This window comes from Microcoleus sp. SVA1B4 (assembly GCF_036700545.1).
In the GTDB taxonomy this organism is placed as follows: domain Bacteria; phylum Cyanobacteriota; class Cyanobacteriia; order Cyanobacteriales; family Microcoleaceae; genus Microcoleus.
In genome coordinates this window covers 44,760-102,430 of the sequence record NZ_JAUBPB010000017.1, presented here as the reverse complement: position 1 = coordinate 102,430, position 57,671 = coordinate 44,760, and the positions used below count along the sequence as shown (strand labels likewise).

The following is a 57,671-nucleotide window of genomic DNA, read 5'->3' as shown; positions in this document are numbered from 1 at the left end:
AACTTCCTGATACCGGCTTACCTTCTCAGTAGCTTGCGGCAAACATTGCGAATAAAGGCTGCATCCTTTGCACCGGGGTTTGTAAACAGGCTGGGGGATAATCCCTTGGGTAAAAAGAGCCGTTATAGCAGAAATAGTTGCGATCGCCTCCTGTCTCAAACCCTCTGAAATCTCGACTAATTGCCGCTGATGCGACTGCGCGTAATACACATATCCAGTGGCAATATTTTTCCCCGTCATCTCCTCTAAACAAAGCGCTTGGGCGCAAACTTGCAACTCATCATTATCCCATTCCCCCTTCCGTCCCCGCTTGTATTCCACCGGATAAATCTCACCCTCCGCCGACTCAATCAAATCCGATTTACCAATCAGTTTGTAGCGCTCCGATTTCAGCCAAATCGCCCGCACCTGCCAAGTTTCATCGCGGTTAATCTCGCCCATCGTGTGAACGCGATCGTGCAAACTTGTCCCTTCTATGGTATACTGATTATCCGTGAATTCTCCCGCGCAAGACATTCGCCAGCAGCGGTGAGGACAGTAAGAATACTGGTTGAGGGATGCGATCGAAATGTAATCAGAATCGTTCATTTTTTTGATGGTTTGTAGGAAATTAGTAATTGGAATTAATTAGTGATGCCCCATTCCGCCAGGGGTTGAAACCCCTGTCTCATAGCTAAAGTCGGTTGAAACCGACTGAAGAAGTAATTTAATCATTGACGGGAGCGTCTAAGCCCCAAGATGAACTTACCGGTTGAAACCGACTGAGAAAGTAATTTAATCATTGATGATATTTTGAGCTTCTCGGTAACGGTAAGCGCCAAGGTTGAAACCAACTGAAGAAGTAATTTAATCATTCCTACTTCCAGTCCTCTTAAGAGGACTTGAGCTTTGAGGCAGGGGTTTCAACCCTTGCCGGACTATGGGTTTTACGTTCAGTTATCAAGAACTCTTATTAACAACTATTCGCCTAGTCATTCCCATCCCCATCGGAGTTTTCCTCCCCACCCCGCAGTAAACAGCAAAATCAGCCAAAGCATTAATTTGCTTAATCGCTAAAGGCTCGACATCTCCCAAAATCCGATAACTAACCTCCCCAACCATGCCGACAAAATCGCTTTGATAGTTAGTCAATCTTTCACTTTTGATGTTGACAAATGTCGAAAAAAGTGCATCGAATGACTGATCGGGAATTGCGATCGGGCTGTACTTATTCCACCGACTGAGGAGACTATTAAAAACGCAGTCTCTAGTAGGAATCACCGAATCAAATTTTCCCTGTCGAAAGGTAGTAGGAGTTGCAAAACTGAAGGCAATTAAGCGATTAGTTTCGGAAGCGCGATCGTACAATTGAGAGTAATCGCAAGCATTAGCCCAAGGCTGATCTACTTGGGGCGTTCCGAGAATCTTAGTAATCATCAAATCGGCGGGTCCGAGATGCCACGGCTTCGAGGGATTGAGATTCAGCCAAAGATTAGTTAATTTGCCGAATAGAGTGTCATCAAGCAGAGTAATCCGCCACCAACAGAGGGTGTGTTCGGGAATCGATTCTGTGTGTTCCCATTGCAGGAAATGGTGTTTTTTGAAAGGGCTTTTTTTAGTTTGCAAAGGGCTGAGAGTGAAGGATTTTTGGGCGGTGGCATCGTGGAGGCGATCGCCGAGTTTTTTGTCAACGGAGCTCACGAGGGTGAGGAAGAGGGCGTGCAGGTGTCTTCCGGTGAGGTATCCGGGGGGAATTGGGGCTAGGGGAAGGATGTTGAGGACTAGGCTGTGCGGCATATTGGGTTAATGGTTAAAAGAGGTTTGAATTAGCCAAGAGGTTTTCCCTGGTTTCTCGTTTTCTCATTTCTCGTTTCTCGTTCCCAGGTTCTACCTGGGAACGCATTTCTAGAGGCTTTGCCTCTTATTAATCGGCTCGAAAGCGGTATTCCATACACGCCGGAATTTTGAGTTGGTCAAAGTCGTAATATCGCCCTAGCATTTTGACATTTTGGATGAGGCTAACCGGAGGCATATTAACCACATCGTAGCTAATCACTTGATGGGAAAACATCACGTCTAAAGGGTTGAGAAGATAGGGAAAGATGAAGTCTGTTTCTGAGGGCGATCGCTTCACTTCCTTCTCTTCTAAAATTTCGACTGCTGCTTTGCTCATCCACTTTCCCAACCGTATCCAATTTGCCAGTTTCAGAGACTTCTCTGAGATTATGAAAAACTCAAATTTACTTTCCGGCCCAATTTCTTTAGTTCTTCCAAAACTAGGGATGTTTTTCTGGGTTTTCTCCATTTCAACGTGATAGTTGTTGTTGGCGTATTTCCAAGTGTTGAGAGTGGAGGAGTGGGAGATCGATCGCGCCGGAGTAACATAAATCCCCTGTTGGTTGAGCGCCGTTAAATGCTGCTCGTATTTAGGAACTTGTTCGGGACAGAAATAGCGATAGGAATCTTCTTCTGCAACGGTGGTGGAATAGATTTCGCTATCCACCAAACCGAGGGCGTAACAAAGCGCGTAATTGTGAATTACTGGCTCTGTTTCGTAAAGTCTCCCTATCTCGCGAGTTGCAAAATAAAGGCTATCGTGCAACTCGATTTGACAGCGGTAAATAAAAGCCACGATTTTTACTCCGTAGGTGCAACTGCTTTCTTACCTTTCTTGCCTTTTTCAGAACTCTTTAAGATATGTTTCTGAGCATAAGCTGTTGATTCGGTATTAGCTTGACTCAGCATTGATTGCAGTTGAGTTTCATCGCTGGCAATCGATTTTACTTCGGTCAAAAGGCTATTAAAAGATTCCCCTAGAAAATCGCGGTGCGATATGCACTCTCCATCCATCAGTTCAGAAATTGCTTGATTTGCATGAGTCAAAACATCATTTTCATTGAGAGGATCTGGGGGATTAATTTTGCCAGCAGCACTCATCAAATCGTAGATTTTTTGCGTCCACCGCAGATTGCTAACAATCTCACCATCAGCAAAAATCACTCCGATCAATTCATTGCGAACTCGACCCGTGCGAGTAGTTTGCGCTCCGTAGTGCCGCGTTCGGAGAATGTTGTTGAAAACGTAGATAAAACCTGTTTCTGTCGGGTCTTTCAACGTTACAATGCTGGGAAAAAAGACTTGAGGCAAAATGTGGTCTTGACTGTTAATGCGGCTGGTAACTTCTCCCTGACGGCTCATTGTTCCACTTTCAAACGGTGCATTGAGGGTGAAATTGAGGTGAGAATCATCGAAGGGAGTGATGGAATAAGCCGTGTCTACAACTACTTTGGATTTCTCAGAACCCGAATCGCCGATCGCAAAACCGTACAAAATACAATCAGGAGTAGTTTTACTAAAATCAACGTTGTAATCGCACTTTTCCCAATCGCCAATTTTGTAGTTTCGCAGCAATTCTCGTCCGGTTAAACGTTCGGCTGTAGACTGTTTCCGCTTAAACATTGCTAAACGGCTGATGTGCGTTTTGTCTTCAATCCCAGCACTTACTCTGGCTTTATTCAATTCGCCGTCAGTCTGAAACAGTGGATAAGATTCGGTGACGCGGATGGTGATAAAATGAGCGTATTTTCCCATCGGTTTTGCGGGAATTTCATCGTGAAAAAATTTAGAATCGAGAGTTTTCAGAAATTTCATCGTTGTTTCTCCAGTACAAGTTGATTGAAAAAAAGCGGATAATTTAGGCTAATTCTGTTTCGGTTTCGGGAACTTCATCAGGTTCTTCCTGCTTGCGCTCCCGGCGTTCTTTGTCGTCTTCCAAGCGATAAAGGTAATCGCAAGTATCCCGAATCAAGTTGAGTTGAGTGCCTGCTAAACGAGCGCGATCGCCCTTCAAACTTCCATTAAAAATCACCTCCACAAAATACTTAGCAAAATCATAAATTGCTTGCCGTTCTTCCTCAGAATTCAAAGCAGGTTTCCACTTCCCATCCACAAAAGCAAGTGTTGGTTTTCCTTCTGCGGCCCGCCGCCGCACGTTATTCATCAGCTTTGACAAACGCCCGGCCACAATATCTGTTAAAGATTCGGTATTGTTGGCTAAAGCTTTGTCAAATTTCAGAATAACGTCAGCAGCTTCGTCAATAGGTTTCAGCACAGCATTAGCTTTCGCATATTGACTTTTTGCACGATAAAATCGGCGGTACAGTTCGGTCAATTCTCGCATTTGATTCACGGTTTTTCCCTCTGGTTCAAAGTAGTAGTAAAAATTTAGGTACAGCCGGATTTTGGCAATGGGTACGGACTCAATTTTGTCTTGTTTCCGCAGCCATTTATTCAGGTAGTGAAAGACATAAAGAGGACTGGTTTCTAAATCTCGCGCTAAATCTGACAATTTCCCCCAGTCGGGATTGCCATCTTTTTTGCGGTTAACTTCTAAGTGAATGCAGTAAGCGGCACTTAAAGCATTTAGCGGTGAAATTTTAGGCGGATTTGATGGGGGAGGCAAAATGCCGTCTAAGCGATATTCATTTTGCTTAATTAAAGAACGAATTGCTTGATGTTCGCCATCAATCACAACGGTTTTTTCAAAATCTGTACCGCTAATGAATGGCGGTACTGGCGACTCGGATGCCACTGTTTTGACATCGAGAATTAGCGGTAAAGCAAAGGCTAACCAAGTCGGCATTACCCAAGATTCCGTATCTGTGGCATCTTTTCCTGGTGGCAATGCTAGGAAGAAAAAGGTCAGCGGTTGATTGTCGGGATAGCTGATCTTGAAAGTGCGATCGTCTTCTGATTGCAAATTCTCCTGAATCAATAATGAATCAACTTGTTGATAATTGTCAAGGGTAAAATTAGCAATTTGTTTCTCAGTAATCAAATGCTTGCGGATATCAGCATCAAATCGCGTTCTGGCAATCCAACTATAAGCTTTCTGAAGAAACTTGTTGGTTTCGGGAGTAAAGAAGTAAGCTGGGTAAAGATAGAGATACCGATATTTGCGCCCTTCAAAATCTCCTCCCGTGGCATTGGTTTGATTCATCAAAATTTGCCTCAACATAATCTCGATCGACCAAATTGAGCAAATCTGACGCTTGGCAGCTTGCGCGTTAAACAAAATTTGGCGGTTGCTGTAAACTTGGGGAGTAAATAAAGTCGCCGCCTCCATTTGTTCCGTCACAGTGTAAGCCGAACTCGACATCGCACAAACATTTTCGCGTCCTCTCCCTGTGATTTTTGCCGCACTGTACCGCGCCAATTCTAGTAAAAACGGATCGGTTTCAGGTTTGACAACTGCCCCCGTTGGCAAGGAAACAATGCGGCTGACATAAGTCCGCAAATCGTTCCACCCGTCGGGAATTTCAAACTTTTCGGCAATGGGTTTGATGAAACTGGTTGCACATTCAACCATATTGCTTAAAACGTCGCGCAATTCAGCTTCATTCAATCCTTTCTTTCGCTGCAAATACCGTGCAGCTAAGTAATACCAATCCAGAGGAACGCCACCTATTTTTTTTAGAGATTGGATGGCTTTTAAAGCCGGGATTTCGTCAGCCAAACCCAAATGTTCTGCCAGTTTTTGAGTTAAATCTAATTCCGGCACATTTTGCCGTTTAGCTTTGGGCAGTTCTTTCTGAGAATTACTCAAGCGTTCTTGCCATTTATTCCAAATTCCCCGACACAGGATATCCCCAAATTCTGCTAGCCTATCAATCCGATAATCTTCGGGAAATTCTAGATTCAATTCACCGGGCAAATCCCCATCTTTTTGGAAACTTAGCAAGCTGTCGCTGCGCTTTTTGGCAGAGGATGCTTTGGTGCTGGGAATGAGTTTGCAAGCTGCTTCGATGGTGACTCCCATGAGTTCGATTATATCAAAAAACAGCCAGTAGAATTCACCAAATTTAAATCCTTTTCCGTCTCGGCTAAATCCTGTTGTTTTGAGCTTCAATCTCTCGGCACAAAGGTTCTTGATTTTGGCGATAACTTGGTTAGGAATTTCAGCAGTTTCGATAGCCGGTGCATTGGTTTTAGCTAGATAAACAGCACCATCTGGCAAATACAGCAGCGGCGTATAGAACTCGCTGGGATGAGCGTCCATCAGAGCATTGTTAATGATATTTGTCAATACTCCGCGATTGTCAGAGAGGGAGTGATAGCTAAATTTAAGTTGTCCGTTGCTGAGGGAAGTCAAAACTTCAGATAAACCGTTAGCTTCGGCATCGCTGGGATGTTTCACTACTGAGGCAAATAAGTCGGAAAGTCTGACTAAGTTGGCTATAGTTCCTCTAATTCTACCATCGAGTTTAGGCTGCAATCCGCGAATTTCCAGACCGCGATCGCTATCATATTTGACTCCGGCATTGTTGCTCATCCACACAAGATCATCGATGTGAGATCGCCAATTTTCGCCTAATAAACTATCTAATCCGAGTTGTTGAATTTTGAGAGCCACATAATCGCGTCCGAAATTGGGGGCTTCGTCTTTATGGGGTGGTTTGTCTCGCCAGTCTCGGTTGGCAAATTTTCCCTCTAAATCGTTAGTTTTCAGCCATTCACAATAATCGGGAAATTTGTCGAAGTCGTGCAGGATGTACGATGCTATGAACAAAGCTATTTCTGTTTCACCGCAGTTGCGTTTAACAGGATTGGTTTCAGGTGTATTTGTCTTGAGTTGTTTGAGAATTCGGTAAGTTGGGAATAAGCCGTTAAGCAGGTGAGAAGTAAATGATTGATCGTGTTTGCTGCGCTCGACGTTGTTGCCTTTGGCGCGCATATCTTCTGTAAATTGACCGCCTTTGGCTGTGGCTCCAACTAGCTGCTGAATCAGTTTTGGTAGGACATTTTCGGCGAAAGATGTTAAAAGGCGATCGCCCTGATTTCCTGCCGTTTCTCGAATTGCTTCTTTAAATAAGCGAACTGTCAAAAGTTCGTATTTTGCAGGCGTTTCACTGTCATCATCATCGGAAGAATGCAGCCATTGGTAAAGTTTATCTACATTCATGATTCTGTTTCCTCTGGTTGAGTGGGTTGATATTCCTGAATCGTACCCTGTCGAATAATCCACAATTTCCCAAAAACTTCGGCTTGCTCTAATCCGAGGATTAACGTTTCTATTGCTTCTCTCCACTCTGTAAAATTGGCACGAGATGTTAGCCGAATTACAACAATCCCCGCATACTCAGATGGATTAAACCGCATCCGATTGCCAAATCCGCGATCGGCAGTAACTAAACATCTTTCCTCTTGACGGCAAACATTAATAAGTTCCACATCGGGTGCTGAAGTCAAACCTTGGTTTGGTACTGTTTCTACGTCATGCCCTGCCAAACGTAAAAAGGTAATAACGCGAACATCGACATTTTCATCTAGCTTTAACTTCACGTAGTTGCTTCCTCCTTTTTTCCTAATGGAATGTCGGTATAATAATCTCGCGTTACTTCGGCACCGTAAGCAATACAAGCGAATACATCGTCTCTTTCTATGCTGGGATATGCTTCTAGAATTTCCTCAACAGTCATTCCTCCAGCTAGGTAGTCAAGGATTAGGGAAACCCAAATCCGATGGCCGCGAATGCAGGGTTTTCCAAAACAGATATTTGGATCGATCGAGATTCGGGACAGTAAATTATCTCTAGTCATTTGTCTTCCTCCAGGTTTCGCGCAATTCATTTAAACAAATCCACTCGTCATTCTTCTTAACCTCGATGTACTCCCAGCCATTAGCTGAACCGCGATTTATTTTTGTTGCCAAGGGACTCGGTTTATCAAAATCTTGTCCGTCGTAAACAATGGTTCCTTTCATGGAGATTTCCAGACTGTTGATATAGTCACGACCTAACTTTTTTGCCACCTCCCGCTTCAGTTTGACTCGCACAGGCATTCCTCGCTTGGTGATACCCGCGTCAAGTAGCTGAGTCAGCTTGACATGGGAGTTGTCCGCTTTTTCTTCAGGAGTCTGACTGGCAAGTGCCAAATCGAGAGTTAACTGAGTCGGTGGTGTCTCCGGTTTACTGGGCTGTTGGGGAAGGGCTGTTCGATCGGGCTGTGACGGATTGATATTCAGGCGTTTGGGGAGCCAGTCGAGAAACGAAGTCCTTAGCATTTCTGGCATCTGAGAGATGTCGCTGTCGTTGAGATGAATATCCATAAGAAGTCTGTTGAGGTTGTTCCCATCGTGCCATCCTCTCCCCGGCAATGTCAAGTAGTTACTGTAGCCTTAATGATGAAGAGTTACTGTAGACTAATGGTTGGTCGCCAGGAACAACATCGCGTATTATTGAGTAAGGAGCAAAGGGCGCAGTTCAGTGCTGCATTAGTAGAAATACCTAAATACCTATCAGGGATTGAAACACTGTCGCCTTCTGATGTCGGGCAAAACCCTTTCTCCTCAACCTTTTCAGCATATCCAGCCTTCATCCTGCTGCGGTTTCCAGTGCCAAATCAGCGTCTCCAGCAACAGCGCCGATCGCCCAAACGCGATGGTGTAATTTGCTTTACCATCAAATCGATCGCTCAAAGCATAGGCTTGGAAATGCACGGGCAATCCACACTTGGCGCGTAAAGTAGCGCGATCGCGATCGGAGACAAAGCACACCAACCCCCGATTAGATAATTTGCGGCTAATCTCGTTAGTTCCCCCTGTCACTTCCAAATCTTTGAGAATTTGCACCTTGCCGGATTTAGCAATCTCGCTGAGGTCATCTCGCGAGCAATAAAACTGCCAATCTTCTCGCAAGTCCCGATACCCAGTCAATTTCAAATAACACAAAGCTTTCTCAAAACGGCTGGCTGCTAACCCGGCTTTTTTAGCTCGCTCCATAAAGTCCGCGCTTGTCATCAACTCAAAATGAAAGTTACTCAGCAAACTGGGAAGATTGTAAGTTTTAAACCGTTCTTTCTCAGGTTCGTCTGGATTAGTAATGTCATAAATCCCGCAATCTAACTGGCTGATTCCCCGAAAACTTCGAGCCTCCTCAATAATTTTCTTTTTCTCCTTTTCCATACAGCGCCGAAACTGCGCGTACATCTTCTCAATCGTAATTCCTAAAGCTTGCTCAATATCTGCTGCAAAATTATCCGCTGCTTCGGGATACTTGGTTTTCATCTGATAATTTGTTTTTAACTCTAAATGCACGCAAGCTGACTGAATTCCGCCCCACCGTTTGGGATATTTCTCAAACTCATTGACATCGCCGTAATGCTGGCGGATGGCTTCGGACAAACTAATGCGATCGCGCGTTTCGCCATCTTGCAGGGGGTGATTTTCAGCCTCAAACAGCCTCTCGACAATAAAGTTGGGCAGCAAAGCATAAGCTTGATAAATGTCAAAGCCAGGATGTCTCCCCAACCTGCCAAAACGCTGAATAAAATTCCCCGCATCCGCCGCTTCAAATACTAAAAAGTTAATCCGAAAGTCTACTCCCACATCAATTGTCGATGTTCCCAGAAGTAAATCAGCATCTTCAACAGATTTAGATTTCTCTGTCTCGCCAGTCAATCCGGTATTTTCTCGGACTTTCAATCCCAGCGGTTCAAAAATCGCCTTGAATTTGGGGACTAAGGTTTTTACAGTGGCGATCGAGTTCAGGATAATTGCGCCTTTACTCCCAGGATTATCTTGAAAAAATTTCAAAATCGTTGTTTCGGAATTTTCGACAATCCAGTTATAACTAGAGCGCAGGTTTGGTTCTAACTTTTGCGGGAAAGTCAAGTTAATCGGATAACTAATCTGTCGCCAGTTGTCGCCGGCTGCAAACCGATAACCGTCTTGCTTGACTGGATCGATGATGCGATGCTTTAATCCAGCTTTGGATAAAAAATCCTCCAGCAAATCGTTCGGTGTAGCAGAGAGGAATAAAAACTTTTTGCCTGGAACCGTGTGTTTAATTAACAGGATGGCATTGATGACGCTGGCAATTTGGGGAGATGAGAAAATGTGGAATTCGTCAAAAATAAAGAGTTCGTAGCTGTCGTCAATTTTGGCAAATAGGCGATCGGCATTGTCTCCTTTACCTTCTTTGTTTCGCCGCAAGTACCGGAAGTCGTGGATGTAGTGGAAGATGTCGGGATTTGTCAGTAAAATTTCTGAGTTGTCAGCGCGATCGCACAATCCTGCTAATTTTGAAGAAAGTTTATTTGTGGTAATAAAATCTTCCAGAATTGCTGCATTCAAACGATAAATTTGCGGGTCTTTTTCCGGTTTAAACAGTGCCTTGTAGCTTTTTACCTGTTTTTCTTGATCTCGCGCCAGTTCGTTTGTCGGGTACATTGCTAAAGTGCTCGTGCAATTTGTCATCGCTGCGAGGTAAGCTGCTAAACTTTTACCGTCCCCTGTCATTGCTGTATTGAAGACAACATCAATGGTTGGGTCTTTCAATGCTTCGTAGGTTTCGACTTGATGCCGCGAGAGTCCGTCCCAGCCCCCAGGTAAGGTAATGCCTGATGGAAGCGTTTGGGCGGGACATGAGTACACGGGTTTAAGAGTTATAGAATAATTTGCCATTTTTAATCTATTCCCGATCTATTATTGTCTCGAAGAGAATCTAGATAAGTAGTGACTTGCCGTTGATAAATCGGGTATTTCTGCAATACAATATCGATGGCTTGATGCACTTTGAGGGGATCGATTGCGTCATACAGATGTACCAGACGGTTACGCAAAACACCGGATTGAGATAGGATTTTAGCTAACTCCGCTGTTATGATCCCACAGTTGCTAACTTCTATAAAAACATCAAAGTTGCTATTCGGTTGCTGGACTTCTAATCGCTTGAGCAAATATCGATTGACATCAATTGCAACTTGAATTATCAGTTGCAACAATCGTTCTATAATTAACTGCTTTCCCCGATCGCTGAGATATTCTTCTAAAGTAATCGACTCAAAAGAACTTAAACTCTCTAGATAGTCTGTCATAAAATCCAGCTTAGCGAGGACTATCGCAGGCTCAATCTCCTTCATAATCCCCTCCTTTGCAATGCAATCTCGATTTTTTGTCGCAGATTATGACGCAGCATTTGTAGTTCTGCATCAGTCATCAAGCATTGTTGTTTAAAAGCTTCAAATTGACCTGATTCTGATTCGTAGAGTAAAATTCCATCTCGCGCCACAAAATGAGCAATTAGCGACGAACAGCGATGTAATTCCACAACATCAATTTCATCACTATTGATTCCAAAAACTTGACCCAAAATTCCTGGAACTTCAAACCAAGAAAATCCCCGGTCTTGGCAATATTCTTCCCTAAGCTTTTCATCGTAAAGTGCGGCAAAATCCCAGTCACTTTTGGCATGAGTATCGCCTCTGGCACGAGAACCAAAGAGAATTAGCATTTTGAGGTAAGGAATTTGTTCGGGAAGTTGTGAAGCAATTTCCTGAAGTTCAGTCAGCGTTGGGGAAATTTGGAGCATGATTAACTTTTGTAGAGTAAACAAATTCGAGGACTAGGACAGCAAATTTTCTGTTGTCAGAATAGTTTGTCTCTAGCACTTGATCTTTACAGGGAGATGGGAAGAAAATTTTCCCCAACCCCTGACAAAATAGCCTTACACCCTATTATTGACGTTCAGCAACAATCGGTTTCGTGCTACTGCCGGCTCTGGTGGCGTTTCTCAAGCTGATAGCCTTTGTTCTCTCAGCGGTTTGTACTTGCACTAAAATTATATTTGCATTGAAAACCAAATCTGTCAAGTATGTAGTTACACTTTTGTTGAATGCCCCGCAAAAAAGAGACAATTACACTTTCAATTCCGACCGGAACCAAAGAGCAGCTAGAGGCGATCGCCCTTCGCCTCGGTATCAAATGGGGCAAAAGTCCCAGTGTGTCTGGGTTACTGGTCGCGATCGCCCAACAAAAAATCGAAGTGGGCGAACCCTTTACCCTAAATTCAGTGCAGGTACAATCATTGAACAAAGCCGTCAAATTCCTCAACGACTCTGGCGAAGTCGAAGCCGCCCAGATCGTCATGGCATTACTTTTGGACAAAGCCAATCTGGAAACCCCTTTCCGGCAAAAGTTGCTCGAACAAGTCAACCAAACTGCCGAAGCGTGGCGGCTTCGACTCAATCAACTGATTGACGATCGCCAACCGTTCAGGCTGTTTTACCAGTCAGGCAAAGACAAAGTGAGCGAATTTACTGCCCGCAGTGCCAAAATTCGCCTCTACGACAAGCGCCTGTACCTAGAAATCTGGTGCGACGATGCTGACTCCAGAGAAATCCCGGAATTAGCTCACAATCGGTGTTTGCGCTTAGACAAGATTGTTAACTTGTTACCTGCAAGTGAAAAATGGCGCGAAACCATAGACTACTTAGAAGTACACTTACACTTTTGGAGGGGATTGGCTGGGAACTATGAATTCAAAGCGGATGAAGATGTGGCAAATGAAATGGTGGGAGACGTGCGCCATGTAGTGAAGCGGGTATCCAGCCGATTCTGGCTGTTCCGAGAGGTGTTTCGGTACGGCAAAGACTGCGTGATTGTCTCGCCCCAGAATGTGCGCGATCGCTTCCAACAAGAACTGATCGACCTCTGCCGCCAGTACAACCTCGAAATCCGCGATTAGATCAAAAAAAAGCAGCCTGTAAAGGCTGCTTTGACAAAAAAACCGTTGTTGAGTTAGAGGAGAAAACTTTAAATCGAATTCAAATTACCGCTGTTTCAACTCCTGCCTGAGTTTCCACTATTTTTATCTACCGCTGACTCACCTTGCCTTCAGAACAAAACTTCAAATCCCGATTAGAATGCTGCTGAAAGTTCGTTGACTACTTGGACTCGGCCTCTGAGCACCGCCCGCAGCAAGCGGTTGACACAGCCTCTGTCTTCGTCATTCAGAGAGTCGTCGAAGGTGGCGGCCATCAAACCGTAGCGATCCGCCAGAGTCAAAACGCCTGTATCGGTTACAGAAGCGAGGATTTCAGAGATAGCGCCGGGGAGGAGTTGTACGGGGTGCATGGCAGTGCGGTTGAATTCGATATATTTATCATCTTCTGGTTTCCTCAAAAGATCGGTGATATTAATGAGGCCGCGAAGGTGATTGTCAGGGGTGAAAGCAAGTGATCCGAGTAGAGTAAAGTTGTGACTTGGGTCACAATGCGATCGCCCGACAGCTTAAAACCCACCTCTGGCAGATGCGCCCATACCAGCGGAATTTATACATTGGGTATGATTTCTAAATGAGTTCCACTCTTACCCCCGTACTAAAAATGCTTGATTTTCTCAATCCCATCTTGGGCCGCAAGCCCGATCGCATCAAAGCCAATGTAGAAATCTATACTTGGCAAACCTGTCCCTACTGCATCCGCGCCAAAACTTTGCTGTGGTGGAAAGGCGTAAATTTCACGGAATACAAAATTGATGGCGACGAAGCGGCTAGAAAGGCAATGGCCGATCGCGCTAACGGACGCCGCAGCGTGCCCCAAATTTTCATTAATAAGCAACACGTAGGCGGCTGCGATGACATTCACAAACTTGATGCAGATGGAGAGTTAGATTCGCTGCTAGCTCAACCAGCAGTTTAAACTGAGATATTGCAGCATTTCCCGGAACAGGCAAGATGCCTGTTCCACAAAGAGTGAATTGTCTGCTTGTGGGTTGGGCCGGAAAGCCCGCCCGCGAAAGGCTTATTGACAAAAGTCCTGACTACAAATCTTTGGCAAATCTACTTAGATTGTCTTGCCGCCATTTAGCATCCGATCGCCTGTCTGTTTGCAATTCTAAGACGCGAATCCCGCTATTTGGCAGCAAATTTAATTTTTCTTTGAACTGTTCCCAATCCTTAATTACCTCGTGTTCCACGCCATAAGTTGCACACAACTGAGCAAAATTTATCTGCTGCGGCGTGGCAAAAAACTCTTCAAAGGGCGGGTCAAATTTGGCAACGGGCAACATTTCAAAAATTCCGCCGCCGTTGTTATTAATTAATATGATTGTCAAATGACCGACAAATTTATTTTTAATTAAAAAACCGTTTGTATCGTGCAAAAGTGTTAAGTCGCCTGTTAGCAGGATGCTGCTTAGATTGCGGTGAGAAACTCCCAAAGCTGTTGATAATGTGCCGTCTATACCGTTCGCGCCGCGATTGAAAAACGGTTTTATTTCTAAGTGGTTTGGCTTCCAGAAAAACTCGACATCTCGGACGGGCATACTGTTGGCAATAAATATCGGTGTTGCTGGCGGCAAAATTTGGGAAAGCAGCCAGGAAACTTTGGGTTCTATTATGTTGTTAATTGCTGATATTTTGTGGTCTATTGTTTGTCTGACTTGGATTTCGGTGTTGCGCCAAAGTTGGAGGTATTCGTTTGATGGAGAGGTTTGAACCCCCCCTAACCCCCCCTTGCTAAGGGGGGGGACAAGAGTTGACTCGCTCTTGCTAAGGGGGGGGATTTGAGTTGATTCGCCCTTGTTTAGGGGGGGGATTTGAGGGGGGATATTAGTGGTAGCAGGGGCTCGCTCCCCCCCTAACCCCAGGGCTGTTTCATTCTCTGTAGGGGCCGTGCCCCCGTGCCGGCCCTCTTGGTCTGAGGGGCCGATCGAATCCTCTAGATCGGGGGTAGGCACGGGGGCACTACCCCTACAAAATTCATGTTTTTCGGGAGAATGAAACAGCCCGGCCCCTAACCCCCCCTTGTTTAGGGGGGGGATTTGAGGGGGGATATTAGTGGTAGCAGTGGTTAGAACCCCCCCTAACCCCCCCTTGCTAAGGGGGGGGACTTGAGAGGACTCCTCCTTAAGCAGGGGGGGGACTTGAGTTAATATAGTTGCGAGATTAGTTGCGAGATTTTCTACGGAGGTTCGCAGGTGAATTGTTTTGCCGTGTAGGGGATCGAAGTTGTGGTGGCTGGGGTCGATTATGTAGCGTTTTGCTTTGGTTTTGTCTAGCCAGTTTCGCAGTTCTTTGCTTGTGGGTAAGTCTCCGATTTGAATGGCGATTTCTGGGGTTAATTTATCTGCTAGTTGGCGGTTTCGCAGGATTAAATCGTAGGTGGAAATTAGATGGGGGTTTAGTTGGGCGTAGTTTCTGACTGGGGATAGTCCTTCTGCTAAAACTGGCCAGTTTAAGGATTTGGAAATTTGGCCGATCGCACTACAGTATTTTTCTGCAAATTGAGGCTGTGCAACGCCTGCAATAATAATCCCTTTGCTGCACTTTTGCCATTGTTGCATGGTACTTTCTTCTCCCCTCCTTAACAAGGGGGGGCTGGGGGGGGTAGAGCTTTCTCCGGCAAAAATTGGTTCTAATCCTGCAAAGAAATGTTCGGGATTGAATTGTGTTTCTAAAGCTTCTACAGCTATGTCTGGAACGGGTACAAGCGGGTCACGGAAGGGGATGTTGAGGTGGACGGGGCCGGGTGTTGGAAATTGCGATCGCTCCCAAGCATACATTACCGTCTGCCGCAGATAGTCTAGCATTCCTCTGGACGCAGAAGGTATCGCTAATTCGGCTTGCCAGTTCGGATAATTGCCGTATATTTTCATTTGGTCGATCGCTTGTCCGGCGTGACAGTCCCGCAGTTCTGGAGGTCGATCGGCGGTGAATATTAGCAGTGGAATTCGACTTTCTCTCGCTTCTATTATTGCAGGATAAAAGTTGGCTGCAGCGGTTCCCGATGTGCAAATTAGTGCGGTTGGAAAACCGGATTTTTTGGCAATTCCTAATGCAAAAAAGCTGGCTGAACGTTCGTCGAGTATGGGAATAGTTTCTATTTTTTTGTTTTGAGCAAAGGCTATTGTTAATGGTGCCGATCGCGAACCGGGACAAATCACGGCTGTAGTTAATCCCAGTCGTTGCAATGTCTCTGCTAATATTGAAGACCAGAGAGTGTTGGTATTGCGAAAATCAATCATTTTTATAATAAATTGCTAAACTAAAGCATTTAAAAGTGGTTGTAATTTGAGCTGAATTTCTGCTAGTTCTTTCTCTGGTTCGGAACCGGCAACAATACCAGCACCAGCATAAAGTATAGCCCGATCGCCATCGATTAATGCCGATCGAATGCCGACGGCAAATTCGCCGTTGCCGGTGCGATCGATCCAGCCGAGGGGTGCTGCGTACAAAGAGCGATCGCAGCTTTCGCAGCCGCGAATTTGCTGTAGGGCAATGTCTCTCGGTACGCCCGCCACCGCTGGCGTTGGATGCAGTTGAGCTAAAATCTTTAATAAATGAATATCACGGGGAATTCTAGCCCTTATGGGTGTCCACAAATGCTGAATGTTTGACAGTTGCAGCAGCCTGGGAACCGGGGAAAAGTCGGGATTGATACCGAGACTCGACAGGCGATCGACTATAAAATCAATTACAACTCGATGTTCTCGAATATCCTTTTCGCTGTTGAGTAAACCTTTGCCTAAATTCGCATCTTCCACTTCATTTTTCCCCCTCGGTGCAGAACCAGCTAAAGCATCTGTTACTAATTCATTTTTGTGAATGCTAATTAAGCGTTCTGGACTGGCACCTATAAAATTTTGACCTTGGCCGTTACTGGTGGAAAATACGTAGCAACCGGGATAAGTAAGGCGCAAGTTATTTAACGAATCTATTAAACTGAAAGGGGTTTGGGAAATGACATTTATTGCTTGGGATAAAACAATTTTACTGAAATATTGAGAGTGGATCAAGTCTAAAGCCGACTTGACAGATGTTTTAAATTGAGTGGCATCGTTCACAGGAATTTGTTTTAAAAATATCGAGCCGTTTCTAATCGAAGTTATTTTTTTGTAAGAATGAGACGCAATTTTATCAAAATTTTGCCAAATATTATCCGTAATAATATTAATATTTAAATCTCGGTGAATGATGGCATTTGCGACAATTGTGCAGCTATCTTTCAGGCGAGTAATCTGCCATTTTGGTAAAAATACGGTGCCAGGGGGAAAGTAAGAATTGGTGGCGACATTCTCATCGAAGAAAGCAAAGCTACAAAAAAAGTGCGGCCCGCTGAAGGGCAAGCGTTCTGTACCGATGGTAATTGTTCGGGCAAGACAAGATTGAATAAAATTTTGAGCTAGGGCAAATCGATCGCTTCCGGCTACTGTTAGATGGATTGCCGAATCTAGGGCGGCGATCGCAAAACTGTTGCCGGAAATCGGGTCTCTTTTTTCAAAGTAAAAGTGCCGCTGGCAAGGTTCGGAAATCTCTTGAAGTAAAACTAGCGGATCGACGGGGGCAATCTCCTGAGAAATACTAACTATCTTGGTTTGATCTTTTTCGGTTAAAGACTGCTGGCAATCTAACAGAAACTGATGCAGTTGATTGCGGTCTTGTAAAAGATTAGCGCGGTGCGGTATTACTGTCATGAAAGCGAGAATAGCAGATTTGTCAGAAAGAGTGCGGTTTTGTCCCGCTAGAACCCCTATTTCGATCTAAGCACGGGAGGGCGATCGCACAACATGACCTTTCGAGTTTCCCGGAAAGTTTGGGCTCAGCGGCGGGGCGAAAACAGACTATCGCGCGATCGATCGAAACATTTAGACATAAAACTTTAAGATTGAGCGACTCAATCTCGACTCTCATACGATCGCCCCCACAGAGGTTTGCAGACGGGCATTACCGGGCGCGCGATCGCCCGCAAAGCCTGTCAACGGATACCCCCCGCGCACTAAACCCGATGCAGAGTAGAGTTTCTTCACCAATAAAATTGTAAAATTACTACGCTGCTATCAATTGCATCAAGTTTGTGTAATGACAACAAAGTTAATTGAACGTCCAAATAGTAAATTGTGGCTGGCGGCAATCAAGCCGCCCATGTACAGCGTTGCGGTAATTCCTATTTCAGTAGGAACAGCAGTTGCTTTTGCCGAAACTCAAACGATTAATTCGTCAATTTTTTCGACATTTTTAATGTCAGCCATTTTGATTATAGCATGGCTGAATCTCAGCAATGATGTATTTGACTCAGAAACAGGCATCGATAAAAATAAAGCGCATTCCCTAGTTAATTTAACCGGAAATAAAGCTTTAATTTTCGGGCTGGCAAATCTATTTTTAGCAGTGGGAGTGTCGGGAATCTGTGCCATAAGCTGGTGGCAAAAAGACCCAACAGTAATTTTGCTAGTAGTTTTGTGCTGTGCTCTCGGCTACACTTACCAAGGGCCTCCATTTCGTCTTGGCTATCAAGGTTTGGGGGAAATAATTTGCTTTTTTACCTTTGGGCCACTAGCCTTCGCCGCTGCTTATTATAGTCAGACTCAAACTTGGTCTGCAACTAATTTTGCGGCTTCGGTAATCGTGGGAATTACTACGAGTATCATCTTATTTTGTTCCCACTTTCATCAAATTGCGGATGATTTGGCGGCGGGTAAAAAATCGCCAATTGTGCGACTCGGTACAAAGAAAGGTGCCCAGTTGTTGCAGTGGTTGTGCGGCAGCGTTTATGCTTTGACTGTGCTATTTGTGGCTTTGGGAATGTTCCCAATTTGGACGCTGTTGATTTTTGGAAGTTTGCCATTTGCGATCGACCTTTGCCGCCATGTCACAGACTATCACGACCAACCTGCAAAGGTGAGCAACTCTAAGTTTATCGCAGTTACGCTGCATTTTTCGAGCGGATTGCTGCTGGCGTTGGGCTTTGGTTTGTAGATCGGGCGATCGAGAATTCGGGTAAACTGGAGGTATGGTTTGCTAAGTTGAAGGAGTTGGTGGAGTTGGGTAACTTCTCAAAATCTTGTTTAATTTAGCAATCCGTACCTCACATTGAATCGTATATTTGTATATGGACAAATTTAATAATTATAACTTTTACTATTCCTTAACGCGCAACAATAATCAGCAGACCATTCTATTTTTGCATGGATTTACTGGAAATTTTCAAGATTTTAGCCGCGTCATTTCCTTACTATCTAAAAATTATTGCTGCCTAGCAGTTGACCTTCCCGGTCACGGAGAAACTAGAGTCAGCGACGACGAAAGTTGCTACAATATATCAAATACAGCCCAAGCATTGATACACTTATTAGATGATTTACAAATAGGCAAATGTTTGTTGTTGGGCTATTCAATGGGCGGGCGATTGGCACTTTACATGACATTACATTTTCCAGAAAGATTCGAGAAAGTAGTGTTAGAGTCAGCTTCTCCAGGATTAAAGACAGAAAAAGAGCGATCGCACCGCCTGGAAGCCGATTCACAGATAGCACAAAAGCTGGAAAATAGCAACATTAAAGATTTTTTATTCAACTGGTACGAGATCCCTTTATTCAAATCTTTAAAAAACTCTCCTAACTTCGACAAACTCATAGAAACCCGCTTAGCAAACAATCCCTTAGAATTAGCCAAATCCCTCCGCAATATGGGAACCGGCAACCAGCCCTCTCTCTGGGAAAAACTCGCACAAAATCAAATTCCCATCCTCTTGCTAGCGGGAGAATATGATGATAAATTTATAACTATAAATACCGAAATGGCCAGCTTGTGTCCGGCGGCTACTCTGGAAATTGTACCCAAAGCTGGTCACAATATCCATTTTGAAAATATTGATACGTTTGTCGCACTTGTGAGACAATTTTATGATTAACTAAAAAACTAATGCTTTATCAATTCGAGTTTCGCACTTATCAGCGAAAATTTAAGCGCCCCTTGCAAACAAGTCACGGCATCTGGGATATTCGCGAAGGAATTATCCTGCGACTTGTGGACGAAAATAATCGAATTGGTTGGGGAGAAATTGCCCCTTTGAGTTGGTTTGGTTCCGAAACTTTTGACCAAGCTTTAGATTTTTGTAACTCGTTGCCCGGTAATATTTCATCAGAGATGATTTTTGCTATTTCCGGTGAATTGCCGGCTTGTCAATTTGGCTTTGAGTCAGCACTATCAAACGAACAAAATTCACCCCCCCCAGCCCCCCCTTGCCAAGGGGGGGAGAAAAGCGAAAATTTAACTTACCTTTCCCAAAAGGGGGAGAAAATGCAAAATCGGTTCAGCGGTTTATTGCCAGCAGGTGAAACAGCTTTGCAGGCTTTACCAATGCTTTGGTTAGAGGGATATCGGACGTTTAAATGGAAAATTGGTGTGGCTGCAATTGAGGAAGAATTAAAGATTTTTCAGCAGCTAATCCAAGTAATGCACAATTTGTGCGATCGCGAAAAAGCATTTTTGCGGTTAGATGCCAACGGGGGACTTAGTTACTCGCCGGCTAAAACATGGCTGGAAGCTTGCGACAAGGTAAAAGCAACTCCCGACTTTTCTGCGGACATTGAATTTTTGGAACAGCCGCTGCCAGTAACACAGTTTCAGGAAATGGTAGAATTGAATGCTATTTATGCAACTGCGATCGCCCTTGATGAATCTGCCGCCAACCTCGATCGCATCCAAGAGTGCTACAGCCAAGGCTGGCGGGGAATTTTCGTCATTAAACCTGCGATATGCGGTTCTCCATCCCAACTGCGAAAATTTTGTCAAACTCACAATATAGACGCTGTTTTCTCATCAGTATTTGAAACCGAAATCGGCAGACAAGCAGCATTAAATTTAGCAACCGAATTGTCTTTAAATAAGAGAGCACTCGGCTTCGGCACCGATTGCTGGTTCGATGACAATCATTCGATTTTAGATTTTAGATTTTAGATTTTAGATTACTCCCAAAACTAAATCAAGCGGGTTAGGTAATTGTTTTGAAGCGAGAAATTTGGTGAAAGCATCTATGGCAACAAATCTAACAGTAAATATTCGGGATCTCGCGGCTGGCTTGCCCGATAATTGGCTTATCGGTTGTGACAGTCGCGAATTTGCCCGAATTGTCGATCGGCTATTTCAAGAAATCACCCAAAATCCCGCACAAAAAACACCCCCAAAAATTTGCCTCGCCGAACCAGAACCAGTGCAATTTCTTGCCAGTTTCATCGCCGCCCGCGCCGCCAAATGCCCGATTTTTCTGTGCAATCCCAACTGGGTAAAACCCGAATGGCAACAAGTCTTTGATTTAGTTCAACCAGACATATTTTTAGGACAATACCCGCTTCCCACCACTCCCCATATCCCAGTCCGCGAAGGCGGACTTCGTTTGTATAGCCGCGAATTCCATTCGCCGACTCAAAACGGTTTTGATACAATCATGATTCCCACCGGCGGTTCTTCAGGAAAAATCCGTTTTGCCATCCACACTTGGGAAACACTAACCGCATCAGTACAAGGTTTTCAACAATATTTTCAAGTTGACAAAATCAACTCTTTCTGCATTTTGCCATTATACCACGTCAGCGGTTTAATGCAATTCATGCGATCGTTTACGACGGCGGGAAAACTGGCAATTGGGTCTTTCAAAGCACTGGAAGCAGGCGAAAAATGCGATATAGAACCAGAAGAATTTTTCATTTCTTTAGTTCCAACTCAACTGCAACGGCTGTTGCGGAACCCAGATACAGCTAATTGGCTTGGACGGTTTCGTGCCGTACTTTTGGGCGGTGCTCCGGCTTGGCCGGAACTTTTAGAAACAGCTAGAAACTATCAAATTAAATTAGCGCCTAGTTATGGCATGACAGAAACAGCCTCGCAAGTTGCTACACTAAAACCCGAAGATTTTCTCGCTGGCAATAACAGTTCCGGTCAAACTTTACCCCATGCTAAAATAACGATTCGCAGTGCAAAAGGTGATATTTTGTGTTATAATAAAATCGGCAATATTGCGGTAAATGCTAAATCTTTGGCGTTGGGTTATTATCCTGAACAATTTGGCGATCGCCAATACTTCCAACTAGATGATTTGGGATTTTTCGATAAAAATAACTGCTTAAATATCGTCGGACGCAGCAGCGACAAAATTATCACAGGCGGAGAAAATGTATTTCCGGCGGAAGTTGAAGCCGTTGTGCGATCGACTAATTTAGTTGCAGATATTGCTGTAATTGGCTTGCCAGACAAAGATTGGGGTCAAGTCGTTACAGCTATCTACGTTCCCGCTAATTCCGAGGTGACTGTCAAAAATCTGCAAGCGGCAATAGAACATAAGTTGAGCAAGTTTAAGCGGCCGAAATATTGGGTAATCGTCGAACAATTGCCGCGCAATTCTCAAGGCAAAGTCAATCGAGAACAATTGCAAGAAATTGCGATGTGTCATCGTCGGTGAATCGATAGAATTAACCGGATTTGACAGTAATTCCTGTAGGGGCGGGTTCACCAATATCTACAACACCAGCGAGAAATCTCACAAACCCGCCCCGCCCAATTGCCAATTGCCAATTGCCAATTACGACAAACCTAACAGCCTTCTCGTCCTCTCCGCTTCTTGTCTTTGAACATCCACAAACTTCAACATTCGGTAAAGTACCTCTATTTGGGGCAACTTAATACCTGCTTGCTGCGCCACCCGTATCGGATTACCAAAAATCGCCTCAACTTCCAGGGGCCGCGATTCATCATAATCGATTTTCATGCTCGTGCGGTAAGGCTTCATTTTCTGAGTGTATTCGAGCATCTGTGGGATAAAGTCATCGGGAATAATGCGATCGCAACTTTTGGCGCCCGCTATCACTTCCCCCATGATTTCCTTGACTAAAATCAGAGTATCGGGATTAGCCATCAGTTCATCTGTTCTGGCATCCAACACTACAGACAGCCCGTTATAAGGAATATTCCAAACCAGCTTTTTCCACCTTGATAATAGCAAATCTTCGCTCATTTTAATAGGAATATGAGCACGTTTAAAGTCCGCAGCAATTTTGTGCAATCTATCAGTAATACCGATGGGCTTGTAGTCTTGGGCATATTCTCCCAGCGTGATAGTGCCGTAATCTAGGTGGCAGATATGACCGGGCCCAACTTTATAAGAACACAAAAAACACAGCCCGCCCACCACTCGTTCTGCACCAACAATTTTAGCTATTTCCGGTTCGACATTCAATCCGTTTTGCAATACTAAAACTGCGCCATTCTCCTTTAATAAAGGAGGCAAAATTTTGGGCAACAAGTGATTTTGAGTTGTTTTCAGCGCTACAATTACTACGTCGCACTGAGGCATTTTGTGCGCGTCGTGGTATGCGCGGACGTGGGGTAGGGTGAAGTCGCCTTGGGGAGACTCGACAATCAAACCGTGTTTTTTGACCTGATCGTAATCGCTGCGTAGCAAAAAATTGACTTCTAAACCTGCTTGTTGCAGTCTAGCACCGTAGAATCCGCCTAAAGCTCCCGTGCCCACAATGGCATAATTGCGATTTGACATAATATCAAAAAGTCCGAAAAAATTCTCAACCTAAAAGAAATTAGACCCCGCTCAAAAACGGATACCGTGCCACGTACTTAAGTCGCGATCAGTCCAAAATTTTAGACCAAATTTGAAACTCCCAGATTCAATGCTGCAAGTAAATCTAAAATCTAAAATCTAAAATCTAAAATCGACTGACTGTCATACCCTGCTATTATTTAAAGATAGAACTAATCGGAAATCTCACTCTCAAATTTTCTCATCCACTCCATCAATTCTTCCGATAGCTGTTTTCTAGTTCGGCTAACTGCATCGATGCAGACGTGCTTAGTCAGAGCTTTAGCAGCGCTTCTTTCTGCAACTTCCTCAGAAAATAGTTGATAGGCAATTTCAAATTCATCGCCAGTAACTTGTTTAGGCGTCAATTGAATCATCAGCCGATCGCCCGCAAACATTGGGCGATAAAAATCTACACTAGCATGAAGTATGGGAAAGGCAACCTCGGAATTGCTGAAAAATGCTTTGAGATTGATTCCCGATGCTGCTAGAGATGCCTCGTAAGCTTCGTGGCACATCGCCAAAACGTTAGCAAAGTAAACGACTCCAGCAGCATCGGTATCTTGAAAGCGAACAGTGCGGGTGTAAGTGAAAGGCATTTGAGGTAGTAACGGCGATCGCAAATTCGATCGCAATTTTACCAACCATCATATCGGTAAACCCGCACTTTTGGAGAAGTTGTCAGCTAAGTAAGTAGGCACTAATTTTTTAGATTGTAAAATTCGCCCTCCTCACTCCTTCCCCTGATTTCTTAACCTTTGTTCTTAATCAACATCACGTCTATAATCTTGAGGGCAATATCTTCGGAAATCCCCAATGCACTGTAAAGATCGTTCAAAAGTTGTTCTTCTTCTTCTGAAACCTCGCCATCTGCTAAAGCGATATCAGTTGTCACAGCAAAAACTGTTTCTTTAAGTTCGTCGGGAAGCATTGCCAAAGCGGCATTAAACAGTACCTCCACTCCTTGCCGTTGCATAATCATCAGCAGGCGATCGAGCATTTTTCTCATCACGTCATCGGGATAGCTGCGGAACAGTTGCATCCGAGATAGCGTCATGCTAATCGCTTTACTTTCGCTGTCATTGATGTAACCGTCGGCTGCTACGGCAATTAGCGCGATCGCCGCAAATGATTCGGCCGGCCCTAAAGTTACTTCCGTTTCTTGGCGAGTCTTCGATACTTTATCAAATAAACCCATGATATTTTCCTCTTTATTTAGTGGTGGATTTATGGAGTCAGGATTGGTTCTGGCTCTGGAGGTTTCTTGGGAGATTTTGATAATTATATCAAATTTGGTTAGTTATTTATTATCAATAAAATTATGAAAAAATTAAGAATTTTTATTTCGCCCTTCGGCGCTGCAATGGCGGGTTTATTCAGATCCTGAATTGCCTTCCTATATTTCAGTTAAAACCCGCCCTCGCAGCGCAGACAATCTACTTGTCAAAAAGGGCTAAATCTGCTTTCAGGAAATCAACAAACTGCCGCGCAGTCCTGCCCGATCGCCCATTGCGACGAGTTGCCCATTCTTTAGCGCGGTGTTCCAAATCCTCAGCAGCGAGTTTAATTCCAGCAAGTTCTGCCAGGTGTCGGACAATTGTTAAATAAGTGTTTTGATCGGCCGGTTCAAAAGTTAAAGTCAAGCCAAACCGATCGCTAAATGAAAGTTTTTCCTGCACAGTATCCCAAGCGTGAACTTCATCTCCGTCGCGGGGGCGAGGCCTGTCGTCAAAAAACTCTCGAATTAAATGCCTGCGGTTAGATGTGGCATAAACTACCACATTTTGAGAGCGGGCAGTCACATTCCCCTCCAACACAACTTTCAGAGCTTTAAAAGCATCATCATCTTCCTCAAAAGACAGGTCATCCACAAAAATAATAAACTTTTGAGGAACTCCCCGCAACTGCTCGACAATTAGCGGCAAATCTTGCAAATCCGATTTAGATACTTCAATCAAGCGCAGATTGCGAGATCCAAACTCATTTAATAGCGACTTCACCAAAGAAGACTTGCCCGAACCGCGGCTGCCGTATAGCAAGACGTGCAAAGCCGGATAACCTGCTAGCAAAAACTCCGTATTTTTCACCAAAGCATCCCGCTGCCAATCGCAGCAAACCAACTCTTTTAAAGTTATGCGATCGGGATGCGAAATAGTCGTCAACTCCCCTCCCCGCCACGCAAAAGCGCGATATTCGGCAAACAAACCAGTGCCAAACTGTCGGTAATAAGCTGCCAAAGATTCCGTAGCGCTCGACCATTTTTCCAGTTTCCCGTGCAGGGGCAAATCTCCCTGTTCTGCTACAGTTTCGGAATGCCAAATCGGAGGCACTGCGTCAAGTTGACCCGCTACCCGTACCCACTTGCTCAACTGTTCGCTGCTGCATTCGTAAATATTTTGCAGCACTTCTAAATCATGTCGGGCGGCCTCCACCAACGCGGGGGGCAAACTTGCAAAATCTGTTTGCTGTGCTCGGCGAGAAAAGGGGTTTTCGTCTTTGAGAATTTCGGAAATCAGAGAATCTTTCCAGCTTAAATTTTTAGCAGCCTGAAGTTTGAACCAGTTCCCGTAAGCTACCTGACATTCCAAACCGCTGACTTCGCTGTGGTGGAGGGCTTGCAGCAAATCGAGAAAAGCTTGACCGGCGGGGCTTTTGAGAACCGATTGATACAGCAGCAGGGATGCTGCGAGGCGCTGGAGGTAACGGATTTGGGCGATCGCACCAGAAGTTAGGGCTGACATAATGGCAATTGTATAACAGTTACATATCCTGACTGGCTTTAATAAATTTTCTAACAATTCGTGACACTAATTGCAGGCCGCGCTGTATAAATTTAGATGCAAAGAGTGAAATCGGGAGGATTAAAAATGAATTTAGGGACAGCAGCGGCGATCGGCTACGGCATTTTAACACTGGTTGGCGGCATCATGGGTTATATCAAGGCAAAAAGCCAAGCCTCGCTCATTTCGGGCTTGATTAGCGGTTCCCTGCTAATTTTTGCCGGCACCGCCCAGCTTATGGGACAAAGTTGGGGTTTAACATTAGCAGCAGCCATCTCCGCTGTTTTAGTAATAGTCTTTATTGTGCGCCTTGTTAAAACTCAAAAATTCATGCCGGCCGGAATGCTAATTTTAGCTAGCTTAGCGTCTTTGGGCGCGATCGTTTACGAAATCAGCGGTCAATATCAATAATCATTCGATTTTAGATTTTAGATTTTAGATTTTAGATTTTAGATTAACTCCCCAGCCTTGAGTGGGAAGTTGAACTAAAGTCTAATTTTTTATTTCCCTGACTTAATTCCGGGGCTTGTATCTATTTTTAGCAGGACTTACGCAAAAAGTGGTTTGACGCGCTAATTATAGCGCTAAGGTGCGGTGTGCATGGAGCCGTAAATAATCAATTAGCTTCTGTGTAAGTCCTGTTTGGGTGAATTCAACAGTTAGGGGTCAGTAATTAGTAGTTAAAACACTAATTACTAACTCCTAATTACAAATTGCCAATTACTAATAACTAACCACTAATGACTAATGACTAATGACTGCATCAATATACTGCTGAATTTCCCTGAGTTGCTGCCGCTGGCCTTCAATCCAATCTTTTTCCGCCGCTCGCTGTTGGGGCGTTTCTTTCTGATACCGCGCCTGCTTCTCTAAAAAATTATTGTAGAATTTAATCGCTTTTTCAACTGTTTCAATTGCCAGTTTCAGACGCTCCTCAAAAATTGCTAAAATCACATTTTCTAGAATTAAGTCAATCACTTTACAGCACTCTTCAAAATCGATCAAACTGATTCCCATCTTGCTTTTATGAACCAGAGTTTCTACAGGTTCTTTCAGCGTTTCTTTAAAACTCTTCATATAAGAATCCGGCAAATATTTCAGAGGCTCCGTAAACTTCGATACAATCTCCCCGCCTATTGATTGTAGTCGCTCTCTAAATTTAGACTGACTGTTTAGGTCAAAGCATTCAATACAAAGTTCAATTTTTTCTATATCAATAGATTGTAATTCTTTAAAAATTAAATTTAATTCATTTTCCATAATTAAAATCACTCGCTCTGCCTGGGAATCAACTTCATTCCGCAACTCTTTGTGCAAATTATCTTTTTCAAAAAAACCAATAGTATCTCTTTGAAAGACTTGAGAGTTTTTATCCCACAAAAACCAATGATTTTTTAACTTGGTTGCCTTGTCGCTCCAAGATTTGCGAACTTTAGCTACAGCATCATATTTGCCCTGTTTTCCTAAAGTGCGAATTCTCACATCGCATCCGCTTAGTTCGCCAATTTGCTCCCAGACATCAACAGGCGATGCTCCAGCAATTCTCGGCTTGCTATTCCAGACATCCTCAGCCTGAGATACATCTTTGAAACATACCTGAAGTAGCTCTTTGAGCCTGATGGCAGATTGCTTAATTTCGTCAATACAAGGTTCCACATCTAAATTGAGTTGGGTAGCTGACTGTTTAATCTCCACGGATTGATATTCGTCTGCCAACAATCGATCGCTAAACAGGTTAATAGCCTGGAATGCCTTGAGATACTCATTCATTTCCTTTCATCTCTCGTTTCCATAAACAGCATACAATACAAAACATCTGCCTTTTTGAATGGAAACTGAGCCACAACATGGATTATATATTCACCCCTGCAACTCAGGCGCGACTCAATAGTGGCAACCTTGTACAGCCTGCTGCCAAAACAGGAAAATTGCTCCCCGCAGCTAGAGATCCGGTGACAGGGGAGTTTGTGGAGCTCGCAAAAATTTTTTATCAATCAAGAAGTGAAACTCTATCCTCGCGGGGAGTTATAGGATTGCTCGCACAGTTAGCCGGAGGTGGCCCCATACAGCCGCTGGTAGCTCCCGTGTACGTGACTGTGGCGCCGTTGCAGGTGGCTCAAACTCATCAGGGGTTTCAAAAAACATACAGAATGCTTAACTGTCTGAAAATTAATTTGGCAGTGATGCAAGCGACTGCTGCTGTCATTGGTATTGGCGCTGTATCGAGCACAGTTTTGTCAGCAGTAAACCTCAACCAAGTATTAAAAATCCGAGAAGAGGCAAAGCACCAGAAGCTAAAAATTAAAGACGGATTTATCGATCTCAGACACATCCTCAAAGATAGGGGAGTAGAGGTGATCCAGCAGATTTTTAAGGTGGCTCACGACTCTAGTTTTGAAATGCACCGCCAGAAATTGGTTAACGGTTATGAGATTTTTTCTAAGGCTGTCAAACGCTGTCAGTCAGCCCTGACAGTGCCAGATATTAAACTTCGGAATTCCGAAATTAATAGCGGGCGGGATATGCTATTTGAGGCTTTAAAAATTTATGATAATCCTAGTTTGTTGGAGGGGCTGTCTTCTGCAGGAAAGCTCAGGCAAATGGAATGTGTTTGGGCGATCGAGCAGGCGATCGGGGTCACGTTTCACTTGCAGCGGGCCTACTATATGGTGAGCGATCGCCTGTTGGAACTTCAATCAAAAATTTGTCAAAATCTTCTAACTGTTGTTAAAGGATGTCAATCCGAACCCGAATTAGATTTTTTATTTCCTGAAGTTACTAGGATTCTCGGTCATGATTTAAGTGTAATAGAATTTTGGCAAAATGAGGTTGATTGGATGGAAACTTTGTCTCCCAAAGAGCAGCACCAGTTAGCTAGTTTAGATAAACTCACCGGCGAGAGTTTAAAAAGCAGCGTGTACACTACATTCGCGGTATTAGCTGCGGAACCTTCACTTTATGAAAGTTTAAAGCAAAAGTCTCACTTTCTATCCTTGCGCGACCAGCTAACCTTCGCTGTGTCGCCGGAAATCCGCCGGAGATACGAAGTTTATGTCAGCCAGCAGGCGATCGCTACTGGCTATCAAGGTTTAGCTGCCTCGAATTGGCAAGAAATATCCGATTTAACTGTCGCTAACCTCTACCACTTTTTTCAAATCCGAGAGAACTCAACTGAAAATTCTCCAACTGAGGACGAATTAGAAACGCCTTATTGGCACTTTCCCAAAACCTTCAAAAATGAGCTGAATTACAGCAATTAAATGACCAATGACTAATGACTAATGATATCATGTACGATCGAGCGATTAAAAGGGCGGGTTTTTGAGATTGTCAATTATTGGCATATATTTTTTGTGAACCCGCCCCTACCGTATTATATTATGTCCGGTCAATTAACCCTGATTCCTGTAGGGGCGGGTTCACCAAGATATTGAATAGAAACGGGAAAATCTGTAAACCCGCCCCGGCGTTTAATCACGGTCAATGGCTCGGACATGATATTAGGGGTAATCGACCGGAATTGATGTTACACCAGTTCCTCAAAAAAATGGAATTGTAGGGAAGTTCCCAACCATTATGCAGTAAGTCATTCCCATCTAAAATCTAAAATCTAAAATCTAAAATCGTATTACCTCAACCACAACTTAATAGTATTGTCTTTAGAACCGCTAGCAATAGTTTTGCCATCGGGACTAAAAGTCACCACATAAACCTCATCGGAATGTCCCGTCAAAGTATTAAGCAATTCTCCAGTAGCAAAATCCCAAACTTTAATAGTTTTATCCTTGCTCCCGCTCGCAATAAAATTCCCATCCGGGCTGATAGCAACCGAGACAATATCGTCAGAATGTCCCTTGATAGAGCGAATTAAATCTCCTGTTTCGATATTCCAAATTTTAATACTTTCATCGTAGGAGCCGCTAACAATTGTCTTGCCGTCTGGGCTAACAGCAACCGACCTCACCGCGTCGCCGTGTCCCTCAATAGTTTTGAGCAACGCCCCTGTTGCGACATCCACAACTGTAATTTTTTTATCCTTAGAAGCGCTAACCAAACTTTTTCCATCTGGAGTGAAAGCAACAGAATAAACAAAATCTGTATGGTCTGGAAAACTCTGAATCAAACGACCACTTGCTGCATCCGAAATCTTTGTGGTTTTGTCTCCGCTGGCACTAGCCACAAGCTGTCCGTCGGGGCTAAGAGCAACAGACCAAACAGAAGCAGTGTGGTCGAGACTGCGAATCACTTGCCCTGTTTTCAAATCCCACAGCATGACTCGCCAAAAACCGGTGCCAGTCGCCAGTTTGGTACCGTTTGAGTCAAAAGCAACCGACCAAATAGTGGAGGAATCTCCTGGAAAAGTGCGAATCGACTTGCCTGTAGCTAAATCCCAAATTTGGATGGTTTTGTCTTTAGAACCGCTGGCTAACATTAAGCCGTCTGGACTGAAAGCAACAGACCCAACTGCATCTAAATGCTGAGCGAAATTTTTGACTTTGGCGTTCTTCCACCGCAAACCTGCTTGGCACTGTTCTTGTAACTCCTGAGCGGACGAATAGGTGCTGGAAGTGTCGGCAATTGTTGGTATTTGGCTGATGCAGCCTTCATAATTGCTGGCTGTATAAAGAGCTTCAATTTGATTGAGCTGTTGGGATTCTTTCTGGGCTAGCTGCTGCCATTCTTGCCATTTGAGATATCCGTAAATTCCGCCGATCGCAGCTAAGATAGCCGCAATTGTTGCCCCGGCAAGATAAGGGTTGAATTTGCGAGTTTCTTTGGGGACAAGTGCTGCTGGGCTGGAGTTCGACAAATCGGTTTTTCCGTTCAGATTTACCTGCGAGGATACCGCCGGACTTGCCTGCAATTCGAGGTGAGGGGCGCTACTCGCTGGTGGCAGATTGGGGTTGCGATGTCCCTCCAAAACTGTGGATATCGCCTTGTACAATTTAGCAAATAAAGATTTAGGAATGACTAATTCTTCGATTTTCGCGGCATCTTCGTCGGTAAGCCCTAAAACTTGCTGCAAGCGTTTTAATTCGTCGCGAGTTTCCAGAGAAAAGGGATATTCTTGCTGCATTGCTTCTTGCAGTGATTGTTCGTAGCGTTCGCCTTTTTCCCTGTATTTCCGGTAAGGGTTCAATACCTCATCTTCGATCGCCTCTGCTTCTTCTGGCAGCAATTCCAAACTGACGCGCAGTTCATCTAATATTCTTCGACCGACGACTGTAATATCACCCCGGCTGCTGCTACGCCGATCGACTTCTTCGCGATATATTGTTAGCTTGGGAATCCGTGCCCGCGAGCGATCGCCAATTTTCCTCAAATCGGCTAAAGCTTCCGCCGCCGACTGGTACCTCTCCCGAAAATCGTAGCGCACCATATTATCCAAAACATCTGCCAGCGCTTGGGAACACGTGGCTAAATGCCGCCAAACAATTTCGCCTTTATTAGAATTTTTCAAATCCCGCAATTTCGGCAAATCGTAAGCCGGCAAACCCGTCATTGCTTGGATGCCAATCATTCCCAAAGCGTAGATATCGCTGTTGAGTTGCGGGTTGTATTGAAATTGTTCGATCGGCATATATTCCAAAGTGCCAATCCGCACCGTTACCGGCGCTTGTCTTTGAGCGATGTGAATTTCTTTCACCGAGCCAAAGTCGATCAAAACTAACTTGTTGTCTGAATAGCGGCGGATTAAATTTGCAGGTTTAATATCTCGGTGAATTACTCCCTGTCCGTGTACAAACACTAAAATTTCTAACAGTTCCTTCAGCAAAGGAATCATTTTTTCTTCAGTTAGAGGCTTGCCCGGTACAATCTCGGTTGATAGCGAGTGACCGGCCACAAAGGATTCAACTAAGAAAAATTCCTCATTTTCTTCAAAATAAGCGAATAGCTGAGGAATTTGGTCGTGTTGACCGAGCTTTTCTAGAACTTCTGCTTCTTTTTGAAAAAGACGGCGCGTAGTATTAATTAATTTCGGTTCGGTGGTACCGGGACGCAGGTGCTTGACAAAGCACTGCGGTTCTCCCGGACGGCGAATATCTTTGGCCAGATAGGTTTGCCCAAATTCTCCTGTTTCTATGACTTCAATGATTTGATAGCGTCCATCTAAAAGTTGGCTCACCATGATAATAACGCAGCCTTTTTTTGGTTGATTTTCGCAAGAAACAGTTGCACTGTTGAGTCAGTTGTATAGCCTTTTTCAGGTAAATTAGGTGTTCCGGGGCATTGGCAAAACAGGGCATTGGGCATGGGCAAAACAGGGCATTGGATATTCCGAATAGTTGTTTTTTTCCTTCTTTTTTCTTTCCTTATTCCGACTTCCATCGGACTTCTTCCCTCAGACTTCTTTCCTTCTGACTTCTGACTTCTGACTTCTAACTGAGATATTGCACCATTCTCAATTACTTGTTTATGAACAGGCATCTTGCCTGTTCCACAAGAAAACTCACTCTTTGTGGAACGGGCATCTTGCCCGTTCTTGACAATGGTGCAACATCTCAGTTCTAACTGAGATATTGCACCATTCTCAATTACTTCTTTAGGAACAGGCAAGATGCCTGTTCCACAAGAAAAATCATTCTTTGTGGAACGGGCATCTTGCCCGTTCTTGACAATGGTGCAACATCTCAGTTCTGACATACTTTATTTTTTCAACATCTGCAAAGCTTGATATCCCAAAAAGAAAAAACCCAAAGCGCCGAGTACCGCTATCGTGTTCGCAAACACATCGACTGTAAAAAATTCGCCCATTGCAATCTCCTCTGACAACTGATATCTATCCTCGGCTTTTCGGTCGCTGTCTGGGTGAGGGGTCTTGCCCCTCGGTGCGGGCGAGCCGAAAGATGCTCACAAATTATAGCAAAAGAGGTGGTCAATCGATTTTAGATTTTAGATTTTAGATTTTAGATGGAAGCATTGACTTGCGCGAGATGAATCCGGGGGCTTGTATCCTGGATGCGAGGGGGTCAATCGATTTTAGATTTGAGATTTGAGATTTTAGATTGAAGCATTGACCCCAGGGATGAATCCGGGGGCTTGTATCCTGGATGCTTTCGGTCAAAATAACTTTTCGGGCGATCGACTAGCTTTTTGTTTTAATATTTTTTAATATTTAGGGAGACAAATCGTGTACCGAAATTTTGAGGTCAGTTCGCTTTGATATTGTTAACCCTGCTAATTTTTTCTCTGATTGTAAGTAGAGCTTACACGAAGAATTTGCGCCGATCGGTCAAAAATGCGCCTCGAACCGACAGAAGTTCGGCGAGGCCATCACCGGAACCGGCCGCGCAGTTCCCTAAAGTTTCGGTAATCGTACCAGCATACAACGAGGCAGAGAATATTCGGGATTGCGCGATCGCCATTTTGGAGAGTACACCGCTGTCTGTGGAAAACTTAGAGGTTTTAATTGTAGACGATCGATCGACAGACGACACACTAGCGATCGGGCAAACCCTGCAACAGCATCTCAACTACCCCCGGCTTAAAATATTAGCAGGTCAATCGATTTTAGATTTTAGATTTTAGATTTTAGATTAAAGAATTGACTTGCGCGAGATAAATGCTCTTTCTTGAGGATTTTCGATTTTAGATTTTGGATTGATTCCACGGATAAATCACATGGCGGATACCACCTTTGAAATTCGCTTGTCAGCCGCGACCAACCAACCAATTACCTGGTTAACTATTTGTTTATCCGTAATCGTAATTTTGCAGCATTACACTTTGCGCCCCTTGGGTGCCGAGATTTCTGAATGTCCGACGAAATACTGGTGGTTAGGAGGTTTGGGAGGTGCGTTAGTGGCGGCAATGGCGATCGGTTCTGCGATTAAAACTGAAACCAGTTGGGGATGCACTTGGCGCGGTAGAACTTTGCCAATTAAGAGTTGATTAAAACTTGCATATGGGCAGGCAAGATGCCCACCCACAAAAAATTAACCCCTTGTGGAACAGGCATCTTGCCTGTTCTTAAGAATAGTGTAATTTGTGGAACAGGCATCTTGCCTGTTCTTGAGAATGGTGTAATTTGTGGAACAGGCATCTTGCCTGTTCTTGAGAATGGTGTAATTTGTGGAACAGGCATCTTGCCTGTTCTTGAGAATGGTGTAAGATATTCTATACTTCCGCATAAACAAAAGCAGGTACGCGCTTGTAAGCAGGCGTGCCAGATCGCTTTTCAATCTCCGGGTGAAAAATTACATTAACTTCAGGATAAAACATCAAAGCAGCACCCTCACGAACCGCCCCGTAAATCACCTCGACATTTTCCATTTTCCCCACATTTCCCTGCACCGTAACCCGTTGATGTTCATGCAAACCCGTGCTTTCTGCATCCGCACGATTCATCAAAATGCAGTTGCGGTGCGGCATTCCCCGGTACTTGTCATCAATTTTGTAAACCACAGTATTGTGCTGAGAATAGCTGCGTCCCGTCATCAAGGCTACAACAATACCCTGTGTTGATTCCGAGACTCCAAACTCTTTCGCTTCCGGTAATTTCAGCGTAGGTAAAGGCGTGATAAACATCTTCGCTTTCCCAGATTCCGTAGGGAATTTAGGTTCTGTAAAAATGCGACCGCTGATGGTGAATTCCTCTTTGGTTTCATCAATTGTAGCTATTTTTTCATAGCCCGGAATAGTTTTAGCAATCAATTGGCGCACGTATTTTGTGTCTTGAAGTCGGCGCCAATCAACCGGAAAATCGCCGTGGATTCTGCTGGCTAATTCCGTCAAAAAATGCACTTCAGGAATCAAATCCGAATTCTGGAGATGAGTTTCGCCCTCATCATTTAAACGCACAAAGTTATTGCCAGATTCCACCGTTGTTTTGTGGGGGTTTTCAAAGCGATTCAGCACGGGGAGCACAATTGTATTGTGCTTTGCCAATCCGTGAAAATGCCCTAAATTCGGTTTAGTTGCGAGGTATATAACGGTTTCAACATTGCTTAAAGCGCGTTTTGCCTGAGTTAAATCTGGATTTGCCCCATACAAGTTGCCGCCCAGACAGATCAGGGTATCAACTTTGCCTGCTTCTGCTGCTTCAATGAGCGATCGAGTGTCGTAGCCCTTAACAGGACTGAGGGGACGATTCAATAACTTTTCTAAAGCTTGTTGAATTTCTTTTTTCAGCTTCACAGTGACGCCCATAGAGCCGAATCCTTGCACGTTTGAGTGTCCTCTCACGGGCATTAATCCCGCCCCTTCTTTGCCGACATTTCCTGTCATTAAGGCAGTATTGGCGATGCTGAAAACGTTATCTACACCGTTATCGTGTTGGGTAATTCCCATCGCCCAACCGAAGACAACCCGCTGTGAAGTGCCGATAATTTTGGCTGCAGCCTCAATTTCTGCGCGGGAAACTCCGCAGGTTTCAGTAATAGTTTCCCAAGAAGTTTCGCGGGCGTGCTGGACTGCTGCTTCCCAGCCTTCTGTATGAGCTTGCAAATAGCTTTCGTCCAGCAAACCTTGTTCGATTATAGACTTTTGAATGCCTACAAATAGCGCCGTATCGCTGCCGGGAATTGGTTGCAAGTATAAGGAGGAAATATCGGAACCGGGGATGAGCGACTTGACGGGAAATGCGGGAGAACCAAACTTGACTAAGCCGATTTCCATCACCGGATTGATTACAATTATTTTACCGCCTTTGTCGCGAATTTTAATCAATTCGTTCATCAAACGGGGATGGTTGTAGGAAGAATTGCTGCCCGCGAGCACGACGCAATCTGCTTCCTTCAAGTTTTCTAGACTCACTAACGAGGTGCGGGTGGCAAACATTTCGCTTAAGCCAGTTGTCGAGGGAGCGTGGCAGAGATCGGAACAATCTGCTAAGTTATTGGAACCCATCGCCCGCATCATCAATTGCAGCAGAAAAGCGGCTTCGTTGGAAGAACGACCGGAACTGTAAGATGCCACTCTTTCGGGGGTTTTGCGAAAAGCAGCTTCGGCAATTTGATAAACTTCTTGCCAAGAAATGCGATCGTAATGAGAGGAACCAGCCCGCAAAATCATCGGAAAACTCAGCCTTCCCAACCTATCGGCTTCCATTGAAGTTAATTGCTGAAGTTGTGCAATACTCTGCTGTTCAAAAAATTGAGTTGAGATAGCCGGCTTGATTTCAGCGGAGATTGCTTCGACGCTTTTCATGCACCGCTGAAGTTTTTCGCCCTCTTCATTTGTAAAACCTCCTTTCTGTCCGCCCGTGCCCCAAGAACAGGACAAACAAGCACTTTTGTGCAGCAAAGTTTTCCAAAGTTTCGGCCCTTCCGGGGACAATGTATGTTCTGCCCAATATTCTATTACGGGCAAACCGCCACCTATCTCTGGTGTTTCCTCGTTTGTCTCGTTGAATGGCGGGATTGGTTGGAGATTTTGGGAGTTGACATCCATGTGGTTTACCTCGGGTTTTGATTGCTAATTAATTCGGTGGGGAATTGCCAAAAAGGTTAAGCTTGTCAGTCGAATTCTAGCGCAATTTTACTGCCAATACAATTAGCCAGTAGATAGATTTATTTAACCTATCGGTTGAGTAACTCGACAGGCAGACGCGATCGCCTCTTGACAAAAAAAATGTATCTATTATAATAATTCATATACTCAGATATAAACACTACAAAATGCTAGAACTACATAAAAGTTATGTGATCGACGAAAATCAGCAGCCGATTGCTGTTCAAATCCCCCTTGAACAATTTGAGAAAATAGAGGAGATTTTGGAAAACTATGGTCTGGATAAACTTATAGAAGAAACTGAAGGTGATGAGAGATTATCAAAAGAACAAGCACTAAAGTATTATAACTCAATCAAACAAAATAATGTGGCAAGTTGAATATACAAATCGGTTCCTCAAAGAACTAGCTGCTTTACCTGCTGAAATTAGAAGTAGGATAGAACCTATAGTTTTTCAATTCTTAGAATCAGACAATCCCTTTGCATTAGGATATCTGGAAAAAATGAAATGTTATCCAGATAAATATAAAATTCGTGTTGGTGACTACCGTATTGGACTCACAGTTGATGCACCGACAAAAACTTTAATTTGTCAGCGAGTAGCGCACCGCCGAGACATATACAGAATTTTTCCATAAAATTATGTTGATTAGAATTAGCAAAATATAATTATGTAGGGTGTGCAGCCCGCAACTTACCGCTGTCAATTTCACCGCTTCCCCTTATTTAAAGCCTGCTTCCCAAACCCAAGACAAAGCAGTCGATCGCCCTCAGCAACATTCGGGTCATTCTGCAAATAATCTCCTAACCACTCGCAACTGCGAGCAATAATATTATTCAGTTCCAAATTCTCCACAGGCAACAGAATTACATTCCTATCCCTACTAGCAAAACCCAGAGTTTTGCTATCAGAACTAAAAGAAACACTCAACACGCGATCGCTCGATTCCAAAGTCTTAGATAGCAGCGCCTTCTTGCCGTCAAAATCCCACAGCTTAACAGTATTTCCCCCACTCGCCGCCGCAATCAACTTGCCGTTGGGACTAAAACTCACGCTTTCTACAGTATCGCTGTGGTCGAGTTTTTCAGTTAAATTCGCCACCTTTCCATCAAACCCCCACAAGTAAACTTTTTTGTCAGCGCAAGCAGCAGCAATAGTCTTGCCGTCTGGACTAAAACTAACATTTTTAACGCTGTCTTGGTGGTCGAGAGTTTTCATAATTTTTGCCGACGAACCGTTAAATTGCCACAGGTAAACTCTCTTTTCTCCGGTAATTTCAAAAGCCTTTTTCTTCCCGCTTGGCTTGTCCTCAGCAGCGGTAGCAGTAGCAATAGTTTTGCCGTCGGGACTGAAGCTAACGCTAATTACTGGATTGCTGTGATCGAGTTTTGCCAACAAAGTTGCTTTAGCACCATTCCAGCGCCAGAGGTACAATTTGCGATCGGCACTTGCGGCAGCAATTATCTTTCCGTCTGGACTAAAACTCACGCTTTTAACAATGCCGCTGTGGCTGAGAGTATTTAACAGTTTGCCGTTTAAACTCCAGACTTTCACGGTTTTGTCATCGCTCGCGGAAGCAACAGTTTTATCATCAGGCGAAATGCTAACCCAGGTAACAGAATCCTTGTGACTTTCTAAGGTTTTGAATAAACTGCCGTCAGCACGCCAAAGTCTCACTGTTTTGTCCCCGCTAGCAGAAGCAATTGTTTTGCCGTCAGCGCTAAAACTGACTTTGTAAACCCAGTCTCCGTGTCCTGATAAAATCTTATTCAGCGGAGTGCTGTCTGGTTTCCAAATTTTCACTATTTTGTCCTTACTTGCGGAAGCAATAGTGCCGTCGCCGCTGAAACTTACGGCCCTCACGTCGTCTTGATGTCCTCGAAAAGTGTTGAGCAAAGTGCCGCTGCGACTCCAAACTTTCACCGTATCGTCTGCACTGCCGGTGACAATTTTTTCGCCGTCGCGACTGAAAGTCGCGCTGACAACTTCATCGTTGTGTCCTTTGAGAGTTCTGATTTCCTCACCGTTTCGGTTCCAAATTTTGGCTGTGGTGTCGGCACTTGCTGAGACGAGTTCTCGACTGTTTGGACTGAACTTAATGCTGTAAACAATGTCAGAATGTTTGGTTAATGTTTTGGGATTAATTCTAAATTTCTGCGTTTTACTTTCTCGGTTCCAAAGTTTGACAGTTTTGTCAACACTTGCTGAGGCAATTGTTTGGCCGTCGGGACTGAAACTGACGCCGAGCACCCAGTCTTTGTGTCCGGTTAAGGTTTGCAGCAATTTTTTGTTCGCAAGGTTCCAGATTTTGACGGTGTTGTCGTGACTGGCGGAAGCTAGGGTTTTGCCGTCTGGACTGAAACTGACGCTGGTGACGATATCGCGGTGGCCGGATAAAATGCCGTGAAGCGGAGCTATCCCGTAGGGAATCGCACTTTTGTCGTTATCTACTTGCCAAATTCTAATTGTACGATCGGCACAACCAGTAGCGATCGTTTTCCCATCAGGACTAAAACTAACACTCGTCACGCTATCTGGGTGATTGAAAGTTTTTAATAACTTACCTTCTTTGCTCCACAATTTAACAGTTTGATCTGCACTTGCCGAAGCAACTGAATTGCCGTCGGGACTAACACTTACATCCAAAACAAACTTGCTGTGCTGCTCGAAACGGTTGCGTTCTTGCACCCCGGAAACTGCTTGTCTGAGTCTTTCAGCAATTTGATTTTTAGTGTCCACAGGCAGCGCCGTACTTTTCAGAGAATCACGACCAATTTTGATACTATTTCCCAACACTCCTAATTGATTTTTTTCATTAGAAAGCACCAAAGCTTCCGACGCCGAATTTAGGGCATCAGTCCGACTGGTTTCTGCTTCTTGCCGTGCGCTTTCTGCTAATTTTGCTTGCTCGAAAGCCATCCCCGAAACACCTCCGAGTACAAGCACTCCTAGAACCGCCGCCTGCAATTGCCATCTCCGAGTGTGGTAAAGTTGAGCTTCTGCTTGGTACTGTTTGTCTCTAGCTTCCGACAGCAAAGCATCTTGTTCTCTGTCTTTGCGAATTTGTTCAATTTCATCTCGGTTAATTTGGTTTTGCTTTCGCAGTTCCTCAAATTCTGCCTTTTTATCTAATTCTTGCTGCTGGCGAATGAAGCTAACTAAATAATCGTGAACGAGCTGATAAAGCTCAGCAGGCAGTTCCATCCATCGAAACACTAAACCAGACTTTACTAACAATTCTAATACTAAATCTAATTTGTCAGCTTCAGCAAATGTCGCTAAACTTGAAGCTAATTCTGCGCGGGTTTTTAGGGGACGAATCTGTTCTTCATCTGTGAGCAAATACAAAACTCGGCGCGCCGCTACTTCATTCTCTGGCCCGCAATCTTTGATAACTTCTTCGAGAAACCTTTCGACTAATTTTTGTTGCGGATTGTTGCCAAGTTCCTGATATTGAGTTAAAGTTCTAATGTTCTCTTGTTGTAGTTGAGCGCCGACAAGTTGTAGTTCGATCGGGCGAACTTCTCCTAATTCTCCAGCTAAATCATTGACTAATTCTTCGATCAGCTCCGGTTCTAAGTAAAACTGCGCTCGCTCAGTTAAAGTGCGAATTACCGATCGCGCATCGATCAGCGAAAAATTTCCCAAATAAAACAGAATGTTTTTGCTGAGAATGTCATCTAAAATATCATTGTTAACGAATCCTGTCTGGTTTTTTGGTCGAGTAAATTCCAGCACATAGTGCAGGTAATCTTCCCGCAAACACAGGACGACTTTTAAGTATTTGATTTTCAAGCATTCCCGCAAAAAATCAAAAAATATTTGTCTTTCCGCTGGCTCTTTCCACACGAAAAAGAATTCTTCAAATTGGTCAAATATCAGAACAGTCACTAAATGTTCTGAATTTCTTTGCAGCTCCTTGATAATGTTTTCGTATTCGATCGCCTGTTGTTGTATGATTAATTCTACTGGCTGTGACTGCTCCCTTTGCTCCTCATTTTTCGCAGCCGAGCCACCGTGCAATCCCGAAATAAGATTTCCCTTGACTGCACCTGCTTCTACGGTCAAATCTACCGGAGCAGTTTCTGGTACTGCTTCGGCAATTTCAGGATCGAATATTTCAGCTTTTCCAGCAGATAACTGTCTGGTCAATTCCCGCGGCCAGTTGTTATAAACTTGCAGCACTACGGGCAAAACAGTCCGCATTTCTATTTTTTTTTGTTTAAGAGCTGGTACTAATCCTCCCGTGACAATTGAACTTTTGCCAACTCCAGACTGACCGTAAATTACTGTCAGTTTGTCGGGGGTATTGTTCATCCTATATATCAAGCGGTTGAGGTCTTCCTCTCTGCCGGAAGCTGTAATCTCGTCAGCAATAGTAGCAGCGCCGGCAAGAGTTTCGGCGACGGAATTAACCGCTTCTCTGTGCGGCTGCAACTTTCCGGCTCCAATAAAAGCTCGGAACCGATACGTGTGTTCCACCGCTCGATAATCTTGCTTAATTTGAAATGCTTCGAGATATTCTCCCCGCTGAAAATAGAGCGATCGCAGCATTTCTAAAACCCGCAAATACAGTTGCGGGTTGTAACAAGGTTCGGTTTCCGAGCGAGCAAGTTCTAAATGCGCGATCGCCTCCTGCACCTCACCCAAATGACTCTGGGCCTCTGCTAAAATTAACAGATACAAGCCTAAATGCTGCGACTTTACAGGGGTTCCCTGTCCCGTCGCTTCTAAATTTGAGTTGAGAACGTCTAGAGCCACTAAAGCCCATTCTTTCGCCCCTTGCCAGTTCTTTTGCTCTAAGGCTACTCTAGCCAAAAAGCCGTAATCTTGAGCCAAATTAACTGCTGAATTTTCCATATTTTGATGTAACCTCCGAGCTTTAATAGCTAAATTCCAGAGTGCATCCCAATCTTCTAAATGCTGCAATACTTCCCCAAGTTGATTGATGAATATACCCACGGCATCCGGCCGCCCCACGCGTTCTAAAACATCAATACATTCCTGAAAATAATTCTTAGCTTCCGTCCAGTAAGGACGGTTGCCGCTGCGGTGTTTTTCTGCTTGGAAGCGGTAGCAAAGACCGATGTGGAATAGCAGAATTCCCTCTAACACCGGTGCAGGGTGAACGGTAAATAACAAATCGCTAAATTCTGTTTTTTGTCCAATAAATGCTACTTGATACTTCCAAAAACTGAGACTTTTTTGATATAATTCAATAGCCGCAGAGATGCGGTGACAAGCATATTCGTGCCTACCGCGAATAAATTGCAAACTTGCTTCAATAGCTGGTTCTAATCTGATATTGCAAGTTTGCAAGTCTTGGCTAGCTGACTCTAGTTCACTCAAAGAATTGGCTCCGAGAATGGCAGAATTAGTTAAACGCCAATTGCCACTTTCTAAAATGTTGGAAAAAATGCGATCGGCACTTTTGCCCAAAAAATCTACCAAGTCGTCCGGGCCCATCACAAATTCAACACTTGTCGTCCAAGTTTCGATATCTGTTACTAACCGAATCAGTTTTTTTAATATTTTGTCTGTCACCCACAGCACCACCGGGAAAGGAAAATTATTCCGAAATTCTTCCCTCACGTAGTTGGTAGAAGTCAGCAGGCGATCGATCGCACTTACCGATTCCAATCCAAACACCATTAAAGCTGCCGGATGGGTGCAGGAAAGTTTGGTTTCTATCGTCGTGTAAAGAGTTTTAACAGATGGCGGGAGGACAATTTCTCGAATCTCGATCCCAGACTCGGCCCGCAATTGCCTTACAATTTCCTCTCTCATAGCGCTGTAATTGCACCGTACCAAAATGAGCGAAAATTGCCCGTGAGACATTCTCAGAGTCCGGGAGAGAGTTTGCAGCGAACTTTGGTTTTGCTGTGCTGCGGTTTCTTGCTGGTAGTGCGAATTAATCATAATTAAGAGTTGAAAAAGTTTCTGAGAATAGATGCTGTAAACTGCAGAAAAAAGGAATTTCGGCAACGGATTTTTTAACGGATATCACGGATGTCAGGAATCGACGGCAGGGGAAAGTGAAATTAAGAACTTCCTAACTATTGTGGCGGTTGATATAAGTTTACTCTGACCCGTTTTCACTTTAGTAGATCACTGCGAAGAATCCTATGATTAATTTTATTTCTGCCCTGGTGGGCGATTTCCCATCAAGTGCAACTATCAATTAGTTAAGTTTTTTTCAGCCTGCATACTTATTATTTTAGCCGATCGCAATTAAAGCATACCCAAAAAAATACATACTCTGTTATTCGCATATTTCCAGCAAAATCAACCGGATTTTACTGAAATCTTGATAATTGCTCAAATTCTACCCAGCAAAAAAGTCTTTGTTTGCGGGGATCCCAGCCATCGCCAAAATCGCACACATCCGATTCAGTTATTCGCATATCGCTGAAATCCGGCATTCCTTGCTTGACTGACTCCTTGCAGCACTGAGATAAACTATCGGCGGCGGCTCATCAATTACAGCTTGAAGATTTTTGGTCATAAATTTACTAATCTCCATATCTAAAGTAGCTGCAAAATCAGGTTCATCCCAATCCTCGCTTTCTTCAATGCTGATGGTTGTTGGTGGCCCAATATCAAAATCTAGCTCATCGCCAAAATCCGAAACTTTCTTAATGGGCTCTATTTTTTGATCGGTATCAGTCGCTAAAGCTTGAGTTGTATTGGCTATTAGTACGATCGGCAGTGCTACTATGGCACTTATTGTTTGTCGCGCCGTGATTTTCCTCATGGTATCCTCCTGATATAAACTAAACTTTGGTACTACTATACATTCAACATCTGCGGCTACTTTCCATCGCTGTCAGTCGATTTTAGATTTGAGATTTTAGATTGACTCCACAGATGAATCTGAGAGCTTGAACTAGGGTGTAAAATTTTAGCCTGGGGGCCCAGAAACGGTTTTTTTTTACGAAATACTTTGTTACACACCGTAAATTAGGTAAAAAACCCGGTTTCTTTGTAGGAGTGCGTCCAGAACTGTAATTAATAGTGGCTTGTTTTTCCACAGGATATAACCTTATCTGTGACTTTTCGTGGCAAGTTTGCTTAACGGAGCATATCCGGTCAAGTGTTTGCTTTTCTATTTACTACGTGAAAACTCTTAAACAGTCAGGTTTTCCCGCTAAGTAATTCCCCGGTGTTTGCGAGTGTTTATCTCAGACTCAAAGCAAAGTGGGTGAGAAGTTCGATCGCACACCAGTTTTCGCACACCAGTTTTCGCACTCCCGCGCTGCCACCAGCAAGCTGATGTGACATACCACAGCCGCCGGATACCTGTCAATACTTATCAGGAAATTGGGTTTAAAACCCCGTCCTTCTAGGGCGGCTTTAATTTCTTAAATCCCTTCCTAAAAATCAGGAATTGCTGGTATTTGTAGTATACTAAAATAGTCAAGGTTAAACTCCTTTACCATCGTGAAACAGTTAAGACACACTTTTAGGTATAAACCGGGGGACGCAGAGCGGCGAAAACTCTTAAAACAGCTAAAGGATCAACGCATCCTTAAATTAGTAACAACAAACAATTTCTTGATTTGTTAAGTAGGGTAGGGCATACCCAAACTCGCTTGCTTGTATCCTAGTACGCTTTTGGAGATAGACCCTCTGGGGTAACAGTGAATTAGACTCGTCAATTTGTACTATTGTACGGTTGAAAGGTTTAAGGACTGCCGCAAGGACATGGTGCTTAAAGGTCAGTCGATGAATTAAGAATCCCCACGCCTTTAGGCTGGGGAGTGTCAAATCTTAACATTTCTAATTTTTTGCATAATTCTCGTTACCAGGAAGAGCCTGGTAACGCAGCTCGGCAAGCCACAGCCTCCAGCCAAGTCGAGAGGACTCCTATTTCGTCAAGCCGTGTTCGAGGGCGAAGCGAACCAACTCAGTACGGCTGTTAGTACCCGTCTTGCTAAACAAACGGCTGACGTACTTTTCCACATTACGCACGCTAGTTTCCAAGCGGCGGGCAATTTCCTTATTCATCAAACCTTGAGCAACCAAATCCAAAACACTTTGTTCTCGCGGAGTCAAATCAATTTTAATCGGCGAAGGACTTTGGGCGATCGAACTCCGCCCACTCAGCAAAGACTCAATTCTCGCCATTTGGCTTGTCAAAGCAGCAATATCTGGACTTTCAGGATTTTCGCTTGTCTCCTTAGCAGCCGCGCGGCGGGCCAGCAAATTGGTTACTATTGCTACTAATTCGTCAGGATCGAAGGGCTTAGAAAGATAAGCATCGCAGCCTGCTTGATAGCCTTGAATACGATCGCTCGTCATCCCCTTAGCCGTCAAAAACACCACGGGCAAAGCTTTATAGCGAGGATCTTCCCGCACTTGCTTGAGAAATTGATAACCGTCCACCTGCGGCATCATAATGTCTGAAATCACCAAATCGGGATTAGTCTGCTGCAAGAGTTCCCAGCCGTCGCGAGCATTACTGGCAACCTCAACCGCAAAATCGCTATCTTCCAAATAAGCTTGTACTGCTTCCCGCAAGCCCGGTTCATCATCTACCAATAATAATCGTGCTGACATCTTTGTTACCTTCTTAATAGTGTAAATATTGTAGGTTGGGTTGAGGAACGAACCCTACGCTTCGCTCCGCCCAAATCTTCATTTTAAATAAGATGTTGGGTTTCGCCATCGCTCAACCCAACCTACAGAATAAAAACTTTAGCTCAAAACTCAAAACTATTGTCTTTTGTTCCCCTTAAACTTTGGAACGATCGGTCAAAATTTCATAGCCAGTTTCTGTTACCAACACAGTATGCTCAAACTGAGCCGACATAGCATTGTCAACGGTTACAGCCGTCCACTTGTCAGAAAGCGTCCGAGTGTACTTAGAACCGGCATTCAGAATTGGTTCGATCGCCAATGTCATGCCCGCTCGCAATTTCACGTTCGGCATTTCCCGCGTGCGGAAATTGAAAACCGACGGTTCCTCGTGCAAATTTCGCCCGACACCGTGGCCCGTAAACTCCTCAACGATGTTAAAACCGTTGCTTTTGACATGATCTTCGATCGCACCAGCCAGATCGAGCAAATAGGCTCCAGCCTTCACTTGTTCGATGCCTTTGTAGAGAGCTTCTTCTGCGACTCGGATTAATTTTGCCGATTCGGGAGTCACTTCCACAACTGCGATCGTGATGCAAGAATCGCCGTGAAAACCTTGATAATATGCCCCCGTATCTACCTTGAGAACATCTCCGGCCCGAATTACCTTTTTGGGACTGGGGATGCCGTGAACAACTTCGTTATTAATGCTAGAGCAAATCGATCCAGGGAAACCGTGATAGCCTTTAAAACTCGGAGTTGCCCCCATAGCACGGATGCGTTTTTCGGCATAAGCATCCAAATCAGCAGTAGTCATTCCCGGTTTCACCATTTGGGAAATTTCTTTGAGTACCGTTGCAACGATTTTCGCGGCCTGCCGCATAATTTCGATTTCGCGTTCCGACTTAATTTCAATGCCTCGACGCTGTTTTTTGACTTGGGGTGCTTGAGTTGGGCTAGAAAGCAGACTGCTAAAAATATTCATGAATTGATTGGCGAGTAATTTTGTACTTTGACGGCAGGTTGAAGCAAAAAAACGGCAAATATCCAGTTTTTTGTGGAAAAACGGGTGTCTTGTTCCGAACTGTCGATCGCGTGTCCTTTAAGCTAGCTTAATATTTTTCTCACTAATCGGCACGGGATTGGGGGTCAATCGATTTTAGATTTTAGATTTTAGATTTTAGATTGAAGCATAGAGCCCACGAATAAATACGTTCGGCAAGTTTCATCGGATACAGGTTTTTTATTTCTGGACGGATGAATCACGTGGCGGGTATCCTGGATGCTTTGGGTCAACAAAGCGGTTTTAACCGCCGAGTCCGTTGGAAATCACCGAAGAACACTATTGTCAATCAGCCTTCAGGGACGGGCTCTCCTGCCCAACCCCTACTCCCCACAAGAAAATTTACTCTTTGTGGAACAGGCCGAAAAGCCTGTTATTGAGCATGGTGCAAGATGTGAGTTGGATCGGGATTTCCGAGCATCCCTGTGAGGTTAGCAATTGCGGCAATTAACTTATTTATGTCAACTGGTTTAGATAAGTGCATCTGGAAACCCGCTTCCAGCGCTTGCTGGCGCTCTTCCTCTCTCGCGTAGGCCGTCAGGGCGATCGCAGGCATCTTTCCACCCCTGAGCCTTTCCATTTCTCTCACCCGCCCGATCAACTCATAACCGTCTGCTTCCGGCATTCCAATGTCGCTCAGCAGCAGATCCGGCCAATAACTCTCCAGTGCAGCTAGAGCCCCGGCCACCGATGCCGCCGATCGCACTATAGCTCCTTCGTCCTCGAGTAAAGCAATCAAAAACTCCCGCGTATCATCGTCATCATCCACCACCAGCAATTGCAAATTAGTTAGAGTAGGAAGGGTCTCTGTCCTGTCATTGAGATCCGACCAATCATCGTCAGCAGCGACGGCGTTCCTCTGTACCACAGGTAAAGCCACCGTAAATTTCGCACCCTCGCCCGGATTATTCTCTGCTTGCACCTTACCGCCGTGCTGTTCCACCAAGTGACGGACGATCGCCAATCCCAGTCCCAAACCCCCGTAAGACCTAGTTGTGCTGCTATCAGCTTGGCGGAAGCGATCGAAAACATAAGGCAAAAAATCAGGAGCGATACCAATGCCGCTATCAATTATCTGAATTTGAGCCTCATCTCCAACAGACTCTAAGCGCACCTGTACTTTACCCTCTTGCGGACTAAACTTAATCGCATTTGACAGCAAATTCCACACAATTTGCTGCAAGCGATCGAAATCGCCGATAACTTCACCTACATTGGGACTGCACGTTAATTCTATGACTATTGATTTTTCCTCAGTCAGCGGCTGCAAAGAATCTATTGCCAGCTTGATCGCAGATTCCAACCGAATCGGATGCTTATTTAAATTTAGTTTCCCCCGCAGAATCCGCGAAACATCTAAAATATCTTCGATGAGTTGAGATTGAGATTTAGCATTGCGCTCTATTGTTTCTAGGGCTTTCTCTATAGTGTCTTGGTCAAATGTTTTGGTACGAAGCAGCCTAGACCAGCCGAGAATTGCATTTAAAGGAGTACGGAGTTCGTGAGAGAGAATAGCTAAAAATTCATCCTTCATCTGGTTAGCTCTCTCCGCTTCTTGCCGCGCCACTTGTTCGCGGATTAGTCGGCCGCGTTCTTCCTCTGCTTGCTTGCGGTCTGTGACATCTCTAACCGTACCCACATGACCGATCAGTTTTCCCAAATCCGAAAACATTGGCGACGACTGCACATTAATCCAACGCACAGTTTCGCTACCAGCTAATCGAAACTCGTTAGAATATTCCTTGCCTTCTTTAATCCAAGCTAACCAATGTGCTACTACGCGATCGCGATCTTCTTCATGAACTTCCCGCTGCCAAATATCTGCTAAACTTTCCTCCAGTGTTAACCCGCAAATTGCTTGACAACGGGGATTAATGTATGTACAGCGCCCTTCAACGTCAGCTAAGTAAATTCCCAGCGGCGAACAAGCACACAAAGTGCGAAACCGCTCTTCACTTTTACTTAGTTCACTATTAACAGCAGCTAACTGTGTTGCTTGCTGTTTCACCTCCACTGTTTTCTGGAACAATTCCACAAATACCCCCACCTTCGAGGTCAATATTTCCGGTTCCAAGGGTTTGAACAGGTAATCCACCGCACCCAGAGAATAACCTTTAAACACGTGGGTGTCATTACTGCTGAATGCTGTGATAAAAATAATCGGAGTCGATCGCGATCGATCTCTAGAGCGAATCAATGTTGCTGTCTCAAATCCATCCATTCCCGGCATCTGCACATCAAGCAAAATTACCGCAAAATCTTCATTAAGCAGACATCTCAGAGCCTCCGCGCCCGAATTAGCTTGTACTAGATGATAAGAGGGGCTGTTGAGGATAGCTTCTAGAGCTATCAAATTTTCTGGGCGATCGTCAACTAAAAGGACATTTACTCGATGGGGCGACTGCTGATTCATAATTTTTTTAATCTTTAATTCTTAGCAAATTGACTAAACAGGGAGCAATTTTAGAGAGGGGTAAAATCCAGTCTACTTCAACATTTGCGATCGCCGATGCTGGCATGGTTGGGCATAGAGCTGAAGCCGGTTCCTCCACGAATGTCAATCCTCCCTCAGCTTTAATTTTTGCCAGCCCTTCACTGCCATCCGAATTAGCTCCCGTTAAAATTATGCCGATAACTTTCTCCCCAAAGGCATCCGCAGCAGACTCAAACAGCACATCGATTGAGGGCCGCGCGTAGCAGACAGGAGCCTCAGTTGATAGTGCAAATGTAGGAGAAACGCGATTGGGAATTGGGGATTTTGAATTATGGATTGACTCCACTGCCACGCTCCCCCATTCTGTCAAGTTGTTTTCATACAGGCTAAACTCCTCCTCACAGGGCGATTCTATTAGCAAGTGATAGTCAGCAGGAGCCAAGTAAACCCGTCCAGGTGCGATCGGCTCTTTGTCTTGGGCCTCTGTGATTGGGAGAGAGCTGTGCTGTTGTAAAAAATCTGTCAGCCTATTCTGAGAACTCTTATGGCGGTGTTGGACAATAACTACAGGCAAAGGAAAGCTTTTTGGCAAATCTGCCAGCAGCACAGTCAGAGCCTCTAGCCCTCCCAAAGACGTGCCCACAACCACTATTTCAAAATTTTTTTTATTTAACTCTTCGGTAGAGTTTATCACTACTTTCAAGTGCTTCATAATATTTTTCATAAGGTGTAAAAATCAGAGACTCCTGATGACCCAGGCCTAAAACTCCAAACATTACCAGGCTCTCATAAAAAAGCTTGTGTACCCGCTCTTGGAGGTGTGAATTGAAATAAATCAGCACATTACGGCATAAAATAACATTAAACTCATTAAAAGAATTATCCGTTGCTAGGTTGTGGTGAGCAAAGACAATATTATCTTTAAGTGAAGAGCGAAAAATCGCATTTTCATAGGCAGCAGTGTAATACTCAGAAAACGCTTTCTTGCCCCCAGCTTGGTGGTAAAGTTGCGTATATTCTTGCATCTGTTTCAGCGGGAATATCCCACTTTTTGCGGTTTTCAAAACTAATTCATTCATGTCCGTAGCGTAAATCCGACAACGGTCATAAAGTCCTTCTTCTTGCAGCAAAATTGCCATAGAATAGACTTCTTCTCCCGTTGAACATCCCGCGTGCCAAATCCGAATAAAAGGATAAGTACGCAGCAGCGGTACCACTTTTTTTCTGAAACTAATGTAAAAGCTGGGATCGCGAAACATCGCCGTTACATTGACAGAAATGTCCAGCAGTAAACGGTCTAGGTAAGCAGGATTGTGGAGTACCTTTTCCTGAAGTGCAGACACAGTGGTGAGCCGTTCCGAGCGAATAGTGTTCCAAATACGGCGCTTGAGAGAGGCAAGAGCATAATTGCGAAAATCAAATCCGTAATAGCGAAACATTCCCTCTAGTAGGAGTTGAATTTCGATTGTTTCAAGTTCATGGCTTTCGGGCATTTTTAATTAGTTATTGGGAATTGGGCATTGGGACTTGGGAATTGGTTAATGTCACAGGTCAACTTTAAGGTGCGTCGCTCATCGATGGTCGATTTTTGTTTGGGATGGTTGGTAGCGACGCACCCTACAACTGTTCACTGCTTACGAATGACTAATGACTAATGACTAATGACTATCGATAAAGCCAGACACGCAGCAGCGAGAGCAACTGTTCCGTATCAACAGGTTTGGTAATGTAGTCAGACGCACCAGCTTCGATACATTTTTCCCGATCGCCCTTCATAGCTTTCGCAGTCAGAGCAATCATTGGCAAGGACGCAAATTGAGGCATATTACGAATTGCTTGCATGGTTTCGTAACCGTCCATCTCTGGCATCATCACGTCCATCAACACAATATTTATCTCAGGCGTACTTTGCAATTTAGCAATGCCCTCTCTGCCATTCTCAGCATACACAACTTCCATTTTATGGCGCTCTAGCATACTCGTGAGGGCGAAAATATTCCGCATATCGTCGTCAACAATCAAGACTGTTTTGCCCGCGAGCGTCGAATCTGTTTGATACAATTGCTCTAGCATTTGGCGCTTTGGTTCCGGCAAATTTGCTTGGACTCGGTGCAAAAACAAAGCTGTTTCATCTAACAGGCGCTCAGGCGATCGCACATCTTTAACAATGATTGTTTCCGCCATCCGCTTCAGTTGAGTTTCTTCGGTTCTCGTCAACTCTTTGCCGGTATAAATAATAATCGGCAGACTTTTCAAAGTAGCCTCTTGCTTGATCTGCTCAATCAGTTCAAAACCAGTCATATCTGGCAGTCCCAAATCGAGTACGATACAGTCAAAATGCCCCGATTTCAAAGTTGCTAGCGCTTCTGCACCGCTCCCCACAGCCGTTGTAGAAACATCGTGATTGCCAATTAAATCCACAATACTGAGACGCTGTGTTTCGTCGTCTTCCACGACTAGCAAATTCTTCACGGGCCGCTCCACAAACCCCTTAATATCAGTCAAAGCTTTGCTCAAAGCTTCGCGACTGACAGGCTTTTGTAAGTACGCGATCGCCCCTAACTGCAAACTGCGCTGCCGCCCTTCTTCAACTGATACAATGTGAACCGGAATGTGGCGCGTACTTGGGTCGTGCTTCAAGCGATCGAGCACTGTCCAGCCATCCATTACAGGCAAATTTAGATCCAGCATAATCGCCGTTGGCTTGAACTCTCGCGCCATCGCCAAACCGATATCGCTCCGCAAAGCCACCAAACCTTTAAAACCCTGTTCCTGCGCCATATCCAACAGAATCCGAGCGAAGTTTACATCATCCTCGACAATCAACAGCACGCGATCGTCGGGATCGACATTTTCCCGATCGTCAGCGATAACCGGTGATGGATAAGGAGCGATCGGCAAGTTGAAATTCGGCGAAGGAACTGCGGAAGAAATAGCAGATGGCAATTGAGCAATTTGCTTGCTCATTCCCGACTCCTGATCGTTCATTATTCGCGATTCTTGGTAAGTTTGCGGCAGATAAAGCGTGAACCTACTACCCTCACCAGGGCGACTTGTCAATTGAATTTCTCCCCCTAACAAATTAGCAATTTCTCGACTAATTGACAAACCCAAACCCGTGCCCCCGTATTTCCGGCTAGTGCTACCATCAGCTTGTTGGAAAGCCTCAAAAATAACCCGGTGTTTCTCAGCAGAAATCCCAATCCCCGTATCGCTAACTGAGAAAGCCAAAACAGTAGGGGAACTCCTTAAACTTTCTTTCTCTAAACTCCACCCTTCCCGCGCTACTTCGACACACAATTTCACCTCACCTCGCTCTGTAAACTTAAACGCATTAGAGAGAAGATTCTTCAAAACTTGTTGCAGCCGTTTAGCATCAGTATAGAGACCTTTTGGCAACCCACCCTCAAGCTCGATTTTAAAACTCAACTTCTTATCCTGGGCGATTTGGCGGAAAGTTCGATCCAAATGATCTCGCAAGTCGGCAAACAACACTTGCTCAATTTCCACCGACATCGTGCCTGATTCAATCTTAGCAAGATCCAAAATGTCATTAATCAGCCCCAGCAAATCATTTCCCGCCGAGTAAATTGTGCGCGTGTATTCAACTTGCTTCTGAGTCAAATTACCCTCAGTATTGTCAGAAAGCAATCGAGCCAGAATCAACAGCGAATTCAGCGGAGTTCGCAACTCGTGAGACATATTTGCCAGAAACTCCGACTTATACTTAGAAGTTAGAGCCAACTGTTCCGCTCTTTCTTCCAACAACCCCCTCGCCTGTTCGATATCTCGGTTTTTCCGCTCAACTTCCTTATTTTGCAGCGCTAGCAATTCAGCTTGTTCTTCTAGTTCTTCATTCGTTTGTTGCAACTCTTCCTGCTGACTCTTCAACAGTTCCTCCGATGCACGGAGCGACTGCGCTTGTTGTTCGAGACGCTTGTTAGTTTCCGTTAGTTCCTTTTGCTGAGTTTGCAACTCTTCTGCCAAAGACTGTGACTGTTTTAGCAACTCTTCCGTCCGCATACTCGCCGCAATTGTATTTAAAACAATGGCGATACTTTCTGTAAGTTGGTCGAGAAATGTCAAGTGTATTTCGCTGAAGCGGCGGAACGAAGCTAACTCGATTACTGCCGTCACTTCTCCCTCAAATAGTACGGGTAAAACCACGACATTCAACGGCGTCGCTTCTCCCAGTCCCGATCCAATTTTAACGTAGTTTTCCGGCACTTCAGTCAACAGTATTCGTTCCTTTTCCAGGGCGCACTGTCCTACCAAACCTTCGCCTAAATGAAATCTATTTCCTAACTGTTTGCGTTCGCGGTATGCGTAGGTACTTAACAGTTTGAGAAACGGATCGTGATCCACACCTTCCATCATAAAGAATACGCCATGCTGAGCAGAAACCAGCGGCGTCAATTCGGAGAGAATTAGTTTAGAAACAGTTTCTAAATCCCGCTGACCTTGTAGCATTCGAGTGAACTTAGCGAGGTTTGTTTTCAGCCAATCTTGCTCAGTATTCTTCTGCGTCGTCTCCCGGAGATTGGCGATCATCTGGTTAATGTTGTCCTTAACAATGGCAACTTCTCCTTCAGTGGCGACGGAAATTGACCTCGTTAAATCGCCTCTGGTAACAGCAATTGCCACTTCCGCGATCGCCCGCAGTTGAGTAGTCAAATTCGCAGCCAATTCATTCACATTATCCGTCAAATCTCGCCACGTCCCCGCCGCGCCCGGAACCTTCGCCTGGCCACCCAATTTCCCTTCAATTCCCACTTCCCGCGCCACAGTAGTAACTTGATCGGCAAACGTCGCCAGCGTATCAATCATCTCATTAATCGTATCTGCCAGAGTCGCAATTTCTCCCTTAGCTTCCAGCATTAATTTGCGCTTCAAATCGCCATTCGCCACCGCCGTCACAACCTTAGCAATACCCCGCACTTGCGCTGTCAAATTCCCCGCCATCGAGTTTACATTGTCGGTTAAATCTTTCCAAGTTCCCGCAACTCCTTTCACCTCAGCTTGACCGCCCAATTTACCCTCTGTTCCTACCTCCCGCGCCACCCGCGTCACCTCAGAAGCGAAAGAATTAAGCTGATCCACCATGACGTTAATAGTGTCTTTCAACTCCAGAATTTCGCCTTTGACATCAACGGTGATTTTCTTAGACAAATCGCCATTTGCCACCGCTTTCGTCACTTCCGCAATATTCCGCACCTGCGCCGTCAAATTCCCCGCCATCAAGTTAACATTATCAGTTAAATCTTTCCAAGTTCCCCCTACACCCCGCACGTAAGCTTGCACACCTAATTTGCCTTCGGTTCCTACTTCCCTAGCAACTCTGGTTACTTCAGATGCGAAGGAACTCAACTGATCCACCATGATGTTAATCGTGTTTTTCAGTTCGAGAATTTCACCTTTTACATCTACTGTAATTTTCTTGGACAAATCGCCATTTGCCACAGCGGTTGTCACTTCCGCAATGTTCCGCACTTGGGCGGTAAGATTTCCCGCCATCGAGTTAACTGAATCCGTTAAATCTTTCCAGGTTCCGGCAACTCCTTTAACTTCAGCTTGCACGCCTAATTTCCCTTCGGTTCCCACTTCCCTAGCCACCCGTGTTACTTCCGATGCGAAGGAATTTAATTGATCCACCATCGTGTTTACGGTGTTTTTTAACTCCAGAATTTCACCTTTCACATCGACAGTAATTTTCTTAGATAAATCGCCATTTGCCACAGCAGTAGTAACAGCCGCAATATTCCGTACTTGTTCGGTCAAACTACCCGCCATAAAATTAACTGAATCCGTTAAATCCTTCCAAGTTCCTGCTACACCTCGGACATCGGCTTGACCGCCCAATTTACCTTCGGAACCCACTTCCCTAGCAACTCTGGTTACTTCTGATGCAAAGGAATTAAGCTGATCCACCATCACGTTAATGGTGTTTTTCAGTTCTAAAATTTCGCCTTTAACCTGTACCGTAATTTTTTTAGATAAGTCACCGTTAGCAACCGCCGTCGTCACCTCAGCAATGTTGCGAACTTGTGCTGTTAAATTGCCGGCCATTGAGTTAACAGAATCCGTTAAATCTTTCCAAGTTCCTGCTACTTCTTGCACTTCAGCTTGGACGCCTAATTTCCCTTCGGTTCCCACTTCCCTAGCCACCCTAGTTACTTCCGAAGCAAAGGAATTCAACTGGTCAACCATCGTGTTGACGGTGTTTTTGAGTTCGAGAATTTCCCCTTTCACATCGACGGTAATTTTCTTGGATAAATCGCCCTTTGCCACAGCGGTTGTCACTTCAGCGATGTTGCGGACTTGTGATGTCAAACTGCCTGCCATGAAGTTAACACTATCAGTTAAATCCTTCCAAGTTCCCGCAACTCCTTTAACTTCTGCTTGACCGCCGAGTTTGCCTTCGGAACCCACTTCTCTCGCCACCCGCGTTACTTCAGATGCGAAGGAATTTAACTGATCCACCATGATGTTAATCGTGTTTTTTAACTCCAGGATTTCACCTTTAACATCTACTGTAATTTTCTTAGATAAGTCACCATTTGCCACAGCAGTCGTCACTTCTGCAATGTTCCGTACTTGTGCGGTAAGATTTCCCGCCATCGAGTTAACTGAATCCGTTAAATCTTTCCAGGTTCCTGCAACTCCCCGCACTTCAGCTTGCACGCCTAATTTGCCTTCGGTTCCTACTTCCCTAGCAACTCTGGTTACTTCAGATGCGAAGGAACTCAACTGATCCACCATGATGTTAATCGTGTTTTTCAGTTCGAGAATTTCCCCTTTAACATCTACAGTAATTTTTTTGGATAAATCGCCATTTGCCACAGCAGTTGTTACTTCCGCAATGTTCCGCACTTGGGCTGTTAAATTCCCTGCCATTGAGTTAACTGAATCCGTTAAATCTTTCCAGGTTCCGGCAACTCCTTTAACTTCTGCTTGTACGCCTAATTTTCCTTCGGTTCCTACTTCCCTAGCCACCCGCGTTACTTCCGACGCAAAGGAGCTCAACTGGTCTACCATTGTGTTAACAATTTGCGCTGTTTGGAGGAATTCTCCTTTGAGGGGTCTGTCTTCTATTTCTAAGGCGATGGTTTGCGATAAATCTCCTTTTGCTACGGCCCGAATTACTCTGGCGGTTTCAGAGGTTGGTTGCACTAAATCTGTAATTAGGGTATTGACAGAATTTACGCTAGCTGCCCATGACCCCTCGGCGTTGCCGATGGTGGCCCGCTGGGCGATTTTGCCTTCTTTACCGACAACTGTGCCGATGCGATCGAGTTCGGCCGCCATTCTCTCATTGAGATCGATAATGTCGTTAAGTTCGTCAGCAATTTTTCCCGCTAGACCAGTCTGATCTATGGGCATCCGAACTGAAAAGTCCCCTTTTTTGACAGCTACTAAGGTTCTGAGTAACTGTTTGGCATAAGCATTATTGGAATTAGGGCTTGTTATCTGTGCAGTTGACATGACCGTTACCTTTGGGGAGTTTGAAGGGGAAGGGGGGACAATTTTTGAGATTATTGATATTATCGGACTAAAGCAGTGTCTGACTGCTTATATCGAAAGATAGATGACAAATTGCTGTTGATCAGATATTGAGTTATTGGTTATTTTATACTGGTTAGCAGGCTCTTCTTGGTAACGAGTTAATTGTGGGGTGTCAGGAACAGGCTTTCGAGCCTGTTCCACCCTGTTCCACAAAGAGTGAATTTTCTTGTGGGGCGGGCCGGATGCCCTCCCTACAGATTACCAACTGCGATTATTTCCAATTTTGCCACGAACTATTGAAAATAGAAGTACCCGGAAAGGCGATGGGATTAGCATTTTGTTGCAACCGCAACTGCAAAACTTCCAAGTTCGGTTCGCGGGATGGCAATTCGTCCACTAATTCATAAGGGAGAATCCCCTTTTCTAGGGAAAAAGCAGCCGTAACTCCCGCCGCCACACCGGCAGACCATTCAAAAGAATGCACTCGATAAGCAGCGGCCGCTGTGTGGCTAACAGCAATACTTTTACCTGCCACTAACATATTGTCAATTTTCTGAGGAATCATTGCCCGCAGCGGAATTTGGAAGGGATAAGCTTGCCCTTGACCTTTGCGAGTGCCTTCGCGTTCGGTATTTCCCGGTGCTTCCGGCGGACTGTTGGTCATGCAGGGGTGAAAGTCGATCGCATAATGACCAATACCCACAGAATCAGGATAAATCGTAGCGCGCGATCGCGATTTTGTATCCTCAACAGATTGACTTCCCACAGCCAAAGCCGGCGCATTCAAACCACCCACAGCCAACCACAACTTCCGATACTCTTCCTCCGACAAATTCTGGCGGTAAAAATCAGCCCTAAAGTCAGTGCGAGACATATCAACTTCCCACACCGTAAAACCTTGAGCCTGATTGAAACTCGGCCGCCCAATAATGCGCCGGCCCTCCCGCATATAAGGATATTTAGAAAGTCCGTGCACCGTCCCCATCGGCGAATCCAACCCGCTCAAAAAACGATTGTTTGGATAAGGCTTTTTCACTCCATCTCCTAGCTGCGAGTCAGTAGTTCCTGTTACCAACCAGTAGAAAAATCCTTTGGCATTTTCCTCTCCTTTTCGCAAAGTTTCCGTTCGCAAACCGCCCATCCATCCCCCCGGTTGCAGTTGACCGGCTGCTGACAACTGCGCGCGAGTGTAAATTAAATTATCTTGAGAATTGCCGGGACGATAGTCATTGCCCCAAGTCCAGTTTTGCATCGAAATATCCCCCGGATAAATCGGGAATTGCTTCGGGTCTGAAGGTCGCTTTTGATCCGGTCTCATGCTCCTGATTTGGCGGTAGCTGAAAACTAAAGGAAAGCTAGCCAATCTCTGCAATTCGTAGCTGTAGTAAGGAGCGTATTGTTGATAAAAAGATGGCACTTGATGCTGCTGCGGTTCCTTCGTTGCCTCCATCGCAAAGGTGTAGGTAAAACCTTGAGTGCAGTAAGGGTCGCCGGTTGGGCTGGCGGAGGAAGGTTCCAGAGGGGAACGCGGGTCAATTCCGAGGCGGTAGGGAACATCGGCAAGTCCGATCAATTCACCTGTTTCTGTGGCATCTACAACATACCAATCAGCACCCCCCCTAGCCCCCCCTTGTAAAGGGGGGGAACTGGTGGAATTCCCCCCTTGTAAAGGGGGGGAACTGGTGGAATTCCCCCCTTGTAAAGGGGGGGAACTGGTGGAATTCCCCCCTTGTA

At 44.7% G+C, this 57,671-nt stretch carries 44 protein-coding genes (1 of these 44 only partly in view); 12 read left to right on the top strand and 32 right to left on the bottom strand.

The window, feature by feature from the left end; genetic code table 11:
- The 11 genes from cas4 to mntA all read right to left on the bottom strand — a co-directional run.
- On the bottom strand, positions 1-588 hold the 5' portion of the coding sequence (gene cas4 / locus QT987_RS11030; RefSeq protein WP_333239740.1) for a CRISPR-associated protein Cas4. 6 nt of this gene lie to the left of the window's left edge; the window shows 588 of its 594 coding nt (coding positions 1-588); the start codon lies at positions 586-588; its stop codon lies off the left edge, out of view.
- 351 nt (positions 589-939) lie between these two features.
- Entirely contained in the window at positions 940-1,776 is an 837-nt protein-coding gene (gene cas6 / locus QT987_RS11025) for a CRISPR-associated endoribonuclease Cas6 (RefSeq protein ID WP_333239738.1), read from the bottom strand.
- Between the two features lie 127 nt (positions 1,777-1,903).
- Entirely contained in the window at positions 1,904-2,611 is a 708-nt protein-coding gene (gene cas5d / locus QT987_RS11020; RefSeq protein ID WP_333239735.1) for a type I-D CRISPR-associated protein Cas5/Csc1, read from the bottom strand.
- Between the two features lie 5 nt (positions 2,612-2,616).
- The gene (gene cas7d, locus QT987_RS11015; protein WP_333239733.1) at positions 2,617-3,630 is read right to left on the bottom strand and encodes a type I-D CRISPR-associated protein Cas7/Csc2; all 1,014 of its coding nucleotides are present in this window, start codon (positions 3,628-3,630) and stop codon (positions 2,617-2,619) included.
- Between the two features lie 43 nt (positions 3,631-3,673).
- Positions 3,674-6,940 (bottom strand): type I-D CRISPR-associated protein Cas10d/Csc3, encoded by a 3,267-nt coding sequence (gene cas10d / locus QT987_RS11010; RefSeq protein ID WP_333239731.1) that lies wholly within the window; start codon positions 6,938-6,940, stop codon positions 3,674-3,676.
- Positions 6,937-7,320: a DUF5615 family PIN-like protein gene (locus QT987_RS11005; RefSeq protein WP_333239729.1), complete on the bottom strand. Its 384-nt coding sequence runs from the start codon at positions 7,318-7,320 to the stop codon at positions 6,937-6,939. Before QT987_RS11005 ends, cas10d begins: the two co-directional genes overlap by 4 nt.
- A complete protein-coding gene (locus QT987_RS11000; protein ID WP_333104001.1) occupies positions 7,317-7,577 on the bottom strand; it encodes a DUF433 domain-containing protein in 261 nt (86 codons plus the stop codon). The genes QT987_RS11005 and QT987_RS11000 overlap by 4 nt, the downstream gene beginning before the upstream one ends.
- Entirely contained in the window at positions 7,570-8,085 is a 516-nt protein-coding gene (locus tag QT987_RS10995) for a hypothetical protein (protein WP_333239727.1), read from the bottom strand. The genes QT987_RS11000 and QT987_RS10995 overlap by 8 nt, the downstream gene beginning before the upstream one ends.
- Positions 8,086-8,334: 249 nt before the next feature.
- A complete protein-coding gene (cas3, locus tag QT987_RS10990; RefSeq protein WP_333239725.1) occupies positions 8,335-10,440 on the bottom strand; it encodes a type I-D CRISPR-associated helicase Cas3' in 2,106 nt (701 codons plus the stop codon).
- A 2-nt stretch (positions 10,441-10,442) separates the two neighbouring features.
- On the bottom strand, positions 10,443-10,898 hold the full coding sequence (hepT, locus tag QT987_RS10985; RefSeq protein WP_333239723.1) for a type VII toxin-antitoxin system HepT family RNase toxin: 456 nt from the start codon (positions 10,896-10,898) through the stop codon (positions 10,443-10,445).
- Complete coding sequence (mntA, locus tag QT987_RS10980; RefSeq protein WP_333239721.1) at positions 10,895-11,347, bottom strand: type VII toxin-antitoxin system MntA family adenylyltransferase antitoxin; 453 nt, start codon at positions 11,345-11,347, stop codon at positions 10,895-10,897. Before mntA ends, hepT begins: the two co-directional genes overlap by 4 nt.
- Positions 11,348-11,650: 303 nt before the next feature.
- Between mntA and QT987_RS10975 the strand changes: the two genes are divergently transcribed.
- Complete coding sequence (locus tag QT987_RS10975) at positions 11,651-12,502, top strand: WYL domain-containing protein (protein WP_333239719.1); 852 nt, start codon at positions 11,651-11,653, stop codon at positions 12,500-12,502.
- 173 nt (positions 12,503-12,675) lie between these two features.
- On the opposite strand, the gene QT987_RS10970 is transcribed toward QT987_RS10975, so the two are convergent.
- Positions 12,676-12,891, bottom strand: coding sequence for a hypothetical protein (locus QT987_RS10970; RefSeq protein ID WP_172188518.1), 216 nt, complete (start codon positions 12,889-12,891; stop codon positions 12,676-12,678).
- Between the two features lie 251 nt (positions 12,892-13,142).
- Between QT987_RS10970 and grxC the strand changes: the two genes are divergently transcribed.
- On the top strand, positions 13,143-13,457 hold the full coding sequence (gene grxC / locus QT987_RS10965; RefSeq protein WP_333239750.1) for a glutaredoxin 3: 315 nt from the start codon (positions 13,143-13,145) through the stop codon (positions 13,455-13,457).
- 121 nt (positions 13,458-13,578) lie between these two features.
- On the opposite strand, the gene menD is transcribed toward grxC, so the two are convergent.
- Both menD and QT987_RS10955 read right to left on the bottom strand, forming a co-directional pair.
- The gene (gene menD / locus QT987_RS10960) at positions 13,579-15,783 is read right to left on the bottom strand and encodes a 2-succinyl-5-enolpyruvyl-6-hydroxy-3-cyclohexene-1-carboxylic-acid synthase (RefSeq protein WP_333239717.1); all 2,205 of its coding nucleotides are present in this window, start codon (positions 15,781-15,783) and stop codon (positions 13,579-13,581) included.
- 15 nt (positions 15,784-15,798) lie between these two features.
- Positions 15,799-17,232: an isochorismate synthase gene (locus QT987_RS10955; RefSeq protein WP_333239715.1), complete on the bottom strand. Its 1,434-nt coding sequence runs from the start codon at positions 17,230-17,232 to the stop codon at positions 15,799-15,801.
- A 385-nt stretch (positions 17,233-17,617) separates the two neighbouring features.
- Between QT987_RS10955 and menA the strand changes: the two genes are divergently transcribed.
- From menA to QT987_RS10935, 4 genes are all read left to right on the top strand, one after another.
- On the top strand, positions 17,618-18,514 hold the full coding sequence (menA, locus tag QT987_RS10950) for a 2-carboxy-1,4-naphthoquinone phytyltransferase (RefSeq protein WP_333239712.1): 897 nt from the start codon (positions 17,618-17,620) through the stop codon (positions 18,512-18,514).
- 133 nt (positions 18,515-18,647) lie between these two features.
- Complete coding sequence (menH, locus tag QT987_RS10945; RefSeq protein ID WP_333239710.1) at positions 18,648-19,448, top strand: 2-succinyl-6-hydroxy-2,4-cyclohexadiene-1-carboxylate synthase; 801 nt, start codon at positions 18,648-18,650, stop codon at positions 19,446-19,448.
- 11 nt (positions 19,449-19,459) lie between these two features.
- On the top strand, positions 19,460-20,497 hold the full coding sequence (locus tag QT987_RS10940; protein ID WP_333239708.1) for an o-succinylbenzoate synthase: 1,038 nt from the start codon (positions 19,460-19,462) through the stop codon (positions 20,495-20,497).
- 76 nt (positions 20,498-20,573) lie between these two features.
- The gene (locus QT987_RS10935) at positions 20,574-21,995 is read left to right on the top strand and encodes a 2-succinylbenzoate--CoA ligase (RefSeq protein WP_333239706.1); all 1,422 of its coding nucleotides are present in this window, start codon (positions 20,574-20,576) and stop codon (positions 21,993-21,995) included.
- 120 nt (positions 21,996-22,115) lie between these two features.
- Here the strand turns inward: QT987_RS10935 and QT987_RS10930 are convergent, their stop codons facing one another.
- The 4 genes from QT987_RS10930 to QT987_RS10915 form a co-directional block, all read right to left on the bottom strand.
- Positions 22,116-23,087 (bottom strand): putative 2-dehydropantoate 2-reductase, encoded by a 972-nt coding sequence (locus tag QT987_RS10930; RefSeq protein ID WP_333239704.1) that lies wholly within the window; start codon positions 23,085-23,087, stop codon positions 22,116-22,118.
- A gap of 212 nt (positions 23,088-23,299) precedes the next feature.
- Positions 23,300-23,725, bottom strand: a complete 426-nt coding sequence (locus tag QT987_RS10925) for a thioesterase family protein (protein ID WP_333239748.1) — start codon at positions 23,723-23,725, stop codon at positions 23,300-23,302.
- Positions 23,726-23,877: 152 nt separating this feature from the next.
- Positions 23,878-24,324, bottom strand: coding sequence for a tellurite resistance TerB family protein (locus QT987_RS10920; RefSeq protein WP_333052618.1), 447 nt, complete (start codon positions 24,322-24,324; stop codon positions 23,878-23,880).
- A gap of 238 nt (positions 24,325-24,562) precedes the next feature.
- Positions 24,563-25,867 (bottom strand): ATP-binding protein, encoded by a 1,305-nt coding sequence (locus QT987_RS10915; RefSeq protein WP_333239702.1) that lies wholly within the window; start codon positions 25,865-25,867, stop codon positions 24,563-24,565.
- 126 nt (positions 25,868-25,993) lie between these two features.
- On the opposite strand from QT987_RS10915, the gene QT987_RS10910 reads away from it, so the two are divergent.
- Positions 25,994-26,317 (top strand): TMEM14 family protein, encoded by a 324-nt coding sequence (locus QT987_RS10910; RefSeq protein WP_190735279.1) that lies wholly within the window; start codon positions 25,994-25,996, stop codon positions 26,315-26,317.
- A gap of 333 nt (positions 26,318-26,650) precedes the next feature.
- Here the strand turns inward: QT987_RS10910 and QT987_RS10905 are convergent, their stop codons facing one another.
- Entirely contained in the window at positions 26,651-27,676 is a 1,026-nt protein-coding gene (locus QT987_RS10905) for a hypothetical protein (RefSeq protein WP_333239700.1), read from the bottom strand.
- A 77-nt stretch (positions 27,677-27,753) separates the two neighbouring features.
- On the opposite strand from QT987_RS10905, the gene QT987_RS10900 reads away from it, so the two are divergent.
- Positions 27,754-29,166 carry a hypothetical protein gene (locus QT987_RS10900; RefSeq protein ID WP_333239698.1) on the top strand — a complete coding sequence of 471 codons (1,413 nt, stop codon included), beginning with the start codon at positions 27,754-27,756 and terminating at the stop codon, positions 29,164-29,166.
- A 368-nt stretch (positions 29,167-29,534) separates the two neighbouring features.
- Here the strand turns inward: QT987_RS10900 and QT987_RS10895 are convergent, their stop codons facing one another.
- Both QT987_RS10895 and QT987_RS10890 read right to left on the bottom strand, forming a co-directional pair.
- On the bottom strand, positions 29,535-32,036 hold the full coding sequence (locus tag QT987_RS10895) for a protein kinase domain-containing protein (RefSeq protein ID WP_333239695.1): 2,502 nt from the start codon (positions 32,034-32,036) through the stop codon (positions 29,535-29,537).
- Positions 32,030-32,551, bottom strand: a complete 522-nt coding sequence (locus QT987_RS10890) for a hypothetical protein (protein ID WP_333239693.1) — start codon at positions 32,549-32,551, stop codon at positions 32,030-32,032. The genes QT987_RS10895 and QT987_RS10890 overlap by 7 nt, the downstream gene beginning before the upstream one ends.
- Positions 32,552-33,067: 516 nt before the next feature.
- Here QT987_RS10890 and QT987_RS10885 point away from each other — a divergent pair.
- The gene (locus QT987_RS10885; RefSeq protein ID WP_333239691.1) at positions 33,068-33,436 is read left to right on the top strand and encodes a glycosyltransferase family 2 protein; all 369 of its coding nucleotides are present in this window, start codon (positions 33,068-33,070) and stop codon (positions 33,434-33,436) included.
- Positions 33,437-33,529: 93 nt separating this feature from the next.
- Positions 33,530-33,799, top strand: a complete 270-nt coding sequence (locus QT987_RS10880; RefSeq protein ID WP_333239688.1) for a hypothetical protein — start codon at positions 33,530-33,532, stop codon at positions 33,797-33,799.
- On the opposite strand, the gene QT987_RS10875 is transcribed toward QT987_RS10880, so the two are convergent.
- Positions 33,789-33,992: a hypothetical protein gene (locus QT987_RS10875; protein ID WP_333239686.1), complete on the bottom strand. Its 204-nt coding sequence runs from the start codon at positions 33,990-33,992 to the stop codon at positions 33,789-33,791. The genes QT987_RS10880 and QT987_RS10875 overlap by 11 nt on opposite strands.
- Positions 33,993-34,024: 32 nt before the next feature.
- Positions 34,025-36,298: an FdhF/YdeP family oxidoreductase gene (locus QT987_RS10870; protein WP_333239683.1), complete on the bottom strand. Its 2,274-nt coding sequence runs from the start codon at positions 36,296-36,298 to the stop codon at positions 34,025-34,027.
- Positions 36,299-36,525: 227 nt separating this feature from the next.
- Between QT987_RS10870 and QT987_RS10865 the strand changes: the two genes are divergently transcribed.
- Entirely contained in the window at positions 36,526-36,738 is a 213-nt protein-coding gene (locus QT987_RS10865; RefSeq protein WP_333239681.1) for a hypothetical protein, read from the top strand.
- On the top strand, positions 36,725-36,997 hold the full coding sequence (locus tag QT987_RS10860; protein ID WP_333239679.1) for a type II toxin-antitoxin system RelE/ParE family toxin: 273 nt from the start codon (positions 36,725-36,727) through the stop codon (positions 36,995-36,997). Before QT987_RS10865 ends, QT987_RS10860 begins: the two co-directional genes overlap by 14 nt.
- A gap of 71 nt (positions 36,998-37,068) precedes the next feature.
- Here the strand turns inward: QT987_RS10860 and QT987_RS10855 are convergent, their stop codons facing one another.
- From QT987_RS10855 to QT987_RS10815, 9 genes are all read right to left on the bottom strand, one after another.
- The gene (locus tag QT987_RS10855; RefSeq protein ID WP_333239677.1) at positions 37,069-42,279 is read right to left on the bottom strand and encodes an nSTAND1 domain-containing NTPase; all 5,211 of its coding nucleotides are present in this window, start codon (positions 42,277-42,279) and stop codon (positions 37,069-37,071) included.
- Between the two features lie 475 nt (positions 42,280-42,754).
- Complete coding sequence (locus QT987_RS10850; protein WP_333239675.1) at positions 42,755-43,114, bottom strand: hypothetical protein; 360 nt, start codon at positions 43,112-43,114, stop codon at positions 42,755-42,757.
- A 1,112-nt stretch (positions 43,115-44,226) separates the two neighbouring features.
- Positions 44,227-44,919 (bottom strand): response regulator transcription factor, encoded by a 693-nt coding sequence (locus QT987_RS10845; RefSeq protein ID WP_333052586.1) that lies wholly within the window; start codon positions 44,917-44,919, stop codon positions 44,227-44,229.
- Between the two features lie 175 nt (positions 44,920-45,094).
- Positions 45,095-45,922, bottom strand: a complete 828-nt coding sequence (gene map, locus QT987_RS10840; protein ID WP_333052584.1) for a type I methionyl aminopeptidase — start codon at positions 45,920-45,922, stop codon at positions 45,095-45,097.
- A gap of 451 nt (positions 45,923-46,373) precedes the next feature.
- Positions 46,374-48,413, bottom strand: a complete 2,040-nt coding sequence (locus tag QT987_RS10835; RefSeq protein ID WP_333239673.1) for a response regulator — start codon at positions 48,411-48,413, stop codon at positions 46,374-46,376.
- Between the two features lie 7 nt (positions 48,414-48,420).
- Positions 48,421-49,128 carry a chemotaxis protein CheB gene (locus tag QT987_RS10830; RefSeq protein WP_333208406.1) on the bottom strand — a complete coding sequence of 236 codons (708 nt, stop codon included), beginning with the start codon at positions 49,126-49,128 and terminating at the stop codon, positions 48,421-48,423.
- The gene (locus QT987_RS10825) at positions 49,100-49,927 is read right to left on the bottom strand and encodes a protein-glutamate O-methyltransferase CheR (protein ID WP_333239670.1); all 828 of its coding nucleotides are present in this window, start codon (positions 49,925-49,927) and stop codon (positions 49,100-49,102) included. The genes QT987_RS10830 and QT987_RS10825 overlap by 29 nt, the downstream gene beginning before the upstream one ends.
- Positions 49,928-50,099: 172 nt before the next feature.
- Positions 50,100-55,916, bottom strand: coding sequence for a HAMP domain-containing protein (locus QT987_RS10820; protein WP_333239668.1), 5,817 nt, complete (start codon positions 55,914-55,916; stop codon positions 50,100-50,102).
- A 292-nt stretch (positions 55,917-56,208) separates the two neighbouring features.
- Positions 56,209-57,671, bottom strand: a 1,463-nt coding sequence (locus QT987_RS10815; protein WP_333239666.1) for an FAD-dependent oxidoreductase, incomplete at its 5' end; no start/stop codon positions are given.

What these genes read in the sequence shown, in the direction of transcription:
- cas6 (WP_333239738.1), bottom strand. Translation starts at nt 1,776, where the DNA reads ATGCCGCACAGCCTAGTCCTCAACATCCTTCCCCTAGCCCCAATTCCC.
- cas7d (WP_333239733.1), bottom strand. Translation starts at nt 3,630, where the DNA reads ATGAAATTTCTGAAAACTCTCGATTCTAAATTTTTTCACGATGAAATT.
- cas10d (WP_333239731.1), bottom strand. Translation starts at nt 6,940, where the DNA reads ATGAATGTAGATAAACTTTACCAATGGCTGCATTCTTCCGATGATGAT.
- QT987_RS11000 (WP_333104001.1), bottom strand. Translation starts at nt 7,577, where the DNA reads ATGACTAGAGATAATTTACTGTCCCGAATCTCGATCGATCCAAATATC.
- QT987_RS10995 (WP_333239727.1), bottom strand. Translation starts at nt 8,085, where the DNA reads ATGGATATTCATCTCAACGACAGCGACATCTCTCAGATGCCAGAAATG.
- cas3 (WP_333239725.1), bottom strand. Translation starts at nt 10,440, where the DNA reads ATGGCAAATTATTCTATAACTCTTAAACCCGTGTACTCATGTCCCGCC.
- hepT (WP_333239723.1), bottom strand. Translation starts at nt 10,898, where the DNA reads ATGAAGGAGATTGAGCCTGCGATAGTCCTCGCTAAGCTGGATTTTATG.
- mntA (WP_333239721.1), bottom strand. Translation starts at nt 11,347, where the DNA reads ATGCTCCAAATTTCCCCAACGCTGACTGAACTTCAGGAAATTGCTTCA.
- QT987_RS10975 (WP_333239719.1), top strand. Translation starts at nt 11,651, where the DNA reads ATGCCCCGCAAAAAAGAGACAATTACACTTTCAATTCCGACCGGAACC.
- QT987_RS10970 (WP_172188518.1), bottom strand. Translation starts at nt 12,891, where the DNA reads ATGCACCCCGTACAACTCCTCCCCGGCGCTATCTCTGAAATCCTCGCT.
- grxC (WP_333239750.1), top strand. Translation starts at nt 13,143, where the DNA reads ATGCTTGATTTTCTCAATCCCATCTTGGGCCGCAAGCCCGATCGCATC.
- menD (WP_333239717.1), bottom strand. Translation starts at nt 15,783, where the DNA reads ATGATTGATTTTCGCAATACCAACACTCTCTGGTCTTCAATATTAGCA.
- QT987_RS10955 (WP_333239715.1), bottom strand. Translation starts at nt 17,232, where the DNA reads ATGACAGTAATACCGCACCGCGCTAATCTTTTACAAGACCGCAATCAA.
- menA (WP_333239712.1), top strand. Translation starts at nt 17,618, where the DNA reads ATGACAACAAAGTTAATTGAACGTCCAAATAGTAAATTGTGGCTGGCG.
- menH (WP_333239710.1), top strand. Translation starts at nt 18,648, where the DNA reads ATGGACAAATTTAATAATTATAACTTTTACTATTCCTTAACGCGCAAC.
- QT987_RS10940 (WP_333239708.1), top strand. Translation starts at nt 19,460, where the DNA reads ATGCTTTATCAATTCGAGTTTCGCACTTATCAGCGAAAATTTAAGCGC.
- QT987_RS10935 (WP_333239706.1), top strand. Translation starts at nt 20,574, where the DNA reads ATGGCAACAAATCTAACAGTAAATATTCGGGATCTCGCGGCTGGCTTG.
- QT987_RS10930 (WP_333239704.1), bottom strand. Translation starts at nt 23,087, where the DNA reads ATGTCAAATCGCAATTATGCCATTGTGGGCACGGGAGCTTTAGGCGGA.
- QT987_RS10925 (WP_333239748.1), bottom strand. Translation starts at nt 23,725, where the DNA reads ATGCCTTTCACTTACACCCGCACTGTTCGCTTTCAAGATACCGATGCT.
- QT987_RS10920 (WP_333052618.1), bottom strand. Translation starts at nt 24,324, where the DNA reads ATGGGTTTATTTGATAAAGTATCGAAGACTCGCCAAGAAACGGAAGTA.
- QT987_RS10915 (WP_333239702.1), bottom strand. Translation starts at nt 25,867, where the DNA reads ATGTCAGCCCTAACTTCTGGTGCGATCGCCCAAATCCGTTACCTCCAG.
- QT987_RS10910 (WP_190735279.1), top strand. Translation starts at nt 25,994, where the DNA reads ATGAATTTAGGGACAGCAGCGGCGATCGGCTACGGCATTTTAACACTG.
- QT987_RS10905 (WP_333239700.1), bottom strand. Translation starts at nt 27,676, where the DNA reads ATGAATGAGTATCTCAAGGCATTCCAGGCTATTAACCTGTTTAGCGAT.
- QT987_RS10900 (WP_333239698.1), top strand. Translation starts at nt 27,754, where the DNA reads ATGGATTATATATTCACCCCTGCAACTCAGGCGCGACTCAATAGTGGC.
- QT987_RS10895 (WP_333239695.1), bottom strand. Translation starts at nt 32,036, where the DNA reads ATGGTGAGCCAACTTTTAGATGGACGCTATCAAATCATTGAAGTCATA.
- QT987_RS10890 (WP_333239693.1), bottom strand. Translation starts at nt 32,551, where the DNA reads ATGTCAGAACTGAGATGTTGCACCATTGTCAAGAACGGGCAAGATGCC.
- QT987_RS10880 (WP_333239688.1), top strand. Translation starts at nt 33,530, where the DNA reads ATGGCGGATACCACCTTTGAAATTCGCTTGTCAGCCGCGACCAACCAA.
- QT987_RS10875 (WP_333239686.1), bottom strand. Translation starts at nt 33,992, where the DNA reads ATGCCTGTTCCACAAATTACACCATTCTCAAGAACAGGCAAGATGCCT.
- QT987_RS10870 (WP_333239683.1), bottom strand. Translation starts at nt 36,298, where the DNA reads ATGGATGTCAACTCCCAAAATCTCCAACCAATCCCGCCATTCAACGAG.
- QT987_RS10865 (WP_333239681.1), top strand. Translation starts at nt 36,526, where the DNA reads ATGCTAGAACTACATAAAAGTTATGTGATCGACGAAAATCAGCAGCCG.
- QT987_RS10860 (WP_333239679.1), top strand. Translation starts at nt 36,725, where the DNA reads ATGTGGCAAGTTGAATATACAAATCGGTTCCTCAAAGAACTAGCTGCT.
- QT987_RS10855 (WP_333239677.1), bottom strand. Translation starts at nt 42,279, where the DNA reads ATGATTAATTCGCACTACCAGCAAGAAACCGCAGCACAGCAAAACCAA.
- QT987_RS10850 (WP_333239675.1), bottom strand. Translation starts at nt 43,114, where the DNA reads ATGAGGAAAATCACGGCGCGACAAACAATAAGTGCCATAGTAGCACTG.
- QT987_RS10845 (WP_333052586.1), bottom strand. Translation starts at nt 44,919, where the DNA reads ATGTCAGCACGATTATTATTGGTAGATGATGAACCGGGCTTGCGGGAA.
- map (WP_333052584.1), bottom strand. Translation starts at nt 45,922, where the DNA reads ATGAATATTTTTAGCAGTCTGCTTTCTAGCCCAACTCAAGCACCCCAA.
- QT987_RS10835 (WP_333239673.1), bottom strand. Translation starts at nt 48,413, where the DNA reads ATGAATCAGCAGTCGCCCCATCGAGTAAATGTCCTTTTAGTTGACGAT.
- QT987_RS10825 (WP_333239670.1), bottom strand. Translation starts at nt 49,927, where the DNA reads ATGCCCGAAAGCCATGAACTTGAAACAATCGAAATTCAACTCCTACTA.
- QT987_RS10820 (WP_333239668.1), bottom strand. Translation starts at nt 55,916, where the DNA reads ATGTCAACTGCACAGATAACAAGCCCTAATTCCAATAATGCTTATGCC.